Raw genomic sequence first — 52,277 nt, 5'->3', positions numbered from 1 at the left:
CTGGCCTTCCCGCTTGGAGCAACTCGACGGCTTGCGATTTGAATTCGGCGGTGTATCGCCGACGTGACTTTTGCTTCATGGACATGGATTCTGGAGGTTGGTGGTCCAGAAATCCAGCTCACCTCAGCGAATCTGGTGGTGGAAACGAATAAGATGACGGGTGGCTACTTTGGCGTTAGCAATTTCACGGACTCGAAGGGTTTCGGAGTCCACAAGTTCGAGGAGTAGCAGGGCGATCAAGCCAGGGAAGAAATCGGACCAGGATGGATAGGATGGGCAGGATGAAAGCAATGGAATCGGATCATCTTGATGAGTGAGCTCCGATTCTGGCCTAAAACTGAGGACAATGACTCCAGAATCCTACCCATCCTATCCATCTCGGTCCGAAAAAACTCAATGGGAGCCCGATTTTTCCCTAACTTGATCGCCCTACGAGGAGTCGGCCGCCTTTCGATTTGTGCCGGGGATGGCGACTTGTTAGCAGCGTGGGCATGTCAGCGCATGCCGCCTCATTTGTTTGTCGGAGTCGAGGAAAGGGAACCTACGAGATTTCCGGGGAAGTGGCGGAAATCGTCGCGGAAAGTGGAATCACAACGGGAACCGTGACCGTCTTCGTGAGGCATACTTCTGCGAGTCTGGTGATCATGGAAAACGCGGATCCGAGTGCTCGCAGGGATCTCGAAGCCTTCTTTGACCATTTGGTGCCGGAGGACACTCCTTATTTCGTGCACACCCACGAAGGTCCGGACGACATGCCGAGTCACATCCGCATGGCCTTGACCCGGACGAGTGAGGTGATTCCGGTCGTGAATGGCAGGATGGCGCTTGGAACCTGGCAGGGGATCTTCCTGTTCGAGCACCGGGACGCCCCGCATGAGCGGCAGATCGTGGTCAGCGTCGTGGGAGACTGATGAGGGAGCGGCGTGAAGAAATCGGCCTCAATCCCGGGTTCGGCACGCAAGGAGGGTGCTGACAATGAGGGTTTTGTTGCGATGGATCGTTGATCCGCCGTCAGGATCCTGGAAAAGGCTGGAATTTCGAGAGTCCGGGGTTGCCAAATCCGCCCGGTCCGCTAGCAATTCGCCGCTTCGCGATCTGGTCGCGAAACACCTACGCAAGACTCAAGACATGAAGGACCTTACCAATTATCGGAATATCGGCATTTTCGCCCACGTGGACGCCGGAAAAACGACCACCACGGAGCGGATTCTCAAGCTGACAGGCAAGATCCACAAAATCGGTGAGGTCCACGACGGAGCATCCACCATGGACTTCATGGACCAGGAGGCAGAGCGTGGTATCACCATTCAATCCGCTGCGACCACCTGCTTTTGGAAGGGTTGCCAGTTCAACGTCATCGACACTCCAGGTCACGTGGACTTCACGATCGAGGTTTACCGTTCGTTGAAGGTGCTCGACGGAGGTGTCGGCGTGTTCTGCGGATCAGGCGGCGTTGAGCCCCAATCCGAGACCAACTGGCGTTACGCCAACGACTCGAAGGTTTCCCGGATCATCTATGTCAACAAGCTCGACCGGATCGGTGCCGACTTCTATCGCGTCGTGGAGCAGGTCAAGAAAGTGCTCGGTGCCCATCCGCTCGTGATGGTGCTGCCAATCGGTTCGGAAAGCGACTTCAAGGGTGTGGTCGATCTTCTGACGATGAAGGCGTACATCTGGGACGACTCCGGCCAGCCTGAAAATTTTGAGATTACCGACATCCCCGCTGACATGGTCGAGAAGGCCGAAGAGTATCGGGCGGCGATGGTGGAGTCCGCTGTGGAGCAGGATGACGACGTCATGGAAGCCTACCTTGAAGGCAATGAGCCCGACATCGCGACTCTCAAGAAGTGCATCCGCAAGGGCACGATCGATCTTGCCTTCTTCCCGACCTACTGCGGATCGAGCTTCAAGAACAAGGGTCTTCAGCCGATTCTTGATGCCGTCGTCGACTTCCTTCCAAGCCCACTCGAAGTGAAGCCGCTTCCTGAAGTGGATGCGGAGGGCAATGAGACCGGCCTCTTCGCCAAGCCTGATGCCAGCGCGCCGTTCCGTGGACTTGCCTTCAAGATCATGGACGACAAGTTCGGCGCTCTGACCTTCACCCGCATCTACTCGGGAACGATCAAGAAGGGCGACACGGTTTTGAACTCCTTCACCGGCAAGTCCGAGCGGATCAGCCGCATGGTCGAAATGCACGCGGATGACCGCAATGAAGTCGATATGGCCCAAGCGGGTGACATCGTTGCGATCGTCGGCATGAAGAACGTCCAGACGGGTCATACGCTCTGCGATGAGAAGAATCCTGCGACCCTTGAGCCGATGGTTTTCCCGGATCCGGTGATCTCGATCGCTGTCGCGCCGAAGGACAAAGCCAACGCTGAGAAGCTGGCAAACTCCATCGGCAAGATGATTCAGGAAGATCCCTCGTTCCGCGTTGAAACCGACGAGGAAACCAATGAGATGATCCTCAAGGGCATGGGCGAGCTTCACCTCGACATCAAGATCGACATTCTCAAGCGGACCCACAAGGTCGAGGTTGAGGTCGGTGCGCCTCAGGTGGCTTATCGTGAAACGATTACCAAGCCCGTCACTGACAGCTACACCCACAAGAAGCAGTCGGGTGGTTCGGGGCAGTTCGCCAAGATCGATTACACCATTGAGCCTGGAGAAGTGGGTTCGGGCTTTGTCTTCGAATCGACTGTCGTCGGTGGCAACGTGCCGAAGGAATACATTCCAGCGGTTGACAAGGGTTTCAAGACTTCAGTCGATAAGGGACCGCTCGCTGGCTATCCGTGTTTGGACTTTAAGGTGACACTTACCGACGGTGGTTTCCACGCCGTGGACTCCTCGGCCATCGCCTTCGAAATCGCTGCCAAGGCGGCGTATCGTCAGTCGATGCCAAAGGCGGGCCCACAGCTGCTTGAGCCGATGATGAAGCTCGATGTCTTCTCTCCTGAGGAGAAAATCGGTGACGTCATTGGTGACCTCAACCGTCGCCGTGGCATCATCCAGGGCCAGGAGCCGACTCCGGGTGGTGTTCGCGTCAAGGCTGAGGCACCGCTTTCCGCGATGTTCGGCTACATCGGTGACCTGCGCACCATGACCTCCGGTCGTGGCCAGTTCTCGATGGAGTTCAGCCACTACGCGGCATGTCCGAAGAACGTCTCCGAGGAAGTCATCGCGGCTGCCAAGAAGCGCGAGGAAGAGCGCCGCGCCGGGAAGTAATTCCTGCCACGAACGAAGCTTACGAATCGGCCGCTACCCCACTCCGGGTGGCGGCCGTTCTGTTTTGGCATCCCCCGAAAGTGGTAGCGATGAATTCCTGGTGGATTGGCGACAGAATTGCCCTATTTGTGAGTAATTAAATGATGCTGAGGATTGGGGTCATGCTTTTCACTCTGACGGGGCTTTTGAGCGCTTCGCCTGAAGAGGTGTACCAAAAGGAGATCGCGCCGCTTCTGGACATCTACTGCTACAGCTGCCACGGGGATGGGTCTTCGGAAGGGGACTTCGCCATGGACGAGTTTGGGGATCTCGGGGCGCATCTGGGCGATCTGGATCACTGGCTACCGATTTGGCGGAACATCAGGAGCCAGATCATGCCGCCATCCGATGAGGATCAGTTTACGATCGATGAGAAGCAAAAGCTCGTCTCATGGATCGAGCAGACGGTTTTCAGGCTCGATCCGGAGAATCCCGATCCGGGCAGGGTGACGATCCGCCGTTTGAACCGGAATGAATATCGCCATGCGGTTAACGATCTCCTCGGGGTGGACTTTGAAGTGGAGGATTACTTTCCGCCGGACGACTCGGGCTACGGATTCGACAACAATGGTGATGTGCTTTCGATTTCGCCCTTGCTGATGGAAAAATACATCGGGGCCGCGGAGGAGATCGTCCTCCGGGCTCTGCCAAAGGGGGAAAATGCCCAGGTGCCGGTGCGACGCGTGCCTGGAAAGGATTTCCACGAGCCAAACGATGTGAATGAGACCGGGCGCTGGATTCCTTTTTCCGAGGAGTCCATGGTGCAGGCCAGTCATGAGATTGAGTTGGATGGCAGGTATGAGGTGACGCTTGAGTATGCGATCCGAGGTGCCCGGGATGCCACCGATCAGTCCGCCTTGCTTGAGATGACTTGTGGTGGACAGGAACTTGGAGAGGTGCTGATGGGATGGGACCAGGCCGACGTCATTCGTTTGACTGGCGAAGTGGAATTCAAGAAGGGGAAGCAGTTGTTCGAGGTAAAGCTTTCACCGCGAAAGCCTCCGGCCGAAGATCAGGAGGAGCAGGCGCTGACGCTGCACCAGGTCGTTGTTCGCGGACCGCTGGATGGGGAGGTGCGCGAATATTCGAAAGGACATCAAATGATTTTCGTCGATGGCGATCCGCCCGAGGGTGCCATGGAGCAGGAAAAATATGCTCGGAAGATCATGATGAGCTTTGTCAGCCGGGCCTTCCGCCGGCCGATCGAGAAGCCGACGATTGATCGCCTGGTTGAAATTGTGAAAACAACGGACGCCCTGCCGGGCAAGTCGTTTGAAGACGGAATCCGCGAGGCGATTATCGCCTGTCTGTGTTCGCCGCGCTTTCTTTTCCGTGTCGAGATTCAGCCGGAGCCGAACAATCCGGAGATGGTGGTCCCACTCGATGAGTATGCCCTTGCCGCGCGACTTTCATTTTTCCTTTGGTCGTCGGTTCCGGATGACGAGTTGCTCAGTCTCGCCTTCAACGGGAAGCTCAGGGAGAATCTGGAGGCGCAGGTGGAGCGGATGCTGAAGGACCCACGCTCTGAGAGGCTCGTCAGCAGCTTTGTTGGTCAGTGGCTCCAGACGCGCGACGTGACAACGGCACCGATTCGTCCTCACAAGATTCTCGGGGTTCGCTTTGGGCACCAGAGTTCGCGGGTTTTTAATGTGCAATTGCTTGAAGACATGAGGAAGGAGACCGAGATGCTTTTCGACTTCATCTTGCGGAATGATCGTCCGGTGGAGGAGATGATCTCCGCGCGCTACAGCTTTCTGAACGAACGTTTGGCCAATCTCTATGGCGTGGAAGGGGTGGTCGGTGAGGATTTTGTGCCGGTCGATCTGACCGAGCATCCAGAGCGGGGCGGTGTCCTGACTCAAGGTTCGTATCTGGTGATTTCTTCGAATCCGACCAGGACGTCACCGGTGAAGCGCGGCTTGTTCGTGTTGGATAACATTCTCGGAACGCCCGCCCCTCCCGCACCGCCCAATGTCCCTGAACTTGAGGAAGCGGCCGGGGAGACTGGCGAGCAGCTCACGATGCGTGAGATGATGAAGGTGCATCGGGATAACCCTGATTGTCGGGGCTGCCACGCGCGCATGGACCCCATCGGCCTCGGTCTGGAAAACTTCGATGCGCTCGGGCGTTTCCGTCGGGAAGAGCATGGCAAGCCGATCGATGCGGGAGGCGTTCTGCTTACCGGGGAGACCTTCGCCAACGTGGCGGAACTGAAGGAGATTCTGGCCACCAGCCGACGTGATGACTTCTATCGCTGCCTCGCGGAAAAGCTCCTGACCTATGCGATTGGTCGAGGGGTGGAATACTATGATGCGACGACGATTGATTCGCTCGTCGTGCACCTGAAGAAGAATAATGGTCAGCTCGACGAGCTGATCATGGCGATCATTGAGAGCGCTCCGTTCCAGAAACGACGGGGCAGCGAGTGAGAAAATTTGGTTCGATTGAACAAATTGGTGAGAATTAATGTATACTAGGAGTCATGAAGCAGGATTTTAGCAAGCTGAGTCGTCGGGGTTTCCTCCGCGGAGTAGGCATTTCCATGGCGCTTCCTGCGCTGGAGTCATTCCGACCTCTGCTCGCCGCAGGGACTAGCGTCCATGGGCTGGGGACCACAGCGAGTGGAGCTCCGCTTCGGATGGCCTATCTTTACGTTCCGAACGGAGTCAATCTTGAGAATTGGCGTCCTTCAGGGAGTGGCTCCAGTTACCGGGCCGGGGAGACTTTTGCCCCCGTGGAGCACCTCAAGGATCATTATCAGGTGCTGAGTGGTCTCAACCATGAGAACGCGACGAATGGCAATGACGGCCCGGGGGACCACGCTCGCGGCAGCGCGACCTTCCTGACAGGTCAGCGCGCTAAGAAAACGGCAGGATCAGACATTGAGCTCGGGATTTCCGTGGACCAAGTCGCGGCAAATGCGGCCCACGATCTGACAAGATTTCCGTCCCTTGAACTCACCACTGCGGGTGTTCGAAAGTCTGGAAATTGTGATTCGGGGTATTCCTGCGCTTATCAGTACAATATTTCCTGGCGTTCCAAGACCCAGCCGATGACGCCCGAGGCAGATCCTCGTGCGGTCTTTGAGCGTCTGTTCGGATCGGGCGATTTGAAAGAGCGGGCGAATAGCCTCGGCCAACGCTACGCTTCGAAGCGGTCGCTGCTTGATTTCGTCGAGGAGGATGCCAGGGCACTTCACCGACACCTTGGTCGCAATGATCGTCAGAAAATGGATGAGTATCTCACGGGGGTTCGCGAGATTGAGCGACAGATTGAGAAGGTCGAAGCACTGGGCCTGCCATCGGACCCGGGGGTGGATGCTCCTCAGGACCGGGGTTCGAGTCACAGTGAACACATGAAGCTTCTCATGGACATGATGGTGCTCGCCTTCAAAACGGACTCGACACGGATTTCAACCTTCATCATGGAGCGCGAAGGCAGCAATCGGAGTCTTCAGGAAATCGGTGTTTCCGAAGGCCATCACAGTCTGTCCCATCACCAAGGGAAAAAGTCCAACCTGGAGAAGATCGCGAAGATTGACCGCTATTACATGGAGCACTTCGCGTATTACTTGGACAAGATGAATGCTGTCGAGGACATCGACGGGAAGAGCCTGCTCCACAATTCGATGATCGTTTACGGCAGCTGCATTGCGGACGGCAATCGTCATAATAACGACAATATTCCGGTCGTTCTTGCTGGGCACGGTGGCGGAGCGTTCAAGGCCGGACGCCACGTGGAGGTGGATGGTATTCCCATGTCGAATCTCTACATGCGGATGCTGAAGGAGTTTGGTCTCGATGAACGGAACTTCGGTGATTCGAATGGGATCTTGAAGAAGGTGTAGGGAAAGCGAGTTGGGAACTCGCCCGCCTGTGGGTGAGGTGGGTTGTGGGGTGAGGGCTTGGCAAGTTGTTTCGGCGCTCTGAGGCGAGGCGGGCGGCTTGCAAAGCCGCTTTCCTTAGTGGGGGCCCAGCCGATAAGATCCGGGGGATAGTGCTGCGGGGTTATTTTCGATGTAGCGCAGGACCCAGTCGAAATGCTTTTGACTGCGGATCAGACGATCATAGTAGTCGGCCATCCACAGCGGACCGCTACGGTTTTCACGTTTGTTGATTTCTCGTGCGGTGAAGCGTTTCCACGTGTGGACGAGATCGGGGAGTCGATGACACGCGAGAGGATGAAAGAGAAGATGGACGTGGTTCGGCATCACCACGTATCGAACGAGGCGATAGCGCTCGCCGTCGAAGTGTTCGAAGGCGTTGGCGACGATCTGGGCATTCTCTGGAGATTGCAGGAGGCAGGAGCCGTGACCTTGATCGAGCCAGCGATCAATCCGGTCGGTGAATCGCTGATGGTATTCCGCTTCGGTATTCTCGTCCCAAGGCTCGGGGTGGTGGGCGAACCATGTGGTGCGTTCCTCTTTCCAGCGGGCAAGGATCACTTGGGGAAGCGAGTCGGCGAGCCGGTAGGTGAGAAAAATCCACACCTTGTTTTGTTGCCAGTGGGGGAGGTTGTGGCGGTGCTTCTCGGTGTCCTGTTCTGGATTGAAGAAGGCCATGGTGGTGGCTTGTGAAGGTATTTCGGAGTTCTGAGGGGAAGCGGGCGGCTTGCAAAGCCACTCTACCGAATGAGGCGGCTCTGAGGAAAGCGAGTTTGGAACTCGCCCGCCTGTGGGTGAGGTGGGTTGTGGGGTGAGGGCTTGGCAAGTTGTTTCGGCGCTCTGAGGCGAGGCGGGCGGCTTGCAAAGCCGCTTTCCCTATTCCCTGACCCGCTCGACGTTGGCACCGAGGGCGAGGAGCTTTTCATCGATGTGCTCGTAGCCCCGGTCGATGTGGTAGAGCCGGTTGATCTCGGTGGTGCCCTTGGCTGTTAGAGCGGCGAGGACCAGTGCGGCGGAGGCGCGCAGGTCGCTGGCCATGACGGGAGCGGCACTGAGGCCTTCGACTCCCTTGATGATCGCCTTGCCATCGCTGAGGGTGATGTCGGCTCCCATGCGCTTGAGTTCGGCGCAGTGCATGAAGCGTTGCGGAAAGATGGTGTCAACAACGACGCTGGTGCCCGGCGTGGTGACAAAAAGCGCGGTCATCTGGGCCTGCATGTCGGTGGGATAGCCGGGGTAGGGTTCGGTGACGATTTCCGCGGGCATCGGGGTCTCTCCGCGGTGGACGGTGCAGACATCGCCCGAGTCGTTGAAGTGGACTTGATGGCCGGCCTTGCGCAGGGCACGGGTGATCGAGGCGAGATGGCCTTCGTTGACGCGACGCAGCGTCACGCCTTCGCCAGCGAGGGCGGCGGCGGCCATGAAGGTGCCGGCTTCGATGCGGTCGGGGATGACGTTGTGAACGCAGCCGTGAAGTTTTTCGACGCCTTCGATCGTGATTACCGGAGTGCCGGCACCGCTAACCTTGGCTCCCATGGCGTTGAGGAAATCGGCGAGATCGACGACTTCAGGTTCGCAGGCCGCTGAGGTGATGGTGGTGGTGCCCTCGGCGAGGGTCGCCGCCATCATCACGTTGTCGGTGCCGAGGACGGTGGGCCCGTTGTCGCCACAAAGGTCGATCGTTGCGCCCTTGAGGCCGTTGGGAGCGGAGAGAATCACGTTTCCGGCTTCCACTTCGGCCTTGGCCCCAAGGGCTTCAAGGCCACGGATGTGGAGGTCGATCGGCCGGTCACCGATGACGCAGCCACCGGGCAGAGCGACGACACAGCGGTGTTTGCGGGCGAGAAGGGGTCCCATCATGCAGACCGAGGCGCGCATGCGACGGACGATGTCGTAGGGCGCGGTGTCGGAAATTTCAGCCGCGTTGACTCGAACGGTGCCTGAGAAACGCTCCACGTCTGAGCCAAGTCCGGTCAGGATCTGGACCATGTAGTTGGTGTCCGAAACGTCGGGAACGCGGCGGATCACGCAGTCATCCTCGGTCAGGAGCGTGGCGGCAAGAATGGGGAGAGAGGCGTTTTTCGAACCGGAAATGGTGATCGTGCCGTGAATCGGAGTGCCGCCGTGAACGAGAAGTTTATCCATTGAATTGAAAGAGAATTGAAACGCCAAGACGCCAAGGGCGCCAAGGTCTGTTTAGAGAAATTTAAGCTTCAGGCTTTTCGTGCGATTGGGAAACGGGGGATGCCCGAGAGGTCCTTGAGTGTCAAGACGTCGGTGAGGGAAGCGGCACGAAGCAGCTTTTCCGTTTCGGTCGATTGATCATGGCCGATTTCCAAGGCGAGCCAGCCGCCGGGGGTGAGGCGTTTGGCGGCCTCCGGGATGAAGCGGCGGATCAGGTCCATGCCATCGGCTCCGCCGAAAAGCGCCAGAGCGGGGTCATGTCGGACCTCCGGGGCGAGTTCTTCGGCGTCGGGCACGTAGGGGAGATTGGCGACGATCAGGTCGAAAGGTGGTGCTTCCGGCAGATCCGAGAAGAGATCGCTCTGCACCATGGTGACAGTGATCCCGGTGAGCTCCGCGTTTTCCCGGGCCAAGGCAAGAGCCTCCGGTGAGACGTCGACCAAGGTGACATCCGCCTCGGGAAAGTCCGCTGCGAGCGACAGCCCAAGGACTCCGGAACCACAGCCCATGTCGAGAATGCGAGCGGAGGCCGGGAGGGTGACGTTCTTGGTCAGCCACTCGGCGAGTTCTTCGGTCTCGGGTCGGGGAATGAGTCCGCGTGCGTCGGTCTTGAACTCATGATTGCGGAAAAAGACGGTGCCTAACAGATGCTGGATCGGGATCCCTTCGCCTCGCTTCTTCAGGGCAGTCCGCAGGGGTTCGAGATGACAGTCGTCGATCGGATGATCAAAGCGCACATAGAGTTCCATGCGGGTGCAGTCGAGTTGGTGGGCGACGAGCATCTGCATGTTGCGTCGCGCATCTTCGATCCCGCGTTTTTCCAGGTAAGCGGTTCCCTTGTCGAGGATGTCGAGAACGGTGGTCATGAAGAAGTGCCGAGTGAGCAGTGATCAGTGAGCAGTGAAGAAACAAGAGAGGCGAAGAACGCGGCGCCTTCTTCGAGTTCCGCGATCTCGATGAACTCGTCCTTGGTATGGGCCTGATCGATCGAGCCGGGACCCATGCAGATGGATGGGATGCCGGCTTCTGACAAGTGGGAGGCGTCCGAGAACCACGGCGCGCCCACGGCTCGGGAATCCGGACGCACGGCTTGGATGCGCTGGATCCATGGGTTGTTAGAAGCTGTCTCCATCGGCGGTTTCTCCGCGGGTGCGGAGATTTCGATATCTCGACCTGCCAGGAATTTCTTAAGGAGCTGAAGGGCACCACCGGACTCTGTTAGAGAAGGGGTGATGCGGATGTCGACTTCCGCTTCGGCATGATCGGGGACGATGTTGGGTCGTGATCCACCCCGGAAGACACCGACATTCATGGTGGAACCGCCGAGGACAGGATGCGTGAAGCTGGCGAGCTTCGGGGCGAGGTCCTGTTGGAGATCGTCGATGGTTCGGGCGAGCTTGATGATGGCATTCTCGCCGCGTTCGGGTTGCGACGAATGCGCGGCCTTGCCTTTGGCTATCAGGGTTGCCCAGAGCGATCCCTTGGTGGTGTGAACGATGTCGAGTGAGGTGGGTTCCCCGACGATGGCGAATTGATAGTCCTTGCCATGCGTTGCTCCGAATTGGATGGAGCCCCATTGCGCGGACTCTTCTCCCATGAAGCCGACGAAGTCGATCGCGATGGGGGCGTTCTTCAAGGCCTCCGCGTTTTCCTTGAGTCCCCAAAGCATGGCCGCCATGGGACCCTTCGTATCTGAAGTGCCGCGACCCCAGATTTTGCCGTCGCGGATCTCGGCTGCGAAGGGATCGATGGTCATGCCGGCGACGCCGACGGTATCGAGGTGGGGTCCGAGCAGGATGCGGGGTCGCCCGTCGAGGGGCGCGAAGCGGGCGATCAGATTCGGGCGCCCGGGTTTGACCTGCTCAAGCGTGACATCGGCGCCGAGATCCCGGAGCCAGTTGGCGAGAAATTGGGCGATCTCCTGCTCGCCGGTCTGGTCGGTTCCCGGAGAGTTGTCGGGATTGACCGACGGGATTTGGACGAGCTGTTGGAGAAGTTCGGTGACGGGCACGCGGAGAGGGAAGCCGGAATACTGAAACTTTAAACCTCAAAAACCCTGGAGGCGCCTATCTAGCGCTTTTTCGAAAGCTTCGGCACCTCGATCAGCAGCGGAGATGCCGCGAGGTCGCCCGGGGAAACGGCGGGTTCTTCGAGAGGGAGCTTGTCGATGCCGCCGTATCGCTGGTCGATGATTTTGCGGACCTGGGGCCGATCAAGGTTGTAGCTCTTGAATGGGCGCTTTTCGCAAAGGTTCACACCAGCTTCGGCGTAAGCTTTCCAGACGAATTCAGAGCAGTAGAGTTTCTTGTCATCCCATTGAAATTGAACGTCGTATGGCAGCCCGGCTTGCTTGGCAGCCCAAGCGCGGCCTTTCGCTAAGGAAGCGGGATCGACCGGGTTTTTGAGGCGTTTGGCGTGGAAGGTTGAGGGCAGGCTGCGCTGGATGAAGCGCTCGAGGGGAGTCACTTGCACGGGCTGGATGGCTTCCATCACCATGAGTTTGCCATTCTGGACGAAAACCAGCCCGCAGTGCGTGTAGGGTGAATCGGTGGCCGCGCGAACGGCATCGCTTTGGGGACCGGCATTGCCTTGAAAGACGATGTCGCCCTCGCGCAGGTCGTATTGGGGGAAATCGGATTTCCTGAGGCTCGATCCCGCTGGGGCCACGACAGGAAAAAGGCTCAGAATCGCGACGAGGAGAAAGGACTGTCGGAGCATCCCGTCAAGCTAGTTGGAACGCGCGAAAGGTCCACTGGATTCGGCGCTTGGTTGGGCGGGAAAGTGCGGCTAGTTTTTGATTGAAAATGACTCCGAAAAGCTCATGGGATTATGCGATTCTCACCGTCCGAGTCGGGCTCGGGTTGTGGTTCTTCATTTTTGGCCTGAGCAAGGTGATTGAGGGCATTCCCAAATTTTCCCGGCAGGTGGCGGCGTTCGAGATCCTCAAGGATCCGTGGAATTTGCCTGTGGCGTATGTCGTGCCTTGGTTTGAGATTCTGGTGGGGCTGGGCCTGATCACCGGTTGGCTCGCGCGCGGGGCTTCGCGCGGTGCGCTGGGACTGACCTTGCTGTTCATCTTCGTGTCCGGTCAGGCCTGGGTGCTCGGGCTAAGCGCTGATTGCGGGTGTTTTGGCAAGTGGCTGACCCTCGACCATGGCCCAAAAATGGCGCTCCTCATTGGCCAGTTGGTGGCCGTGGCGCTGGTGATTGCCACGGAAAGCCGCGTGAACCGGAAGATTTTTGGCGGGTCGCAGATGCGGCTGCCGTGAACTTGGATCGATCACAGGTTGCCTGCCGGGAAAAGCCGCGTCACACTCCGACCATGCGCTACGCCGAACGTCTTCAAAAACGCATTGATGTCACCGGGTCCCGACTTTGTGTCGGGATCGATCCCCGGCCGGGAGATGACGGGATCGAGGCGGTGCCGGACTTCCTCCGAAAGCTGGTGGACGGGACCTGGGAGCAGGCTGCCGCCTTCAAGCCGAACATGGCCTACTTTGAGGCGATGGGTTTGCGGGGCATCGAGATTCTGGAAGAGCTGCTCGGGCGGATGCCGGAGGAGGTGCCGGTGATCCTTGATGCGAAGCGTAGCGACATTGGAGAGACGCAGAAATACTATGCCCATAGTTATTTCAAGCATTGGAAGGTGGATGCGGTGACGCTGAATCCCTTCCTTGGCTATGATTCGATCGAGCCCTTCCTCGGCTGGGAAGGGAAGGGGATCTACCTGCTTGCCGTGACCTCGAATCCGGGCTCGGCGGATTTTCAACGGCAATCGCTGGCGGACGGGCGCTCGGTTTTCGAACTGGTGACGGCGCTCGGTGAGCGGGCGAAGAGCGAGGGGAAGGCAACGGATGCCGGCTATGTGGTCGGACTGACCAATGCCAGTGGGGTGTTGGCGAAGATGCCTGACGCCCCGCTGCTCGTTCCGGGCCTGGGGGCACAGGGCGGTGATCTTGCCGACCTCGCTTCGGCCGGGCGGAGTGCTCCGGATGTCATCAATGTGTCGCGTGGGATATCGTACGCGGGCGATGATCGGAGTTTCTCTGTTAGGGCGAAAGATTGGGCATCGCGCATTTCGCAAGCCTACGAAGAAGCCGTCGCCACCCACTGAGGGTCTCTGCAACCATGGACCAAGGACCGATGGACGGTGAACGGGCCGAGGCTCGATACTCCGGTTTAAAACCCCAGAAAGGTTGGCCGCGGCGGAACTATAAGTTTTTCCGGCACCGGATCGTGCCGGGCATGTTCCGTCGGCCCGGTGGAGAAGAGCAATCTCCGATGCTGAATTCACCCGAGCCCGGCAAGGTCCGGGTGACATGGGTGGGTCATGCGGGATTCTACATTCAGTTCGCGGATCATGCCTTGATGGTCGATCCCAACTGGGCGAACTGGCACGGTTTCGTGCGTCGCCAGCGTCGTCCCGGCTTGCCATTGCGTGATATTCCGGAACTCGATCTGGTCTTGGTGACCCACGCCCACTTTGATCACCTTCATAAGCCGAGCCTCAAAGTGCTGCAAGCGCGCGAAGGTATTGTGGTACCGAGAGGCAGCGGTTCCTTGGTCAAGCGTCTCGGTTTTCCCAGCGTTCATGAAATGAAGATCTGGGACCGCGTTGAGTTTGATGAACTGCACATCACTCATACCCCGAGTCATCATTGGGGGGCTCGCTATCTTCACGACACGCATCGCGACTACGGCGGATACCTGATCGAGGCGGCCGGGAAGAGCGTTTTCCACTGCGGTGACAGCGCGTGGTTCGATGGTTTTGGTGAGATTGGTCGACGTCTGCCCGATATCGACGTCGCCTTGATGCCGATTGGAGCGTACGAGGCCCCGAGTGGACGGGATGTCCACATGAACCCGGAGGAAGCAGTTCGCGCCTTTGCCGAAATTGGTGCGAAGGTGATGATTCCGATGCACTACGGCACATTTCCGCTAGGAAACGAACCGCCTGAGGAGCCGGTGGACCGGTTGCTTCAGGAGGCGGACCGCCTCGGCATCAGCGAGCGGATTTTGATCCCGGAAGAGGGGGTGGGTATCGAGTGGTGAGACCGGGTGTTGGCATCAGAAAAGGCGAAAGCCCCGGTGCGTGCCTTCGTCGAACACCCCTCTCACATCCTCAACAAGCTCTTCAAGCAGCGGAAGACGCGCGATCGAGGATTGGCCAAGAACCACCACCAACTCCAAGTCATCCATCCTGGGGCTGGGCGACTTTGTGCTCGCAGCTCGGAAGCAGGCCTGAAAACAAGCAGGGAAAGACGGGCACTCAAAACGGCTGTCACGCGCTGCAAATTCTTCGCCCATCTGCCGGGGCGATCAAGCCGGGGAATCGCTAGCCTTTGGAACTTCCATTTTCAACCGCAGATGAACGCGGATGGACGCAGATCTCGGGAAATCCTGAATTTTAATCCCGAATCCGATGCCTCTTAGCCGGGAAATGGGTAAATCTCAAGAAAACAGCCCTTTTCAATCTGCGTTCATCGGCGTCCATCTGCGGATTCATTTCGATCCCTCCCCTAACTTGATCGCCCTGCGCCCATCTGCCGGGGCCACCGATGCATCCGCAGCAATGCAAAGAATCGTTGGGCCCGATTCCCATCAAAAAACGATCCGTGTCCGAACTTCCTCTTTGTTCAGCACTTTCTTAATGAAAAATTTCGGATTGTTCGGAATGTTCCTATGCTCCAGTGCTCCTAGATTGGCCGCTTATCGATGAACCTCTTTCAATCCAAACTGTCCGAGCACTCGACCCCTTTGAAGCGGGGGACCTTTGAAACGCTTCAGATCAACGTGGGTCGGAAGTGCAATCAGACCTGCACCCATTGCCATGTTGATGCCTCACCGTGGAGGACGGAGATGATGGACGAGGAGACGGCGGTGAAGGTCGGTGATTGGATCACCCGGCATCGACCGAAGATCGTGGACATTACCGGTGGCGCCCCGGAGATCAGCGAGTTCTTCCGGTTTTTTGTCGAGAGGGCGCGCTCGGTCGATGCTCATGTCATCGACCGCAACAACCTGACGATCATCGAGACCAGGACCCACGCCTACCTGCCCGAGTATCTGGCGGAGCATGAGGTTGAAGTGGTGGCCTCCTTGCCCTGCTATCTGGAAGACAATGTGGACAGCCAGCGCGGTGACGGAGTGTTTCAGAAAAGCATCAGTGCTCTCAAGAAACTGAATGCCGTCGGGTATGGAAGTCGGCTTCCTTTGACGCTCGTTTACAATCCCATCGGGGCAACATTGCCACCGGATCAGAAAGAGCTGGAGGAGGATTACAAGGTGGAGTTGCTGGCCCGGTATGGGGTGACTTTCAGCCGGCTGTTTACAATCACGAATCTGCCGATCGCCCGCTTCGCGACGGATCTTCGTGAGAAGGGGATGTTGGAGGAGTATATGGATCTTATTGTGGATGCTTTCAATCCCTCGACTGTGGACGGACTGATGTGTCGGAGCACGATCAACATCGGGTGGAAAGGGGAGGTTTTTGACTGCGACTTCAACCAGATGCTCAAGATGCAGCTACGGACCGACAAACCGCTTTTTTTATGGGATGTGACCCCTGAATCGCTTTCGGACGTCCCGATTCTGACGGGAAGCCATTGCTTTGGCTGCACGGCCGGAGCGGGAAGCAGTTGTACTGGCGCACTTGATGGTGCGCCCGCGTAGAGCCGGACTTTTTTGAATCCCAACAAGCAAACCATGAAGACGAACCCAATTTTCACCAAGATCGCCGTGGCCCTGACGCTGCTTTTTTCCTGCTCCTTGGCTGGAGCCTTCGATCAGAGCCATGCCGCTTTTGACAAGGTTCTGAAGAAGTATGTCTCGAACAAGAAGGTCGACTACGCTGGATTGAAGAACGATCAGGGCGCGTTGGTGGCCTATCTCGATACCTTGTCGAAGGTCCCCAAGTCGGAGTTCAAGAGTTGGAACGATCAGCAGGAGTTGGCTTTCCTGATTAATCTCTACAATGCGGCGACTTTGAAGTTGGTGATCGACTATTATCCGGTGAAGAGCATCAAGAAGATCGGAGGATTCAAGGGGCCGTGGAAGCAGCCTGTGGTGAAGGCCTTTGGGAAGACTTACACGCTGGATCAGATTGAGCACGAGATGATCCGCAAGGACTATGATGATCCGAGGGCCCACTTTGCCATCAACTGCGCATCGGAAGGCTGTCCGAGCCTGCGGAATGAAGTCTATCAGGCCGCCAGGCTCGACGCCCAGCTTCATCAGCAGGGGCTGATTTTCATGAATGACGCCTCCAAGAATCGCGTTGATTCATCCAAGGGTCGACTCTACCTGTCTCCGATCTATGACTGGTTCAAAGGAGACTTCGTCGCCAAATCAGGAAGTGTGGAAAAGTTCATCGCGCCCTTCCTTTCCGCATCCGAGCGTGAGGCGGTTCTGAGTGGTCGCTTGAAGGTGGTTTACACGGACTACGACTGGGAGCTGAATCAGAAGTGAAGTTGGCCGCGTCGAGACAGAAGCTGGTGGTAATGACCCGCATTCCGGAGGCCGGACGGAACAAGACGCGATTGATTCCTGCTTTTGGGGAAGAGGGGGCCGCCCGGATTCACGATCGCTTGGCGCGACATGCCATTGGTCGGGCATCGGCCTATGCTCTGCTTTCTCCGGATACCGAGCTCGAGGTTAGGGTCACGGGTGGAAGTACGATGCTTGCCCGAGATTGGCTGGGTGACGGGTGTTTCAAAATCCAGGGAGAGGGGGATCTGGGGGCGAGACTGGCTTCGGTTTGTCAGGAGGGATTTGAGGAGGGGGCGGGCAAGGTCGTGATTCTCGGGACGGATTGTCCGAGGCTTGACGAGAGTCGTCTGGCGGAGGCCTTTGAGGCATTGGACTCGAAGGACGTGGTTCTTGGTCCCGCGGCGGATGGTGGTTACTATCTAATTGGTGTAAAGGCGCTTGAGCCACGACTTTTTGAAGGGATCGCCTGGGGTGGGCCGAAGGTGCTGGCACAGACGCTTCAGCGAGTCGAGCGATGCGGCCTGTCCGTGGCGATATTGGGTGTGTTGCCGGATGTGGATGATCCCGAAGACCTCGTCGATGGAGAGGAAGCCATGGCGGTGGGGGCGAGAGTGAGCGTGATTATTCCAGCTTTGAATGAGGCAGCCTGGCTGAAGGCGACTTTGGAGCAACTCAATCGGGAGCAGCCTTGGCAGGTCCTTGTGGCTGATGGTGGAAGCAACGATGGGACTATCAAGATTGCCGAAGGCTGCGGGGCGACGGTCATTTCCGGCGCGAGGGGAAGAGGGGCGCAGATGAATCTTGCGGCGACCGCAGCGACTGGCGAGTTCCTCCTATTTCTCCACGCGGATACCCTGGCTCCTGCAAGCTACCAGGAAATCATTATCAGTGCTTTAAGGCGTCCGGGCGTGATTGCCGGGGCGTTTCAATTGGGGATTGGCGACGAGATTGATTCGTCGGGCCTGATTGAAGGCCTGGTGCGACTCCGTTGCCGACTTTTGACGAGTCCTTACGGCGACCAGGGGCTTTTCCTGCGCCGTTCGGTATTTGAGAAGCTGGGTGGATTTCCGGAGATCCCGGTGATGGAGGACCTGCGCATGGTGGAGCGGCTCAAGAAAGGGGGCGCCGTTGTCGTCGTGAAGGAATCGGTCACGACTTCAGGGCGGAGATGGAAGGCCTCTGGACTGGTGCGGACCTTCCTGCGGCATCAGTTGATGCTTCTCGCCTACTACGGGAAGCTGCCTCTTCGCTACATTGCGCGGATGCGGTGAACGAAGCGCGGCCAAGCGGTCAGCGTCGCCGAATCGCAGCCGTCAAGGTTTCACCAGCGGTGCGATCTCTTTTGGGAAAGCTTTGATCGGGCGGATCTTGATGTCCCGGTAGTAGACTTCGGCGGCTTCCGACTGGATCTGGATCTTGCCCTTGGTGAGCGGCTTGCCGCCAATCCTGCACTCGGTCAGGACCATGTTGACGACTCCATTGACCACGAAAACGGCGTCGTCGCCGAGGGTGTAGATTTCGATCTTGTTCCACTCGCCGTTCGGTTTGTCGGCATCGGTGCGGGCGTTGATGTAGGCACGGGTGCGCTTGGGTTCGCCATCAGGCGTATAAGTCATCCGTTTGTCGGGTGCCGGGGACGGCCCCACGCGGATCACGGCGCTGGCGCCGGCGAGTCCGATGAAGTCACCGCAGTCATGTTCCTGGATCTGGCATTCGAGTGAAGCCATCCAGACTTTCCAGAACTTGCCGTGGGGTCCGGTGGCGTGGACGAGCACGCCCGAATCGCGGCGGTCTTCGAGGCGGGGTTCCCACTTTTCCTCACCCCACTTCATTTCCAAGCTGAGGTGGTAGTCGCCGTATTCCTCCTTGGTACTGAGCCCTCCGTAGATCTCGCCGGTAATGCAAAGGATGGTTTCGCCGTTCTCCTGCTTGGTCGAGAAGACACCGAGGGGGTCCTTGCCGAGGCCGATCGGGGTGCCGCTGCGGCTGTCCTTGCTGGTCGACTTGCGAAACCCGGGAACATCGACGGATTCGTGAGGCACTCCCCTGAAAATGTCCCACTTGCTGAGGGACTCATCGAGAAGGGGCTTCCATCCTTCTTCGGCTGCCGGCAGCGCCATGATGGTGGAGAGAAGAAGCGGAAGCGGACGGAATAATTTCATCATGGTAAGGGTTGAACGGATTCAGGAAGTCGCGGCTTTCACCAAAAGCCCCCGTTTTCGTGCTAGGCCGAGCGTGTAGTTGAAGAGGATCCCGGCCGCGCCGAGATAGAGGACGTTCAGACCGGTGGCCAGAAGAAGACGGCTCGGTTGGAGGCCCTCACCGGCGAGGATTCCGCGCATCCCTTCGAAGACGTGGGCCGGCGGCATCGAGAGGGAAACCCATTGCATCCAGACGGGCAGCACCTCGACGCCGTAGAATACACAGGCGAAGGGCTGGATCATGAAGGGAACGGCCCAAGCGAGCGACTCGGCGGCGTGGCCATAGCGAAGGATCATCGAGATCGAGATGATGCCCAGCGCCCAACCGAACATCATCAGGTTTCCGTAGAAGGCAATCAGCGTCCACTCAAACTGGAAGAGGTTGAAGGAGTAGGCAAGCAGCGCGATCACGGCGAGGACGATGGCAGTGATTGCGACCCGCAGAAGTCCGACCGTGAAAGTGGCCGCGAGGTACTCGGTCATTCGGATCGGTGCGGCGAAGATGTTCAGGAGGTTTCTCGTCCAGACATCCTCGAGGAAGGAGATGGCGACGCCTTGCTGGGAGCGGAAAAGTGCGTCCCAGAGGATGATGGCTCCGATCAGGAAAGTGATGAACTGCGGGAAGCCTTCGCCACCGACCTGCTGCTGGAGGAAGACGGTGACAAAGCCCCAGACCAGCAACTGCACAATCGGCCAGAAAAAGAGCTCGAAAGCCCTGACGGGATTCCTGGTGAAAAGCAGCACCTGGCGGGTGACCAGAGCCTGGATGATCGAGGGGCGGAGCATGGCTCAGGTTGGCGACACGGAGAGTTCGTTGCGGGCGATTTTGATGAAGACCTCATCGAGGTCCTTGCCTTCGAATTGTGCGGTAATCTCATCTGCTGTTCCCGAGGCGAGGATCTTCCCTTCGTGCAGGAAAAGCACCCGGTCGCAGACTTCGTGGATGTCCCGCATGTTGTGGGAGGTGTAGAGGATTGCGGGATGGCGTTCCTTCTGGATCCGGCGGACGAGTTTGCGGACCTTGTCGGCGATGTCGGGGTCGAGCGACGCGGTTGGCTCGTCCAATAGAAGAAGCTGGGGGTCGTTGAGGAGTGCTTTGGCGAGATTGACGCGTGTCGATTCACCTGCGGACAACTGGCCGGTGATTTTTTCGGCGAGCCTGGAGATCTCCAGTAGTTCTAGTAGTTCGGAGACTTTCTGTTTCGGGTTCTTCACCGAGTAGAGCCGGGCGAAGATTTCCAGATTATGGCGGACCTTGAGGTTTCCGGGAAGCGTCGCGTAGGTGGTGCAGAAATTCGTTCGCTCAAGGATCGAGATCCGATGGTCGGCAAGGTCCTGACCGAAGGCCCGGATCGATCCGGAAGTCGGTGAGATCAAGCCGAGAATCATGTTCATCAGGGTGGTTTTTCCCGCACCATTGACCCCGAGCAGGCCGACGGTTTCACCCGCCTTTACCGTGAGGGAGACGCGATCAACCGCGACGAAGTCATCAAAGCGTTTCTCAATGGCATCGATTTCAAGCAATGGTGCATCCACGTGTGGAGCATCGGTCGCCAGACTGGCCCTGCAAGGTTTCTCTCGGTCGGAATCCAGCAGGTTGAATGCATGGTCGTAACTCAATCTTTCTCCGGTCGAGGATCGCGATTCAGGAGCTGGCTCAGGGCCCAGGCTGCCGGCATTTCCTGATAGAGGATGGCATGAACGGCGTCGATGATCGGAGTGCGGGCGTCGGCGGCGCGGGCCGCTTCGTAGATTGAAAGGGTGTTCGGGACCCCTTCGGCGACCATTCCCAATGAATTGACGGCATCTTCGAGGCTCTTGCCCTCACCGAGGGCCAGACCGACGCGATGATTTCGCGAGTGGGCCGAGAAGCAGGTGGCGATCAGGTCGCCGACTCCGGAGAGGCCGGCGAAAGTCTCCACACGACCTCCGAGCATGACTCCGAGGCGTGTCATTTCTGCAAGGGCCCGAGTGACGAGGGCGGAGATCGCGTTATCGCCAAGCTTTAGACCGGCGGCGATGCCTGCGGCAATGGCGTAGACGTTCTTGATTGCTCCGCCGAGTTCGATGCCGGCGAGGTCGTCGCTGGTGTAGCAGCGGAAGTGGGGGGTGGTGAAGAGGTCTTGAAGCTGGACGGCGAGGTCCTCATTGGTGCAGCCGATGACGGCGCAGGTGGCGAGGTTGCGGCCGATCTCTTCGGCGTGATTGGGGCCGGAAAGAACAGCGACCGGATTGCGGGGGAAGACCTCTTGGAGGATCACACTCATACGGTCCCCGGTGCCGCGTTCAATGCCCTTGGCGCAGGAAACGATGACGGTCTCCTCGGGAAGGCCGACGTCCGCGAGATCTGCGGCGGCCTGACGGGTGACCGACGTAGGAACGCAAAAGAGGATCACCGGATGGAGTGAGGCCTGCGTCATGCCGATTTCCGCGCGAACGGTCTCGGGGAGTTCGACGGCAGAGAGGTAATGGGGATTGCGATGCTTGAGGTTGATCGAATCCACGGTTGCCGGATCCCGGCCGATCATGACGACCTCCGGGAGGCGGGTGCCAATGAGGCTGGCGAGGGCGGTTCCGAATGATCCGGTTCCTAGAATGGCGGCGCTGGTGAACATGGATTCAGGATTTTGATTTGCGTTCGAAGCGGTGCTCGGTTCCGGCGCGAAGCCTTTCAAGGTTGCTGCGGTGCTTCCAGATGGCGAGGGCGGAGATAACGATGGTGAAGACCAGCAGGGGTTTGTTCCAAGTTCCATCGGCCAACTTTCCGTGGAACCACGAGCCGTAAAGGGTCAGCAGTGGAAGCGCCACGGCGGCGGCGATGCTGGCGACGGCGACGTAGCGGGTGATGAAGAAGGCGAGCAGCCAGATGATGATCAGAATGACCACCGCGGCGGGCATCAGGGCGATCAGGACACCGGCGGAGGTGGCAATGCCCTTGCCCCCCTTGAATCCGACCCAGGGTGAGAAATTGTGACCGAGGATGGCGAACAGACCGGTCAGGACCTGAAATGTCTGGGCTTTCCACTGATCGACAGCGGGGAGCACCGTGCCGTAGGACGTCAGGGCTTCGATCGCCATCGGGTTGGAATGAGGCTGACCGTCCGGGCTGGCGAAACGGATCAGGCTCAGGCCGATCATGGTCGGGACGAGGCCTTTGATGGCATCGAGGATCAGGCAGGTAATGCCGTATTTTTTTCCGACGACGCGCAGCACATTGGTGGCACCGATATTTCCAGAGCCATGAGCCCGGATGTCGATGCCCTTGAGCTTGGCGATGATCAACCCGAACGGAATGGATCCGAGGAGGAAGGCGATTAACGGACTGATCCAGAGCTGCATTCGGAGGCTGAGTTAGAGGAAAGAGGCGCTGCTGTCACCTGCCGATGAGCGCTATTTGGGGATTCGGCGGGCGGAAAGGATGGCAATCGGCTGGGTGGGCACGTCGGCGACCTCGCGGGATTCCGCTTCTCCGGTGTCCGGATTGAGCAGGGTCAGGGGCAGAATGGCGGTCTCAGTATTGGCAATCTGATCGACGGTTTCCATGCCGGAAGTCACCCGGCCGAAGACGGTGTATCCGTAGCCGTCGGGCTGGGGGTAGTTGAGCGCCATGTTGTCGTTGAGGTTGATGAAGAAGGCCGCGGTCGCGGAATGGGGATCAGGCTTGCGCATCATGGCGATGGTTCCTCGATCGTTCTTCAGACCATTTCGTGACTCGCTTCTAACAGGTTCTCCGCCTGGTTTCTCGACAAAGTCCTCGGCCACTTCGCCCGCTCCGATCATGTAGCCATCGATCACCAGGTGGAAGAGGGTGCCGTCGTAGTGGCCCTGGGTGACGTAGTTGAGAAAGTTGGCGACGGTGAGCGGGGCCATTTCCGGATCCAGTTCAATGATGATCTCACCGACACTGGTTGTGAGAAGGACTTGATTGCCGTAGTCCTGAGGGTCGACTTCAAGGGTCTTGCCGTTGTCGCCGGACTTCTCGGGTGAACAAGAAATCGCCGCCCCGATCAGGGCGGCGATGGTGAAGGTTCGGAGCATGAAGAAGGGGACGCTTACTTGTTGGCGTCGAGAATCTTGTTCCACTCGGCGAGTTGAGTCTTTTCCTCGGCAAAGAGCGCATCGGTGGAATCGAGAATCTCGATCGACTTGATCTTGTCGCCCATGGCAATCTGGTTGACGACGTCCTGTCCTTTGGTGACTTCGCCGAAGACCGAGTGCTTGCCGTCGAGGTGCGGCGTGGGTCCGTGGGTGATGAAGAACTGGGAGCCATTGGTTCCCGGTCCGGCATTTGCCATCGAGAAGATGCCGGCCTTGGAGTGCTTGAGGTCGGGACTGAATTCGTCGGCGAACTTGTAGCCCGGACCCCCGCGGCCCGTGCCGGTGGGATCTCCGCCCTGGATCATGAAGTCGGCGATCACGCGGTGGAAAGTAATGCCGTTGTAGTAGCCACGTTTGGCGAGATTGAGGAAGTTGGCGCAAGTGACGGGTGTCTTGGAAGCGAAGAGCGTGGCTTCGATCGTACCTTTGGTGGTATCGATCTTGATGCGGATGTCCTTCACAGGTGCGGGTTTGGCGGCTTCATTTTCCTCGGCGAGGGCGAGTGGAGCGATCAATGCGAGTGCGAGTGCGATTACTTTTTTCATGGTTGGATCTTGGGTTGAGGGTTCAGGCGCTGGATCCTTCGTCAGCATCCATTCTTATTTCAGGTACCTTTGGCGGCGAATCCGGGATGATCGTTTCAATGGCGCTATGGGGGACCCAGCCACGGGTGTCGTTCGAGAAGGCGACGTAGCTCCAGTCGCCGGTCTTGTTGAGGAGGCGGCAAAGGGATCCTGCAGGTGCTTCGATGACCAGCGTGGCGTTCCGCGCGGCATCGGTCCGGACTTCGGCCTTATCGCTGACGACGACCGCTTGTTCCTCGACGGGAGCAAAACGAGCGTCGTTCGGGTAGTAATACCAGCCTCCAAGTCCAGCGATGGTAATCAGGGGAGCGGTCACCAATCCTGAAATGGCGAAGATTCTCGAGCGGGCACCAGGTCGGGTGGCGGGGAAGACGAGCAGGGCGATCGCGACGATCCAGAGGCCGGCCCAAACGAGGCTCTGCCAGGTCTTCAGGGAGATTTTGGCGAGGACGTGTTGGTGATCAGGTCGCTTGATCACAATCGAGCCGAACTTGCGCTCGAAAAAACGGAGGTTCTGACGTGCTTCGGCATGGGTCTCATCGCGTTGGAGGGCCCGCCGCCAGTAGAGTGCGGCATCACCGGGAGAGCCGAGCCGGTAGGAGGCATTGCCGATATTGTAGAGGGTGTCGGCGGAAAGCCGGTCGAAAGGTCCCGACTCGAGCCAGAGGCGGGCGGCCTCCTGATAGCGTCCTTCTTCGTAGGCTTCCTGAGCGGATGTTTCCGGCTCGGCGGCCTGCAGTTCGCCTGCCCCGAGGAGTGATGCGAGCACGACGAGTGGCAGCGCCAGCTTTCGCAACTGCCGCAGCACTCGCTGTCTTTCCGAGCGTGGGATGGATTCATCCTGCACGTCTTTCTTGAAGCAGGTTTGATCGCGTTTGGCGAGTACCTCCCGGGGCAGGGGATCTTCGGATGTTCCCAGCCAGCGTTCAACAAAGTGACCGGCAGCACGATAAAAGCCGGGAACATCGTCAGGCGCTTTTTCCAGCAATTTCAGGTCATTCAGGCGAGCGAGTTCGTCTGGGTCTTTGCGCAACTGAGGCATCAGGCGGGTTTTAAAGATCACCAGCAGAAGAAAGAGGGCGAGTGCCGCTGGGATGCTCTGCCAAATCCATGAGGGGAGTCCCTTGCCTGCAGGAAGCAGCTTTGCCCCGGCCTGACTGATGCCGAGAATATCGGTCATGTTTTCCACCGGCATGGGAAGGGCAGGCGGTGCTGAACTTCCGAGGACGCTGGGGCCGGATGCCGGGATCACCGTCAGCGGAATGGGGTTGCTGAGGAGGGTGGCGTAGGTTTCCTGCTCGGGGTCGAAATAGACGAGGCGGAACGGGGGAATCTGGCTCTGCGGTCGGAGCGGCCTCATGAACTGGCGGAAGATCGTGTAGCCGGTGCTTGATCGACGATCATCTCGCTGCTGGGGGCTCGCGGGGTAGAGCCGCCAACCTTCATCATCGATCGGTTTGGGGACATTGAGCGTGTCCAGGTTTCCTTCACCGCGCACGAGAATATTGACGTTAACGGGATCGCCTTCGCGGACCTCGGGTTCGGAGGTGGTGACGCTCAGTTCGAAGCGTCCGATGGCATCCTCGAAGCCGTCGGGAGCGCCTGGAGGAAGCGCCCGCGAGTTGATCGGCAGCGCCGGGATGGTGAGGTTGACCGCCTCATAAACGCCCTGGGCACCGAACTGACCGAGTGATGTCTGCACGGTGATGAGCCGCAGGTTGGCCGGGCCGAGATTGACGGCGCCGGCACGGGTTGGAGCGAGCGTGCTGGGATAACTAACGGCATAGTAGCTGCGCCCGAGCAATTTGGCCCGACCGAGCGATGGGCGGGGTTCGAAGCGCCAGGCGGCCACGCCATCCCGCTCAAACTCGGGGATCCCCCAATCCTCCACGCGCTGCTCGTTGGGGATGTAGAGCTTGAGTTCCGTGGGGATGACTTCGTTGACGAAAGGTTCGTTGTCGATGGTGTGAAAGGCTGCCGAGTAGCGCATGGGTCGTCCACCCACGTTGACAGTCGACCACTCGATGTCCGACTCCTTGGCGACACGGATTTGGATGGGTTCGCTGCGCAGCGTTCCTTCGCTCAAATCGAGAATGGCCGCAGGAATGGTGTAGTCGCCCGGTTGATAGGTGCTGACCGTGTAGCGAAAGACATACTCGCGGCGTCGGCCGAGGCCGATTCTCGGCTCCGCCCCGAATCCGATGGGCGAGATGTTCAGTCCTGGAACTGGCTTGAGGACGAGTGCACCGCTGACATCCAAAGCGTCGGAAAGCACGTACTCCAGGACCGTTTGTTCCCCTTCGACAATGAAGCGGCTGCCAATCTCACCTCTCAGGGAGGCGGCATGAGCAGCGGAGATTCCGAGCCATAGGAAAATGGCGAGGAGCAGTGATGGGGTGTTGAAACGAAACATGATTACCAATCTTTGTCGGGTCTTCTGAAGCGAGTCCTTCCTGGGGAAAGAGCTCCTTTTTGAAGGTCGGCATTCTCATTGAGAATGCGCCGTGCCGCCTCCTCGGGGCTTTCGCCGGGTCGAGGCTCCTTTGAATCCGTGTCGCCGTCTTCGCCGGGACTTGGCTGATCGCCCTCGTTCTCTCCACCTTCCTCCTGATCGCCTTCTTCATCGCCAGAGCCTTCGCCATCCTCCTCACCTTCGCCCTCGCCAGGTTCGTCGCCTTCTTCGCCGCTTCCTTGAGAAGGGTCGCCCGACTGCTGGCCTTCGCCTTCCCCGGGACTCGGCACGGCCTGAATCTGCTGTGCGTTCTCGTCGACGTCCTTGAGAATCTCCTGGAGTTTTTTAAGATGGATGACGGTCAACTCGCGGTTGTGTTCGGCGGGCTGGAAAGCAACAGTTGAGTCGTAATGGTGGACCGCATCGATCCAGTCGGAGAGCAGGCGGTTGAAGCGGTCGGAGCTCTCACTCGTGCTGCCTTCGGGCGTCTCTTCCTTCATCCACTCGGAGAGTCGGTTCTTCACCATTTCCTCGAAAGCATCCAGGTCACTTTCGGGGGCGCGATTCTCATCGGTGCGATCGAGCAGCGCGTCCGAAAGGCGGTCGAAGGCATCGCCGTCTTCTGCGTTTTCGTTTTCCTCCGGCGGGGGGCCGGTTTCAGGGTAGGTGGGGCCGCCGGAAAGTCGGGCCCAACCAATTTCGAAAAGGGTGTTGCCGAGTCCGTGGTGGGCGGCGTTGCGCAGGGCGGTGTCGGAGCCACGCAGCGCCTCGCTGAAGGCCTTTCTCGCGGTCGACCAATCGCCCATGCGGTAGGCAGCATTTCCTTGTGCCAAGCGGTAACCGGAAGCTTCCTCCGTATCCGGTTCGGCATCGGCCAGGGCGCCAAAACGATCTCGGGCTTCTTCGTGCTGGCCGGTCGCCAGAGCGGCTTTGGCATCGTCGAGATCCCCCGCTTCAAGCGGGCTGGGGAGCAGGCAGAGCAGGGCAACCGTAGCGCCGATGCCCCTCCAGCGCGTCGCGGCCAGTGCGGCGCCGATCAGCAGGAGGATCGCGGGCAGGACGAACCATTGGTAGTATTCCGTGGTTACGATCCGCTCGCGACCCGCGATGCGGACCTTGTCGAGATCGGAGACGGCAGCTTGAACCATGGCGGGAATATCAGCCCCGGAAGTCGCAATGGCAAATCTTCCTCCCGTAACCGAGGCAACCCGCTCCAGAGGGGCAGGTTGAAGCCGACTGATGACTTCGTTCCCTTCCCGATCCCGGAAACGGCCGTCGGCGAACTGCTCGTCGGGCACGAAATCGCCCTGCTGGGTGCCGAATCCGATGGTGATCACTTCGATGCCGGCCAGGCGAGCCTCCTCGGCGATGTCTCCAATCTGGCCGACGTGCTCCTCGCCATCGCTCATCAGGATGAGAGCGTTCTGACGGGTTCCGGTTTTTTCAAGGGTCTCGATGGCCAACTTCAATCCCTCCTTGAGGTTGGAGCCACCGGTCGGGATCCAATCGGTGTCGAGCTGAGTGATGGTCTCGCGGACGGCCGCGTGGTCGGGCGTGAGGGGAGCGAAAAGAAAGGCTGAGCCCGCGAAGCCCACCACCCCGATGCGGTCATTGGGAAGGGCATCGAGAAGTTCGTAGGCGGCCGCCTTGGCCTGGGTGAGCCGGTCCGGTTTGATGTCCGCCACCTTCATGCTGCGCGAAAGATCGATGGCGAAAAGAATGTTCCGTCCGAGCACGCTCTCGGTGGTGGTTTCGCGGAGGCTTTGAGGCCGCGACAGCGCGATGATCAGCAGGGCTGCGGCAAGCAGCATGCAGGCAAAGGCAATCCAGCGGGGAATCGGACTCGAGCGCTTGAGCAGACGTGGCCGCAGTCTCTCGGAGACAAAGGCACCCCATTGCTTCTTTCGCAGCCGCGCGGTGAGGACCGCACCGGTCGCGATGACCGGCAGCAGCAGCAGCAGCAGCAGCCAGGCGGGATTGGCAATCGTCATGGCGCAGGCGGCGGGTTGAGGGCTAACAGCACGGCACCCAGCAGGGCAAATCCCGCCGCCGTCCCGGCGAACCAGGCAAACAGCTCACGATCCTCGCTCGTGGTCAGCGACTTGGCCTTCGATTTCTCGAGGCGGTCGATCGTCTTGAAGGTTCCTTGAAGCTCGGCCACGTTCTGCGCCCAGTAGCTTTCCGCTCCGGTGATCTCGGAGATTTTCCTCAGCGTCGGGAGGTCGAATTCCTGACGAGGAAAGCGCTGGATGCCGCGTGAAACCCGACCGTCCTTGGTCCCGATCGCAACCGTGTAAATCTTGATGCCCAACTTCTGGGAAAGTTCCGCCGCCTCGATCGGAGAGAGTTTTCCGGAGTTGGAGGCACCATCGGTGATCAGGACAACGATCTTGCTCTTCGCGTCGCGAGCGTTGAGCTTGTCCGCCGAAGCAGCGATCGCGGATCCGATCGCCGTGCCCTGTTCTTCGAGGATCTCCAATTCCACCTCGGCGAGTTTTCCAAGCAGCCAGTCGTGGTCGAGGGTGATGGGTCCCGAGATGTAGGGTTGACCGGAGTAGAGCACCAGGCCGATGCGGTCGTCGGGTCGGCCGACGATGAAATCATGCACCACCGCTTTGGCGGCATCCATTCGGCGCAGTGGTCGACCTTCCGGCGTGAAGAAATCGTCGATGCTCATCGAGAGCGAGACATCGAGCGCGACCACGATGTCGATGCCGCTGGCAGCCTTCGCCTGAAGCTCGGTCCGCCAGACAGGTCGGGCCATGGCGAGGATGGCGGGCACGAGCGATAGCAGCATCAAGGGCAGGCCGATGAAGAAGGCGGTTCTGCGGACCTTGGCACCAAGGCTGACGAGCACCGAGAGCGATGAGAAGGCAATGGCGGCTTCGGCACCGCGACCACGCCGCAGCAGCAACAGCAGCAGGCATGGCAGGAAGAGCAGCAGCCAGGCGGGTTTGGCGAACCGGAGATGTTCGAGAATGTCGCTCATGCTGGCCGGTGTTGGTGGATCTGTTGAAGAAGTTGGCGGCTTTCATCGGCGACTTCATCGCTTACTCCACTCGGAGACTTGCCGTACTTCAGCCGGGCGAGACGGCCGAAGCCGACGGAAACGCCGTTGCGAACCTCGATCGGGTAGTCGGTTAGAGCCTCGTGCCGGGCGAGAAATTCCTCGTGGGTTTCGAACAGGGAGGGGTCTCCGGTTGCCGTGGCGAGGTAGCGCCGAATGGCTGCTGAACATGAAGTCGCGACCTCCTGAATGGCGCTGTTACTGCGCGCCTGTTCGATCTTTCCAAGCGCGGATTGGTAGGCTTCTTCGGCGATGAGTGCCGGGTCCGCGCCTTGCGTTGCATCCTGTTTTCTGGAAAGGGTGCGGATCAGCAGCGCGAGACCGATGATGAGGACGGCAAGGATTACCCACGCCCACCAGGGCCATCCAGGGGACTGGATGAAAGGTTCGGCGGGAACCAGGTCCTGCAGCTTGAGTGTCTCGTCTTCCATGGTTCAACGGACGCGCTTTTTCGCCCGGCGCTTGAGCATGCGGTGAAGGTCGCCGAGCCGGTCCCGGGCGGTGGATAACTGGGCGATGTCGATGCCGTGTTTGCGACAGATCTTTGCGACTCCATCATGTTGACGCCGCATCAGTTTTTGGTAACCCATCCGGAGGTTCGGGTTGTTGGTGTTAACGAGGACTTCCCAGCCGGTCTCTGGGTCGGTTAGAACAACTCGCCCGGCTTTCGGAAGTTTTTCCTCAAGGGGATCAATGATCTGCAAGGCGAGCGTTTCGTGCTTTCGAGCGAGTTTGCCGAGCGGCTTGTCGAGAGGATCGGCGAAGAAGTCGGAGATCATGAAGACCACGGAGCGACGTCTCAGACTCTGCACCAGATGGTCGCAGGCGGCCTTGATCGAGGTGCCGAGATTGAGCGGCTTGGCGATCAGGATCTCGCGGACGATGCGCAGCAGGTGACGGGTGCCTTTTGCCGGAGGCACGAAGAGCAGCGGCTCATTGGCGAAGAGCAGGAGCCCGACCTTGTCGCCATTGCCGATCGCGCTGAAACCGAGGATGGCAGCGGCCTCCGCGGCGGCTTCGCGTTTGCTGAAATGAATGCTGCCGAAGTCCGCTGATCCCGAAACGTCGACGGCAAGGACCACCGACAGTTCGCGTTCTTCCCGAAACTTTCGGATGTAGGGCGTGTCCATCCGGGCGGTGACGTTCCAATCAATGAAGCGGATCTCGTCGCCGTGTTGGTATTCCCTGAAGTCATCGAAATCCAGCCCCTGACCGCGGAAGGAAGACTGATACTCGCCAGCGAAGGACTCGCGTACCAGACGCCTCGCCTTGAGCTCGAGTTTGCGGACTCGGGCCATGACCTCTTCGATTTCCTTGTCAGTGGGATCCGCCATGATGGATGAACGGGCTTCGGCCTGAATTAAGGCACGGGGACCTTGGAAAGAATCCGGTCGAGAATCTGGTCGGTGGTGGTGTCTTCCGCTTCGGCTTCGTAGCTGAGGAGGATCCGGTGGCGGAGAACGTCGTGGGCCATGTCCTTGACGTCCTGCGGCGTGACGAACGAGCGCCCGTTGATGAAGGCATGGGCGCGGGCGGTCAGGGCGAGGTTGATCGTGCCGCGCGGTGAGGCACCGGCCCGAATGAGATGGCGCAGGCCGCCATCGATCTTTGCCGGTTGGCGGGTGGCGCGGATCAGCTCGACGACGTATTCGCGCACCGCGGGATCGATGTAGACTTCATTGACCAGGTGGCGCGAGTTGGCGACTTGTTCGGGACTGGCAGCCGTCTTGGTTTTATAGATCGGCTCGGAGTTCGCCATGCGATCAAGCACGGTAAGTTCCTCGTCTTTCGAAGGATAGCCGACGCTGACCTTGAGCAGGAAGCGGTCGAGCTGGGCTTCGGGAAGCTGGTAGGTGCCTTCCTGATCAATCGGGTTCTGGGTGGCGAGAACCAGGAACGGCTCGGGGAGCTTGTAGGTGCGGTCGCCGAGGGTGACCTGCTTTTCCTGCATCGCCTCGAGCAGGGCTGACTGCACTTTGGCGGGAGCCCGGTTGATTTCGTCGGCCAGGATCAGGTTGTTGAAGATCGGCCCGAGTTTGGGGGTGAAGCTGGCTTCCTGCGGGTTGTAGACCATGGTGCCGAGCAAGTCGGCAGGCAGCAGGTCGGGCGTGAACTGGAAGCGGGCGAAGGAGGCGTCGAGCGAGCCGGACAGGGCTTTGACTGCGAGGGTCTTGGCCAGTCCTGGAACCCCTTCGAGGAGGACGTGACCGTTGCAGAGAAGTCCCACGATCAGTCGGTCGACGAGCAGATCCTGGCCAACGAGGACCCGGCCCATTTCGGTTTTGACGTCTCCGATCCAGCCGCTGGAGGCGGCGATCTTGTCCTGAAGTTCTTCGGTAGTCATGATGATGCGTGGAAGAGAATTGCTACGCGCGCGCCATTCGGCCAGCGGGAATCTTCACAGCTTGGAGGGAAAAGCGGGATTGGGAGGGGTGGCTGTCTCGGAAATTGAGGAAATCGCACAGGTGGGCGGGGTGTGGCTGGCAAGTCAGAGTCCCTTGATCCATTTCACGACTTCGGAATCGTCGTCGCCCGCCGCCCAGACCCTGCGCAGAAAGTCCGCAGGAGGGATGTTGCCGTTCTCCTTGAGGAACTTCCGGTCGCCACCGCAACTGAACATGATGTCAGGATCGAGCTCGCCGCGCAATTTGCCGCGGGCTTTCGCGAGAATGCGGGGAAGGTAAGGGATGCCTTCGAGTTCCTCGCCACGGGAGGGAATGTTTTCCCGATCGACGCTCGGCTTGCGAACTTCGCCCTCCATCACGACCTGAAAGTAGTCGCGCCTTACCGCTGCGATCAGCAGGGCGGTCGAGATGGATGGCACACCCTCGTCGCAGTAGTCTTCAACGAAGTCGAAGAATTCACGGGTGCGGTATCCGATCGAGGTCAGCAGAGCCATGTCCTCGTCGTCGTAGTAGCCGGTGAAATCCTTGTCGCCGTTCCTGTAGCGTTTGACGCAACGTTCGAAGAGTTCAATGAAGTGATCGTTCCAGGTCATGGTCAGGATGTGTTGTTGTTGAGTTGGGCGGGAAGAAGGTCGGTCAGGAACAGCAGGAAGACCGTTCTTTCAAAGCGTTGAGGGCCTCGGCTGGTGCGGGGGTCGGCTCGGGATACTCGAAGGTTTCGCCCTCATAGTTCCGCAGGGTCACGCGCTCGTGATCGCGGTGGACGATGTAGTCGGGATTGAGTGGGATCTTTCCTCCGCCTCCGGGGCCGTCGATGACGAACTGAGGTACGGCGTATCCCGTAGTATGGCCCCGCAGGCCTTCGATGACTTCGAGCCCGGCGGAAACGGAGGTCCGCAAGTGGGATGAGCCGGTGATCAGATCACATTGGTAAAGATAGTACGGGCGTGCACGGCACATCAGGAGTTTGTGAACGAGCGCCTTCTGAATTTCGACGCTGTCATTCACGTCCTTGAGCAGCACGCTTTGATTGCCCAAGGGGATGCCGGCATTGGCCAGACGAGCCAGTCCGTCACGGACTTCGGTCGTCAGTTCCTTGGGATGGTTGGAGTGGATGGAAATGAAGAGCGGATGGTACTTCGCAAGCATCGAGCAGAGCTCGGGGGTGATGCGTTGCGGAAGGAAGATCGGAATGCGGGAGCCGATGCGGATGAACTGAATGTGAGGGATCGCACGCAGACGGCTGATGATCTTTTCGAGCTTCGAATCGGAGAGCAGCAAGGGGTCTCCGCCGGAAAGCAACACGTCGCGGACCTGTGGTGTCTTTTCCAGATACTCGAAGGCAGCCTCCCACTGGGTTTCGAGCCGCTGCTCGCCGACGCCCGAAACGACGCGTGAGCGGGTGCAGTAGCGGCAGTAGGAAGCGCAACGGTCAGTGACGAGGAAGAGCACGCGGTCGGGGTAGCGGTGAACCAGTCCCGGGACCGGCATGTGTGAGTCCTCGCCGCAGGGGTCGGCCATTTCCTCGGGAGCGGTCCATGCTTCTTCAAGACGTGGAATCACCTGTCGCCGGATGGGACAGTTCGGATCATCCGGGTCGATCAGGTTGAAGAAGTGGGGCGTGATCGACATTGCCAGCTTGGTGCCGGCCAGGAGGACGCCAGCACGTTCCTCATCCGTGAGGTCGATTCGGCTTTCGAGGTCGGCCAGAGTTGAGACGCGGTTCTTGAGTTGCCACTTGTGATCATCCCATTCGGCCTTGGTGGCGTCTGGCCAGTGGCCGGGGGCGTGAGAGCGGAAGTTGGTGTCGGAATTCGAATCGACCATTTTGTTGGAGCGAACCTAGGGGACGAAAGCTGACTGTCAAACGACTGCTTTGATTGCCTCGACCCTCAGTAATCGAGGAACGGCATCGAATCACCAGTGATTTGCTGGGAACTCGTTGAACAGAAGGGAGCTGTGTGATGAGGGGATACCTGCTGATGCGGCGAATTCAGGCCATCGGCGGATGGCGTTTAGGACGCGGTCGATGGTGTCATCGATCCGGCGGATGCCCTGGTCTTTTCCCAAGGCTCGCAGTTCATTGAGACCCAGATCCGAGAATCGGCCCATGACTCCAGCCGCCCGGAATCCCGATCCGAGTGCGTAGGGACTGCGTGTCATGTCGTAGGCCGGAGACAGCGACCAACTTTCATCCGGCTTGAGGAGGAATCCGTGGTTGCGCGAATGGTCGTCGTCATTGGCGATGCCGATATTGAAGATCGCCCGTCGGAACATCTCCTCAACTTCCCCTTCGTGTTGCGTTAGATTGCGACACAGGTTCATCAAGTCGGCGTAGTCGATCAACTCCCGGACGGGGACGTGGGCGAGACCGGCGTAGCTGTGGAAGTGGAGCGGTCCCTCGTTGGTCCAGTCGAAGCGGCGGGAAAGGAAGTGGGAGCTGCCGTCGGCGGTTTCGAACAAGCGCGTTTCTGGAATGCGGATGCCTGCGGCTTCGGCCATCAGGGCGATGGCCTGTTCCTCCCGGCATTCATGACTCTCCGGGTCGATCTGAAACTTCACCAGCCATCGGGTGTAGCCTTCCGGCGGGGGAGCGCCTCCCGCGACGGCGTGCGAGAAGTCCTCGTTGAATGCCATCACCGCCTTGGGTTGGGCACCGCCGGGGGAAAGGCCACCACGGATCAGTGCGGGAAGGATTTTATCAGAGTCGCCCTGAATCAGATGGCGTGCGGAGTCGACCAGGCTGGCGACATCCGTGGAGATCGTGTCGCGAAAGGACGAAGGCGACAGGTCCGGTTCGTAGGACAGGGCGCCAAGGGAAAAAGCACCCTGGCAGGCGAGCTTTTCCAGCGGCGTCACTTTGCTCCAAGGGATATTCAGTTCCGCGAAGTGATGGCGCATCAGGCGCTGACCCCACCAGTCGGGAAGCGAGTCATCGAAGAGACCGAAGAGGGGGCTGAACCCGGGAGAGCCCGTCGTCAGCGATCCGGTCGTGGTGATGGGCAGGTGGACCGGGGAGAGATCGAGTCCGCGCGCTCGCCAGGCCGCATCGTATTCGAAAAAGACGCGCCCTCGGGGATCATCAGCGAGTTTGCCGACGACGGGATGATCGGGGAAGCCCCGGAAGCGGACGGTGAGATTCATGATCTCGGTGCCCGACGACGCGGCTGTGGTCGGGGGCGGGTGGCGCGCTCGACGGCGTCCATCGACTCAAAGTGACTTGGCTCGGCAAACAAGGTCCGCAGTTCACCATCGAGGTTGAGGATCACGGCAATCTTGGCGAGGCGCTGGAGCGACCCCTTGCCCTCGCGTTCGAGGAGCTTGAGTGTCGAAAGGCTGACGCCGGAGCGCTCGGCGAGTTCGGCCTGGGTCCAGCCACGGGCGAGACGATGCGTGCGAATCCGCCCTCCGATTTCCCGCATCAGATGGACGGGATTTCGCTGACTAAAGGTCGGTATTTTGTCCATAAAAGCAATATTGACCAATAATAGCTAAAATACCACCTATTTCTTGAGTGTGTAGGAGTAGCACTCTTACACATGGTACTGGTTCAGCGGGTGGATTGCTTTTCCAACCCCTTTTTCACCGCCAAGGCGCAAAGCCCGCCAAGTTTTTGATCTCCTTGAAAATGGGTGATGATTTCGTCGTTGGAATGAAATCCGGAGGTTCTTTGCGATCTTCGCGTCTTGGCGGTTCAATTTCTGATGAGCCATGGATGGTGTGTCTAGTGTAGCCCGCCAAGCAGACTGCCCCTTATGTTTGAGTGAGGGTGTTTGGAATTCAGCCGCTGTGCGGTTCGTTTGATAGGCCGATGCGGTCTTTTTCCAAATTTCTGCGTTGCTCGTCGGTCACGAATCTCGATTCGCTCCCTCCTCGCGCCTTGAACTTCGAAAAAACGCCGCATCGCATAAGGCACATTCTGCTTGACGGACTACACTAGTCTCGGTCCCGAGCGTAGTGATCCTGTGGGCGCTCGACCTTTTCACTCCATCCGGGCGCGCCAGTGATCGAGGCGTTCTTTGATCCGCTTCTCCAAGCCATTCTCGGTGGGTGAGTAGTAGCATCGGCCGTCGGGTAGATAGGCCTGAGGGACATAGCCGCCCTCGTAGTCATGAGCGTAGAGATACCTCATTTTTTCGTCCTCGGTGCCGCTGGCGGCGGCGAGCTTCTTGCGGGTCTTGGTGCGGAGGTGCTCGGGGACCGAGAGGGTGCGGCCGCTTTCGACGTCCTTCATCGCGGCGCCGAGCGCGGCGTAGGCGCTGTTGGATTTCGGCGCGGTGGCGAGATAGACGGTCGCATGCGCGAGCGGGATGCGCCCTTCGGGCATGCCGATGAACTCGAAGGCCTGCTGGGCATCCATGGCGACTCTCAGCGCGTTCGAATCGGCCAGTCCAATATCCTCGCTGGCGGAGATGACCAGCCGCCGGGCGATGAAGCGGGGGTCTTCGCCGGCGGTCAGCATCTTTGCCAGCCAGTAGAGCGCGGCATCGGGATCGGAGCCGCGGATCGATTTGATGAAAGCGGAGATGGTGTCGTAGTGGGCGTCGCCATCGGCATCGTAGACGATCGCCTTGCGCTGAATGCTCTCTTCAGCCACTTCGAGAGTGAAGTGGATTGCACCGTCTTTGGCAGGCGAAGTTGTTAGAATGCCGAGTTCGAGGGCAGTCAGCGCCTTGCGCACATCGCCATCCGACATTTCGGCGAGATGCCGGAGGGCCTCAGGATCGGCTTCGACTTTTGATTTGCCAAGTCCCCGCTCGCAGTCTGTTAGAGCGCGATCCAGGACCGGGATCAGGTCATCGGTGGGGACGGACTCGAGTTGGAAAATCTGCGAACGCGAGACGAGGGGGGAGTTGACGTAGAAGTAGGGGTTGTGGGTTGTGGCGCCGATGAAGCGCACCGTGCCGCGCTCGATGTGAGGCAAGAGGACGTCCTGCTGGGCCTTGTTGAAACGGTGGATCTCGTCAATGAAAAGCACGGTGCTTTGATTGCGAAGTCGGGTGTAGGTCCGGGCTTGTTCGATCTTGGCGCGGATTTCGGCGACGTTGGATTCGACGCCATTGAGTGATTCGAAGCGCGACCCGGTGGAGTTGGCGATGACCGAGGCGAGGGTGGTCTTACCCGTGCCGGGAGGGCCGTAGAAGATCAGCGAAGTGAAGCGGTCGGATTCGATGGCACGTCTCAGCAGTTTTCCCTCGGCGAGGATGTGATGCTGGCCCGCCACCTCATCGAGAGTTCGAGGTCGCATGCGGGCGGCGAGCGGTTGGCCGGCGTCGATGGTTTTCTCCGGCGGCGGCTCCCCGGTGCTCTCGAACAACGAATCCATGAGCGCTTCTAGTTCGGAGTCTTCCCGGAGCCGATTGTTTTTTCGAGGGGTTGCCATGAGCGTGGCTTGCCGCCGGTCTTTCCTGACAATACAAATTCAGTCATGGAGACGCTCCCCGAGCTATTTGAGCAAAACCGCCTGTGGGCGAGGAAGATGGTGCAGGATGATCCCGAGTTCTTCGAGCGCCTGGTCGAACAGCAGACCCCGAAAGCCCTCTGGATCGGCTGCTCGGACAGCCGGGTGCCGGCGAATCAAATCACCGGGCTGCAGCCGGGTGAGGTTTTCGTTCATCGGAATATCGCCAACGTGGTGGTGCACACCGATTTCAATCTGCTGTCCGTGGTTCAATTTGCCGTCGATATCTTGAAGGTCGAACACGTCATTATCTGCGGCCACTACGGCTGCGGTGGGGTGAAGGCTGCCTTGGAAAACTCCCGAAACGGTCTGGTGGATAACTGGCTGCGGCACATTCAAAACCTGGCCCGTCGTCGGGAGGAGGAATTGGAAGCCCTGAAGCTCGAGGATCGATGCGATCGGCTGTGTGAAATCAACGTCATCGCTCAGGCCGAAAACCTGGCGCGCACGACCGTGGTACAGGATGCCTGGGCGAACGGTCAGCGGATTGATGTGCACAGTTGGATTTACAGTCTTCGCGACGGTCATCTGAAGAATCTCGCAAGTCCGATCCGCGGAAACCCGAGCTGAATCATCGAGCGTGGTAATCGCTTGGCGGTTTTGTAGTTCTCCAACGCGGGGAGACGCGTCATGGTCCCAAGGTGAACAAAGATTCTAACGATCAGGGAAGCAGCGGTGGCGTGCCAAGTCCGCCGCAGGGTCGGATCGAGCCACCGGTAATTGACTCAAGCGTGGTGCCAGCGCGGTCGGCGACGTCCTCGTCGGACAAGGAGGAGCGGAACTGGGCCCTCATTGCCCATCTTTCATCGCTGAGCACCTTCATTGGGATCCCCGGATTCATCGGACCGCTGGTCGTCTGGCTGGTGAAGAAGGATGAGCTGCCCTTCGCGGCGGCTCAGGCAAAGGAAGCTCTGAACTTCCAGATCAGCCTCTTCATCTACGGCCTCATTTGCATCGCGCTGATCTTCACCATCATTGGAGCATTGGTTGCCATCCCGGCACTGATCGTTTTGGGGCTGCTGGAGATTATCTTCACGATCCTGGCCTCAATTCAGGCTGGTGAAGGAAAACCCTACCGCTATCCGATGACCATCAGGCTGATCGAGTGAATCGCGCGTCGATCAGGCAGCGTTTGCTCAAGCGATCAAGGCGCGGGCCTGATCTTCGGTGAGGATTTCGACCCCGAGTTTCTCGGCCTTGTCGCGCTTCGAGCCGCCGCCTTCACCGGCGAGGAGGAAGTCGGTGTTGTTGGAGATGCTGCCGCTGACTTTGGCTCCCTTGGCTTCGAGCAGGGTCTTCATTTCTCCGCGACTGACGCTCAAGGTGCCGGTGAGGACGATTGTCTTGCCGGCAAGAGGCAGATCGGAGGTGTCGGCTTCGGCAGGCTTGGGGAGGTAGTTGGGCGAGCTCGGCTGGATGCCGAGTTCCCTCATGCGCTCGATGACCTGGCGCCCGGCTTCTGATTCAAAAAAGGCGAGGGTGCTTTCCGCCGCGACGGGGCCCACGTCCGGTGAAATCTGGTAGGGAGCCAAGCTCAACTCAAGGTCGCCGATCTGATCCTTGAGGAGATCGTAGCGCGTCTGACGTTCGGCTTTTTCCTGATCGTTGGCAGGTGGCTTGTCCTTGTTTCGAGGAGAGATGGCCTTTCTCTCGGATTCGAAAGCCGCGAGATCGCGCAGGGCGTGAAGCACGGGGCTGGTGGGAAGTTCGTCGAGCGTCTGGTGGAGGCGGGCGAGTTCCTTGGAGGCGGACTCGCCGATCTGGCGAATGCCCATTGCGTAGAGCCAGCGCGCGAGCGGTTGCTGGCGGGCCTGCTGGAGGGATTCGATGACCTTGGCGGCATTCTTTTCTCCGAAACGCCGGGCTTCGTCATCGGTGCCGAGGTTGAGATTGGCGAGCTGATCTTCCTCGAGTTTGAAGAGATCGAGCGCGGTGGTGCAGAGGCCACGGTTGACGAGCGCCTCGGCGACGGTCTCGCCTACACCCTCGATGTCGAGGGCCTTGCGCGAGGCGAACTGCTTGATCTTCGAAACGGCCTGGGCGGGGCATGCAAAATTCCCACAGCGCCAGGCGACGAAGCCATCCTCACGGGCGATCGGGCCGCCACAGGACGGGCACTGATGGTTGACGTGTTCGGGAAGGGAAAAAGGCGCGGCGTCGGCGGGTCGCTTGTCGGTGATGACCTTGACGATGGCCGGAATGATTTCGCCCGCCTTCTCGATCAGCACGGTATCACCGATGCGGATGTCCTTGCGCTGGATCTCCTCTTCATTGTGAAGCGTGGCGCGGGAAACGGTGGTGCCGGAGACAAAGACCGGCTCGAGCTCGGCGACAGGCGTCAGAACACCCGTGCGGCCGACCTGGACGGAGATGGCTTTGAGAACGGTCTCCTTTTGCTCGGGAAGGAACTTGTAGGCGGCGGCCCAGCGCGGCGCACGGGATCGGAAGCCGAGAGTACGACGTTCCTCGTAGTTGTGAACCTTGACGACCGCGCCGTCGGTGCCGTAGGCGAGTTCGTGGCGTTCGGTGTCGATGCGGTCAACGGCAGCGCGGAGTTCGTCGAGGCCTGAGACATGGATCAGTGGCTGATTGCGCGGGATACCGAGGGTTTCCAAGAGCTGGGTGAAGTCGTCTTCGGTTCTGAGCTCCGGGCCCTCGTAGGCGCCGATTCCGTGGGCGAGGAAGGCGAGGGGGCGCTCGGCGGCCATCTTCGGATCGAGCTGCTTGAGGGTGCCGGCGGTGGCGTTGCGTGGATTGACGAAAGTCGGGAGCCCGGCCTCATCGCGTTCCTGATTCATGGTGGCGAAGGCTTCATTCGGCATGAAGATCTCGCCGCGGACTTCAAGCAGGCTGGGTGCACCCTTTCCAAGACTGAGCGGAATACTGCCGATGGTGCGGACATTGTGGGTAATGTCATCACCGGTTTCGCCGTCGCCGCGCGTGGCGGCGTATTCGAGCGAACCACTGCGGTAGACGAGTGAGACGGCCACACCGTCGATCTTGGGTTCGACGGTGACCTCGATGTCTTCGCGCCCAAGGTTTTTCTGGAGACGTTGATAGAAGGTGACGAGCTCGGCGTCGGGGATGTCGTGAGTGGCCGGGTCGAGCTGGAACACATCGTCGATGGAAAGCATCGGGACGAGGTGGGTGACCTGCTGGAAACCTTCGATCGGGGCTCCGCCGACGCGTTGAGTGGGGGAATTGGGGTCGGCGAGATCCGGGTGCTTTTCTTCAAGTTGCTCCAGTTCGCGGAAGAGCTTGTCGTACTCCGCGTCGGAGATTTCCGGGGTGGCGTCGGTGTAGTAGAGCCGGTTGTGGCGCTCCAGTTCTTCGCGGAGCTGGCGGATGCGGTCTTCGGGGCCGGGCTGGGAGAAAAGATCGTCCATGGGGTCGACGGTTTTTAACCACGAATGGACGCGAATGGACGCGAATTTTTCAGCTTTTTGGCCTTAGGCGACGACTCGCCGCACGCGTTGGAAGAAAAGGGCACCGACGATGGTGCCGAGAAAGTCGGCGGTCAGGTCGGCGGCATCATTGCCGCTGCGGCCCGGGGAAAAAGTCTGGTGGTACTCGTCGAGAGCACCGGTCAAGGTCACGACGATGATCACGATCAGGATCCTGGTGGAGGCGTGGAGATCTGGCTTCCAGCGGAACAAGGTGGCTGAAAGCAATCCTGCGCCGCCGAAAAAATAGCCGAAGTGGAGCAGCTTGTCGGAGAGCTGGAAATCGAGCGCCTGAGGAAACTCAGGAACACCGGAGGAGAGCCACCAGAGGACACCAAACCAGGTGGCAAAGGCAATGAACCAAGGGGCCGGGTGGCGGGGGAGTCGCATTGCCCGGGAGAGCGTTACTGCTTGCGGATCTCGTCTTCCAGTCGCTCGGCCAGCCACTGCTTCATCATCGATTGGTAGTTGAGGAAGCGGGTGCGGGCGATGCGCTTGATGCGTGAGAGCATGCGCGGATCGAAGCGCAGGGTGATGGTGGTGGACTCACGTGAGTCCGGCTGATGCACGGAGCCGGCCATCAGGCGGCCGTCGAGCTCGTGCTCGAGCCAGAACTTGGCCTCTTCCTCCTCGTCGTCAAAGTCGGGGATCTTGTCCCAGTCGGATACGGATTTCATCGCAGATGTCTTATTTGAATTCGGCGTATTTCCGCTCGTAGAATCGCTGTTCGCCTTCGGTCATTTCGCGGGCGGCAATGACACGGGCGGTCTTGCCGTCGGTTCTGAAGCAGAGGAAGAGATGACGGTCGGCCACGGTGCGACCGAGTGCGAAGTAACGGGATTCGCTGTCTGGCCGATCATTGTCGGGCAAAAAACGGACGGCGAAGGGGTCTTCCAAAGTCTCTTCGAGCTCTCGTGGACGAATGTCCTTGAGGTCGAAGTGGACGTCGATGAGGTCGAGTTCCATAGTGGCTGGGCGCGAGGGAACACAGGAATCGGTGGATGGGGAAGCGGAAACATCCCGGGTCTCGATCGATCCTCTCGATCTTTGCGGCGGTGAACCCGCTGCGGGCCACTTCACCGAGGACACCGGGAGTTGGTCGGTGGCTCGTTTTCGCGGCCCCTTTGTCCCCTGCGGCGCCGATTCACCCGTGGCGGACGTTTTCAAGGGCTCCAAGGAGGTGAGAATCAGCATGTCACTGGAAGACCTGATTAGGGATTGCCTCAGGGTGTTTAGAACGGGAGTTTCGAGTCGTGTTTCTAGCTGGGTTCCGAGATTTGGTCAAAAAACCGTGGGTGAAGATCATCGACGAGCTGAAGTGTTCCGGCGGTTTGCCGGTGCCCGAGCTTCAGCGCCGACTCGGTGGAAGCTACATGGGAATCAAGGACCAGTGTGAGGGCTTGGTGAAGCAGGGCTACGTCGAAACCTGGAGGGTGCCACGCAGTGGGGTCGGCCGGCCCGAGATCATGTATCGGCTGACACCGAAGGCGGATCAGCTCTTTCCCGCAGCGGGAACGGCCTTGACGCTGGAGTTGCTCGAAGCTTCCAGAAAGCTCTTCGGCGGCACGGCGCCGGAGCGTTTGCTGCATCAGTATTTCCAGCAGTTGGGCGATTCGTGGCGGCCACGGATGGCGAAGGCCAAGTCGCTGGTGGAGAAAGCGACGCTGCTTTCCGCGCTGCGGGAGAAGGAAGGCTGCTTCGGGCGCTGCAAGTATGATCCCGATGCCGGGTTCAGGATTGAAGAGTTTCATCATCCGCTCAACCCGGTGTTCGATGTTTATCCCAATGCGGTTCACTTTGAAATTCGGATGCTGGAAGAGCTGCTGGGCACCAAAGTCGTCCGAAAGGAGATCCCGGGTGGTCGGGGCGGTCCAGCGCGCGTTGATTATGAGGTTCAGACGCTTGGCGTGAGAGGCGATTGAATAGGATTCGTCAGAGAGGAGTCCTAGGTGATGCAATCTTTGTGAGCCTTATGAAAAACCAACTCCTTTTCCCCCTTTTCCTGACGCTGGCTTTCGGCGCCTGCCAGCGCCCCGACTCTGAAAGCGAGGCGAGCCAAGACGCTGGAAACCTGGAGGAGCAGGCGGCAGTGGAGGCTTTGGAAATCGAGCGGGCTCGAGTGCAGGCGGAGCGCGAGGCTTTGTCGGCTGAAAGGGAGGCGCTTCGCATGGAGCGTGAGGCTCAACTTGCCGCCAAAGAACAGGAGCTGCTCGACCGGGAGGCGGATCTGGCGCGGCAGGACGAGGAAGCACGTTTGGCGGCGGAAGCACTTGCCGCCGAGCAGGCGGAGCTCGATCGTCGCGAGCAAGAGCTCAGCGAAGTCGAACTGGGGCAGGCGGGCACCACGGTGATCGACGATTGGACCGTGGACGAACCTGAGGTCGTGCAGGAACCGGTCGAGGACTTCAGTCTTTTTTACGATGAACTGGAACCCTACGGGGACTGGTTCGAAACTCCGGACTACGGCTACGTCTATCAGCCGACGGTGGTGATTCAGAACCAATCATGGCGGCCTTATGTCCATGGCAGGTGGGTATGCTCGAATCTGGGCTGGACCTGGCGTTCCGACGAGCCATTTGGCTGGGCGACGTTCCATTACGGGCGCTGGGCCCTGCTTGCTGGCCGGGGCTGGTGCTGGGTGCCGGGAAGTGAGTGGGCTCCCTCCTGGTGCGCTTGGCGCGAAGGAAATGGTCACGTCGGTTGGGCACCCTTGCCTCCGGAAACACTCGCTTACCGGAAAAGGGGATGGGGCTCCGGAGTTGATGTCGACTTGGGGATTGCCAGCAGCTGTTTCAATTTTGTCGAAAGTCGCCACATGGCCGCCTCTTTGGCGAGCCATCGCCTGCCGACCGCGAGGAACCGCTACTTCCTCCAAAACACCCGCGGGTGCACCAACATTCAGTATCAGGGAAACCGCATCATCGCGGGTGGACCAAGTTATGCGGAGATCCACAAGGCGGTGAAGGAACCTTGGCCGGTCCGTCGGCTTGAACTCGATTCCATCGGTCGTGGCAAAGGAGACCGGGACTACCGCCGTGGTGTGGAGCGCGGCAATCATCTCAAGCTTTTTGCCCCGTCGCTCGATGCGCCTTGGAACCCGAAGCTGCGACCGAGGAAGGTTGCCGACTCGTGGGGAAAAGTGGAGGTCGTGCGTGCCGATGGTGGCCTCAAAGAGACATGGTCGCGTCGTCTTGAAGATGCGCGCGAGCGGCAGCAGGCCAACGCGCAGCAGTGGGCGCAAAAGAACGAGGATCTGCGTCAGTCGCGAGAGCTCCAGCTGCAGCGCAATCGGGAAGCCGTGGCGGCTGCCCAAGCTCGTGTTCGCGAAAACATGAGCCGCCAGGCAAACCTGCGTCGGGGAAATCCACGCGTGCCTGATCAGGTCGAGTCCGTGCCTGCCCGGGGTGAGCGTCGTGAAAGGCCGACCGTTGCCAGGGTTCCCGCAACGAATGCGACACCAGCCGGAGTGGAAACAACTCCAGATCTCAAGCCGAAACCTCAAGCCCTCCCTCGCGGTGTCAGTCGAACAGATCGAAGGGATGGACCGACGGCCGTTGTGCCATCACCAGGTAGGCCGGAAACGAGCGCATCGCAGGTGAACGAGCGCATCGAAGAGATGCGCAAGCGGCAAGCGGCAGCGCGCGAGAGGGCAGTCGACCAGAAGCGCGCCGTCCAAGCCGTTCCCGAGGCCCAAGATCGTCAGCCCCAAGCAAGTGGTCCGTCGATGAAAGAGCGCCTTGCGGAGGCCCGGCAGAAGCAGGAAGTGGCGGCAAGCGAACGGGCCGCCGATCAGGCACGGGCGAAGGCCGAGATGCAGGAAAAGCTGCGCCAGCAGCAGGAAAAGGTGCGTCTGGCGCAGGAACAGGCCAAGCAGGAGCAGCAGCGGAAAATTCAGGAGCAGCAGGAAAGAATCCGGGCCATCCAGGAGAAGGCAAAACAGGATCAGGCCGAACGCGCTCGTCAACGAGCAGAGCAGGCGAGGCAGAAGGAGATGGCGGATCGGCAGGCGGCCGAACAAGCCGCGCGTGAAAAGCAGGCCGCCGCCCAGCGGGCCGCCGAGCAGCGGGCGCGGCAGCAGGAAGAATTGGCCAGACGCCAGGAAGAAGCCCGGCAGGCTGCTCAGGAAAAGGCGAGGCAGGATCAAGAGCGGGCTCGCGAAGCGGCGGAGCAACGCGCCCGCCAGCAGGAACAGAATCTGCAGCGGATCCGCGAGGCTCAGGAGAAGATGCGCGAGCGCGTGCGCGAACAGCAGGAGCAGCGCAAGGGACGTTGAGGGTTTCGGAGGCTTGCCTTCGTTCGGTTCATGGCCACTCTCGGGGCGATGAAACCAAAGGTCGGCGACATGGCCCCGGACTTCACCGCCGAAGTCGCGGGCGGAGAGTACGGAGAATCTAGTAGTATCTCCTTGTCCGACCTGCGTGGCTCACGGGTTGTGCTGGTCTTCTATCCGAAGGATCAGACTCCCGGTTGCACGACCCAGGCTTGTGCGCTGCGGGACGGGTGGGGAAAACTACCCGGGGAGGTGAAGGTTTTCGGGGTGAGTATCGATGATCTGAAAAGCCACCGGAAGTTCATTGAAAAGCAGAGCCTTCCTTATCCGCTGATTTCGGATCCGGATAAGGAGATCGTCAATCGCTTCGGCGTGTGGGTCGAGAAGTCGATGTACGGGAAAACCTACATGGGCACCGAGCGAAGCACTTTCCTGATTGGTGCGGATGGCAGGATCGAGGCCGTCTTGGAGAAAGTCGCGCCCAAGAAGCATCTTGAGCAGTTGCTGGACGCGCTGGGATAATCGAAAGGACAGGGTGAAAGACATAGGCAGAAAATTGCGCAAAAATTTGAATAAAGTTTCTGCTATGGCATCCAATGGTCAGTAAATCGGAGTCCGGGGCTGGAACCCGGCTCAAAATCCATTAAATATACAAAAGAACGATCATGGGACTCGATAAAATCACGACCAAGCTGCAGGAAGCCCTTCAGACGGCGCAACGGCTGGCTTCAAAGTCCGCCCAACCCGAACTGAAGAGCTATCACGTGCTTCTGGCCCTGCTTCAGCAAGAGGGAGGAATCACCGTGCCCATCCTCGAGAGAGCGGGTGTGGACTTGACCAGACTAAAGGCCTCGGTCGCCAGTGGACTGGCGAAGGAACCCAGCCAGCAGGGAGCGACATCCCAACCCCAGTTGAGCTATGAGCTGCGTTCGACGCTCGATGCGGCGGATGAGATCCGCGAGTCGATGGGCGACGAATTCCTGTCGGTCGAGCATTTCATCCTCGGTGCCCTCAAGAGCGGCTCGGCGGCAGGCAAGGATCTTGAAGCGGCCGGTCTAACAGAGAAGAACGCGCGCGAGGCTCTCGAAGGGATCCGCGGTTCGCAGAAGGTGGTCGACGAGGATCCGGAGGGAAAATATCAAACGCTCGAGAAATACGGCACCGATCTCACCGCGCGGGCACGCGAGGGAAAGATCGACCCGGTCATCGGGCGTGATCACGAGATCCGCCGCGTGTTGCAGGTGCTTTCGCGCCGGACCAAGAACAACCCGGTGCTGATCGGGGAGCCGGGAGTGGGGAAAACCGCCATCGTCGAGGGTTTGGCGCGGCGGATCGTTTCGGGCGACGTGCCGGACTCGATGAAGAACAAGCGGATCATTTCGATGGATATCGGCAGCATGCTTGCTGGGGCGAAGTATCGCGGCGAGTTCGAAGACCGTTTGAAGGCTTTCCTCAAGGAGGTCAGCGAGTCGGAGGGCGAGATCGTGCTCTTTATCGATGAGCTTCACACGATCGTCGGGGCGGGGGCCAGTGAGGGGGCGGTGGACGCCTCCAACATGCTCAAACCTCAGCTTGCCCGGGGTGAACTCCGGACGATTGGGGCGACGACTCTCGATGAGTATCGCAAGTACATCGAGAAGGATGCGGCTCTGGAGCGCCGTTTCCAGCCGGTCAAGGTGGGTGAGCCTTCGGTGGAAGACAGCATCGCGATTCTCCGCGGACTGAAGGAGCGCTACGAAGTGCACCATGGAGTGCGCATTCAGGATGGGGCGCTGGTGGCGGCGGCGGTGCTTTCGGATCGCTACATCTCGGATCGGTTCCTGCCGGACAAGGCGGTGGACTTGATGGATGAGGCGGCTTCGAGGTTGAAGATCGAACTCGATTCGATGCCGACGGAGATTGATCAGTTGGAGCGTGAGGCGATGCAGCTTGAGATGGAGAAGAAGGCGCTTGAGAAGGAATCCGACAAGGCTTCCAAAGTGCGGCTGGAGAAGGTCAGGGAGGAACAGGCGAACTTGAAGGAAAGGTCTGCCGGGCTGATGGCGCAGTGGCGCAACGAGAAGGAGGTGATCGACCGGGTGCGCGAGCAGCAGTCGAAGATCGATGCCCTCAAGACCGAGTCCGAGCAGGCGAAGCGTTTGGGTGATCTGACGCGTGCCTCCGAGATTACCTATGGGGCGATTCCAGAAGCCGAGCAGGCCTTGGAGGATGCCCAGAAGCAGCTCGAAAGTCTGCAGAAGAGCGGCGCGATCCTGAAGGAGGAAGTCACGGAGGAGGACATCGCCCGTGTGGTGGCGTCGTGGACCGGGATTCCGGTGTCACGCTTGCAGGAGGGCGAGAAAGACAAGCTGGTCAAGATGGAGGAGCGTCTCGGCCACCGGGTGATTGGTCAGCGGACTGCGATTTCCGCGGTTTCGAATGCGGTTCGCCGCGCTCGGGCCGGACTCCAGGACGAGAATCGCCCGATCGGGTCGTTTCTCTTCCTCGGACCGACCGGCGTCGGCAAGACCGAGCTGTCGAAGGCCTTGGCGGAGTTCCTGTTCGACGATGAGCATGCGATGGTCCGGATCGACATGTCGGAATACATGGAGAAGCACAGCGTCGCGCGTTTGATCGGCGCCCCTCCGGGTTATGTCGGATACGATGAAGGGGGACAGCTTTCCGAGCATGTACGACGCAAGCCGTACTCGGTGGTGCTTTTCGACGAGATCGAGAAGGCGCATCCCGATGTGTTCAACGTGCTGCTGCAGGTGCTCGATGACGGCCGGATCACCGACGGTCAGGGTCGCACTGTGGACTTCCGCAACACCGTGCTGATCATGACCTCGAATATCGGATCCCAGTTCATTCTGGGTGAGGAGAACGTCGAGCAGCGTGAAGCGAAGGTGATGGAGGCGCTGCGGGCGCACTTCAGGCCGGAGTTCCTCAACCGGATCGATGAGACCGTGATCTTTGATCGGCTCAACCGGGAGGAGCTGACGACGATTGTTGACTTGCAGCTCGAAATGGTCCGCAAGCGCCTCGCCAAACAGGGGCTGGGACTGGCGCTGAGTCCGGAAGCGAAGGAATACATCGGGAATCAGGGATACGATCCGGTTTACGGTGCCCGGCCACTCAAGCGGGCGATCCAACGGCATCTGCTCGATGAGCTTTCGCTGGAGATCCTCGACGGCAGGTTCGTCGATGGCGATGTGATCGAAGCGGATGTGGAAGGGGGGAAAGTCGTGTTCAAGGGAGGTTCAACGCCCTCGTCGCCAGAAGGCTGAGACCTGGGAGGCGCGACGCCCTCGTCGCGTGAAGGGTGGGGCTGTCTTTGCCTATTGATTGCGAATCTTGAGGTGAGAGACACTCTACCCTTGCAGCACGGGGGCGTGCCGCCTCCCACCTCCGCGCTTGCCGCTTGGCACGCAAATTGCCACTTTCTCCGGAACATGATCGGACGTTTGCTTTCCCGCCTCGGATTTCTGCTGCCCTCACTCCTTGTCCTTTCGTTTCTGACCGCGCCGCTTCTCGGGGCGGATGAAGCCCCTGTGGAAGAACTTTCGATGGACGAAAGGATCGATGGGGTCCTCGGGCCCTTGGCGACCTTTGCGGACATGGTCGTGTTTTATTCGATTCCAATTTTCGGCCAACAGGTGCCGATCGTGCTGCTGCTGCTGGCCGGCACGGGGATTTTTCTGACGCTCTTTTTCAAGTTCATCAATTTTCGAGCCTTCGGTTTGGCGCTGCGAACGGTGAGGGGAAAATACTCGACCGATAGTGATCCTGGTCAGATCACGCACTTCCAGGCGCTGTCCACGGCGCTCTCTGCCACCGTCGGATTGGGTAACATCGCCGGGGTGGCGGTGGCCATCGGCATCGGCGGACCCGGGGCGGTGTTCTGGATGGTGATCATGGGCCTGTTGGGGATGACGTCCAAGTTCACCGAGTGCACCTTGGGGGTTGCCTACCGCGACATTGATGAAGACGGCCGCGTCCATGGCGGGGCGATGCGCTATTTGGAAAAGGGCCTGAAGGAGCACGGGTTTCCCGTACTCGGCAAAGTGCTGGCGATCATTTTCGCAGTCGCCTGTGTTGGTGGGGCGCTCGGTGCGGGCAACATGTTTCAAATGAACCAGTCGGCCGAACAGGTTTCGGAGACCTTCGGAATCTTCCAAGATGGCCAAAGCTGGATTTTCGGACTGATCGTGGCGGCGATGGTCGGTGCGGTGATCATCGGTGGTATTGTATGGATCGCCCGCGTCACGGCGATCCTGGTGCCCTTCATGACCATCATCTACGTGCTCGCCTGCATGATCGTACTGGGTGGCTACCTTTCTGACATTCCTGCCGCGCTTGGGACGATCGTCAAAGAGGCGTTTTCATTGGAAGCGGGGGTCGGCGGTCTCGTCGGTGGACTGATTCAAGGGATCAAACGCGGCGTGTTTTCCAATGAAGCCGGACTGGGATCCGCGGCGATTGCCCATGCCCCGGTGAAGACGCGTCGGCCTGCGAGTGAGGGGGTCGTAGCTCTGCTGGAACCGTTCATCGACACGGTGGTGATCTGCCTGATGACCTCACTGGTGATCGTGACCACGGGAGTCTGGACCGTGGATGCCAATGTGAATCAGGAGTCGGTGCTTCGTGAAGCGCCGAACGTGGCCGCCGCAGCCGTCCGGGAATTGACCGATCAGGATCTGGTCCACGTGGTGGAAGCGGGTGAGGAATGGGTGGAGGTGGAACTCAAGGACGGCGTGGCATCGGGTTTCGTGGCGGCGGAAGCCATTACGGAGCGCACCGGTTGGTCGGGAGGGATCTGGCTGACATCCCGCTCCTTCGGTTCGGTGATTCCCTGGTTCCCGTATGTGCTGACGGTGGCGGTTTTCCTGTTTGCCTTCTCGACGATGATTTCGTGGTCGTACTATGGGGAGCAGGCGATGTACTACCTGTTTGGGGGCAACAACGGGGTGATCATGGCCTACAAGCTGGTCTTCTGTGTCTGTGTGGTGCTGGGAGCAGCGGCTTCCTTGAAGAACGTTCTGATGCTTTCTGACGCGCTCTATTTCGCGATGGTGGCACCCAACCTGATTGGACTGTATTTCCTCCTGCCCCGGGTCCGGAAGGAACTGAAGAGGTTCCTGATCTTCTCGAAGCGGGTCGACGAGGGGGCTTCTATCGCGGAAGCGGATGCCGCCGAGGAGCCCGGGGCTTGATTGGTTCCGGGCTTGCTCCATCGTAGACCCATGGCCCGCGAATACACGCTGCATCGGAAGGAAAGCGCTCCCTCATCAGGGATCGATTACCGGGCAGAGCTCAATGACGAGCAGTATGGCGCGGTGACCTCGCCGCCGGGTCCGACGCTGGTGATTGCCGGCGCGGGATCGGGCAAAACGCGGACGCTGACCTATCGGGTGGCGTGGCTGCTCGATCAGGGGGTGGACGCGCGGCACATTCTACTGCTGACCTTCACCAACAAGGCCGCTCGGGAAATGACCGAGCGCGTGAGGGCGCTGGTGCCGCACGATGTTTCGGCCCTCTGGAGTGGGACCTTCCACTCGATTGGAAATCGGATTCTCCGCCGTCATGCGGAGGATCTGGGGTTTACCAAGGCGTTTTCGATTCTCGATCGCGATGATCAGAAGTCACTGCTGAGTTCGGTGGTCGGTGGCATTGAAATTGATACGAAGTCGCGTCGCTTTCCCAAGGCGGACGTGCTGGCAACGATGTTCAGTCTGGTCGAGAACACCGGCGAGACGCTCGAGGAGGTAATCGAACACCGCTATCCCTACTTCGATGACTGGCAGGAGGAGATCGCCAAAGTTCAGAAGGGATACGTGAAGCGGAAGCTGGATACGAACTCAATGGACTTCGATGATCTGCTGGTGCTGACGCTTCGCTTGCTGAAGGAGAACGAGGATCTGCTGAAACTCTATCAGAAGCGCTTCCGGCACATTCTCGTCGACGAGTATCAGGATACGAATTCAGTACAAACGGAGTTGATCGATCTGCTGACGGCCGGTGGGTCGAGTGTGATGGCGGTGGGGGATGATGCCCAGTCCATCTACTCGTGGCGTGGGGCGGACATGGGGAACATCCTGTCATTTCCGCAGCGGCACGCGGGCTGCAAGGTCTTCAAGATCGAGACGAACTACCGCAGCGTGCCGGAGATTCTTGAGCTTTCGAATGCCGCGATCAAAGCCAACCTGGAGCGCTTTGATAAGAACCTGAGATCATCGCGTGAGGCGCTCGGGGTGAAGCCGGCCTTGGTGCCCATCGGGGATCCGTCGCTTCAGTCGCAGTTCATTTCACAGCGGATCTTGGAGCTCAGGGATGAGGGGATTCCGCTGGAGGAGATGGCGGTGCTTTACCGGGCGCATTTCCAGTCGCTGGAAGTGCAGATGGAGATGACATCGCGTGGGATTCCTTTCGCGATCACGAGTGGTCTGCGGTTTTTCGAGCAGGCGCACATCAAGGACGTTGCGGCATTCCTGAGGTTTGCGACGAATCGTCGCGATGAAACGAGTTTCAAGCGGATCGTGCTGCTGCTTCCGGGAATCGGGGCGAAGGGTGCGGACAAGATGTGGGCGGCCTGGCTGAAGACCGGCTGGGCGGTAAAGGAAGAGGCGCCACCGTGGTCGGAGGTGCTTGCGACTTTCAAGCCGCCGAAGAAGGCGGAGCTCCATTGGAAGCAGTTGGGGTATATCTTCGACGAACTGACGCCGAATGGTGAGTACGCCAAGCCGTCGGACATGGTTTACAGCGTGTTGGAGGGAATGTATGACGATTACCTCTGCGCGAGTTATGATAACGCGGAGAACCGTCGCAACGACATCGAGCAGTTGATGAGTTATGGGATGAACTTCGACGACGTGCTGGATTTTCTGGCGCAGCTTTCCTTGCTGAGTTCTGCCGATGGAGAACCGAAGGGAGATAAGTCGGAGCGCGATGATGAAAAGGTCACACTGTCCTCGATCCACCAGGCGAAAGGTTTGGAGTGGAAGGTGGTGTTTGTGATCTGGTTGGCCGATGGGCAGTTTCCCAATGGACGGATCATCGAGGCGGAGGACGATGCCATGATGGAAGAGGAGCGGCGTTTGTTTTATGTCGCGATCACCCGGGCGAAGGATGAGCTGTATATGAGCTATCCCTTGATCAATCCGAAGAGCTACACGGGGGATGTGATTCAGAGGCCATCGCGATTTTTGGATGACTTCCCGAAGGACCTGGTCGAGGAATGGCAGGTGGGGCCGTCGTGGGATCACGAAGGGGTGGACGAGCCGTTTTAGTGGGAGGCGCGACGCCCTCGTCGCGCATCGTGAGGAGCGTTTTCGGGAAAGGGGGTAGAATGCTGTGGACGGCCGCTGCGTTTGTGGCACGGGGGCGTGCCACCTCGTGCGCCGCGAAGCGCCAACACCCTTCGGAGTGGGAGACTCCGGCCAGCCTCGGGCGCATCCGGGCTGAGAACTGGAAGTAACTGCGTCGCCGCGAGGCGGGGTGG

46 protein-coding genes and 1 pseudogene are annotated in these 52,277 nt (G+C 59.3%); 20 read left to right on the top strand and 27 right to left on the bottom strand.

From position 1 onward, the window contains the following. The first annotated feature begins 63 nt into the window (after window positions 1-63). The 5 genes from WBG04_RS09375 to WBG04_RS09355 all read left to right on the top strand — a co-directional run bounded on the left by WBG04_RS09375 (window position 64) and on the right by WBG04_RS09355 (window position 7,111). The gene (locus tag WBG04_RS09375) at window positions 64-228 is read left to right on the top strand and encodes a hypothetical protein (RefSeq protein ID WP_424314152.1); all 165 of its coding nucleotides are present in this window, start codon (window positions 64-66) and stop codon (window positions 226-228) included. A 263-nt stretch (window positions 229-491) separates the two neighbouring features. Further along, window positions 492-911, top strand: a complete 420-nt coding sequence (locus WBG04_RS09370) for a secondary thiamine-phosphate synthase enzyme YjbQ (RefSeq protein ID WP_424314151.1) — start codon at window positions 492-494, stop codon at window positions 909-911. Between the two features lie 217 nt (window positions 912-1,128). Continuing rightward, window positions 1,129-3,225, top strand: coding sequence for an elongation factor G (fusA, locus tag WBG04_RS09365; protein ID WP_424314150.1), 2,097 nt, complete (start codon window positions 1,129-1,131; stop codon window positions 3,223-3,225). Between the two features lie 161 nt (window positions 3,226-3,386). Then, window positions 3,387-5,693, top strand: a complete 2,307-nt coding sequence (locus WBG04_RS09360; protein WP_424314149.1) for a DUF1592 domain-containing protein — start codon at window positions 3,387-3,389, stop codon at window positions 5,691-5,693. Window positions 5,694-5,902: 209 nt separating this feature from the next. Next, entirely contained in the window at window positions 5,903-7,111 is a 1,209-nt protein-coding gene (locus WBG04_RS09355; RefSeq protein ID WP_424314148.1) for a DUF1552 domain-containing protein, read from the top strand. A gap of 114 nt (window positions 7,112-7,225) precedes the next feature. Here the strand turns inward: WBG04_RS09355 and WBG04_RS09350 are convergent, their stop codons facing one another. The 5 genes from WBG04_RS09350 to WBG04_RS09330 all read right to left on the bottom strand — a co-directional run bounded on the left by WBG04_RS09350 (window position 7,226) and on the right by WBG04_RS09330 (window position 12,049). Continuing rightward, window positions 7,226-7,825: a transposase gene (locus WBG04_RS09350; RefSeq protein WP_424314147.1), complete on the bottom strand. Its 600-nt coding sequence runs from the start codon at window positions 7,823-7,825 to the stop codon at window positions 7,226-7,228. Between the two features lie 198 nt (window positions 7,826-8,023). Beyond that, window positions 8,024-9,292: a UDP-N-acetylglucosamine 1-carboxyvinyltransferase gene (gene murA / locus WBG04_RS09345; RefSeq protein ID WP_424314146.1), complete on the bottom strand. Its 1,269-nt coding sequence runs from the start codon at window positions 9,290-9,292 to the stop codon at window positions 8,024-8,026. A 68-nt stretch (window positions 9,293-9,360) separates the two neighbouring features. After that, window positions 9,361-10,197 carry a peptide chain release factor N(5)-glutamine methyltransferase gene (prmC, locus tag WBG04_RS09340; RefSeq protein WP_424314145.1) on the bottom strand — a complete coding sequence of 279 codons (837 nt, stop codon included), beginning with the start codon at window positions 10,195-10,197 and terminating at the stop codon, window positions 9,361-9,363. Further along, window positions 10,194-11,342, bottom strand: a complete 1,149-nt coding sequence (locus WBG04_RS09335; RefSeq protein WP_424314144.1) for a M20 family metallopeptidase — start codon at window positions 11,340-11,342, stop codon at window positions 10,194-10,196. The genes prmC and WBG04_RS09335 overlap by 4 nt, the downstream gene beginning before the upstream one ends. A 59-nt stretch (window positions 11,343-11,401) precedes the next feature. Further along, window positions 11,402-12,049 (bottom strand): YiiX/YebB-like N1pC/P60 family cysteine hydrolase, encoded by a 648-nt coding sequence (locus WBG04_RS09330; protein ID WP_424314143.1) that lies wholly within the window; start codon window positions 12,047-12,049, stop codon window positions 11,402-11,404. An 86-nt stretch (window positions 12,050-12,135) separates the two neighbouring features. On the opposite strand from WBG04_RS09330, the gene WBG04_RS09325 reads away from it, so the two are divergent. From WBG04_RS09325 to WBG04_RS09295, 7 genes and pseudogenes are all read left to right on the top strand, one after another. Then, window positions 12,136-12,600, top strand: a complete 465-nt coding sequence (locus tag WBG04_RS09325) for a MauE/DoxX family redox-associated membrane protein (protein WP_424314142.1) — start codon at window positions 12,136-12,138, stop codon at window positions 12,598-12,600. Window positions 12,601-12,653: 53 nt separating this feature from the next. Continuing rightward, entirely contained in the window at window positions 12,654-13,445 is a 792-nt protein-coding gene (gene pyrF, locus WBG04_RS09320) for an orotidine-5'-phosphate decarboxylase (protein WP_424314141.1), read from the top strand. A gap of 131 nt (window positions 13,446-13,576) precedes the next feature. Continuing rightward, on the top strand, window positions 13,577-14,383 hold the full coding sequence (locus tag WBG04_RS09315; protein WP_424314140.1) for an MBL fold metallo-hydrolase: 807 nt from the start codon (window positions 13,577-13,579) through the stop codon (window positions 14,381-14,383). Window positions 14,384-14,401: 18 nt separating this feature from the next. Continuing rightward, a pseudogene (locus WBG04_RS09310) lies at window positions 14,402-14,518 on the top strand (IS5/IS1182 family transposase); the annotation flags it as partial. Window positions 14,519-15,046: 528 nt separating this feature from the next. Continuing rightward, window positions 15,047-16,003 carry an arsenosugar biosynthesis radical SAM (seleno)protein ArsS gene (arsS, locus tag WBG04_RS09305; protein WP_424314139.1) on the top strand — a complete coding sequence of 319 codons (957 nt, stop codon included), beginning with the start codon at window positions 15,047-15,049 and terminating at the stop codon, window positions 16,001-16,003. Window positions 16,004-16,036: 33 nt separating this feature from the next. Next, complete coding sequence (locus WBG04_RS09300; RefSeq protein ID WP_424314138.1) at window positions 16,037-16,798, top strand: DUF547 domain-containing protein; 762 nt, start codon at window positions 16,037-16,039, stop codon at window positions 16,796-16,798. 32 nt (window positions 16,799-16,830) lie between these two features. Further along, entirely contained in the window at window positions 16,831-18,090 is a 1,260-nt protein-coding gene (locus tag WBG04_RS09295) for a TIGR04283 family arsenosugar biosynthesis glycosyltransferase (protein WP_424314137.1), read from the top strand. 42 nt (window positions 18,091-18,132) lie between these two features. Here WBG04_RS09295 and WBG04_RS09290 read toward each other — a convergent pair whose 3' ends face one another. From WBG04_RS09290 to WBG04_RS09205, 18 genes are all read right to left on the bottom strand, one after another. Continuing rightward, window positions 18,133-18,984, bottom strand: coding sequence for a 3-keto-disaccharide hydrolase (locus tag WBG04_RS09290; RefSeq protein WP_424314136.1), 852 nt, complete (start codon window positions 18,982-18,984; stop codon window positions 18,133-18,135). An 18-nt stretch (window positions 18,985-19,002) separates the two neighbouring features. Beyond that, complete coding sequence (locus WBG04_RS09285; RefSeq protein ID WP_424314135.1) at window positions 19,003-19,806, bottom strand: ABC transporter permease; 804 nt, start codon at window positions 19,804-19,806, stop codon at window positions 19,003-19,005. Window positions 19,807-19,809: 3 nt separating this feature from the next. Continuing rightward, a complete protein-coding gene (locus tag WBG04_RS09280) occupies window positions 19,810-20,556 on the bottom strand; it encodes an ABC transporter ATP-binding protein (protein ID WP_424314134.1) in 747 nt (248 codons plus the stop codon). A gap of 80 nt (window positions 20,557-20,636) precedes the next feature. Continuing rightward, window positions 20,637-21,635 carry an NAD(P)H-dependent glycerol-3-phosphate dehydrogenase gene (locus WBG04_RS09275; protein ID WP_424314133.1) on the bottom strand — a complete coding sequence of 333 codons (999 nt, stop codon included), beginning with the start codon at window positions 21,633-21,635 and terminating at the stop codon, window positions 20,637-20,639. 4 nt (window positions 21,636-21,639) lie between these two features. Beyond that, window positions 21,640-22,359: a glycerol-3-phosphate 1-O-acyltransferase PlsY gene (gene plsY / locus WBG04_RS09270; protein WP_424314132.1), complete on the bottom strand. Its 720-nt coding sequence runs from the start codon at window positions 22,357-22,359 to the stop codon at window positions 21,640-21,642. 51 nt (window positions 22,360-22,410) lie between these two features. Then, window positions 22,411-23,058 (bottom strand): peptidylprolyl isomerase, encoded by a 648-nt coding sequence (locus WBG04_RS09265; RefSeq protein ID WP_424314131.1) that lies wholly within the window; start codon window positions 23,056-23,058, stop codon window positions 22,411-22,413. 14 nt (window positions 23,059-23,072) lie between these two features. Beyond that, a complete protein-coding gene (locus WBG04_RS09260) occupies window positions 23,073-23,663 on the bottom strand; it encodes a peptidylprolyl isomerase (protein WP_424314130.1) in 591 nt (196 codons plus the stop codon). A 22-nt stretch (window positions 23,664-23,685) separates the two neighbouring features. Then, a complete protein-coding gene (locus WBG04_RS09255) occupies window positions 23,686-26,115 on the bottom strand; it encodes a hypothetical protein (RefSeq protein WP_424314129.1) in 2,430 nt (809 codons plus the stop codon). A gap of 2 nt (window positions 26,116-26,117) precedes the next feature. Continuing rightward, window positions 26,118-28,145, bottom strand: a complete 2,028-nt coding sequence (locus WBG04_RS09250) for a vWA domain-containing protein (RefSeq protein WP_424314128.1) — start codon at window positions 28,143-28,145, stop codon at window positions 26,118-26,120. Next, on the bottom strand, window positions 28,142-29,143 hold the full coding sequence (locus WBG04_RS09245) for a VWA domain-containing protein (protein WP_424314127.1): 1,002 nt from the start codon (window positions 29,141-29,143) through the stop codon (window positions 28,142-28,144). Before WBG04_RS09245 ends, WBG04_RS09250 begins: the two co-directional genes overlap by 4 nt. Continuing rightward, window positions 29,140-29,652: a hypothetical protein gene (locus tag WBG04_RS09240; RefSeq protein ID WP_424314126.1), complete on the bottom strand. Its 513-nt coding sequence runs from the start codon at window positions 29,650-29,652 to the stop codon at window positions 29,140-29,142. The genes WBG04_RS09245 and WBG04_RS09240 overlap by 4 nt, the downstream gene beginning before the upstream one ends. A gap of 3 nt (window positions 29,653-29,655) precedes the next feature. Next, on the bottom strand, window positions 29,656-30,555 hold the full coding sequence (locus WBG04_RS09235; protein ID WP_424314125.1) for a DUF58 domain-containing protein: 900 nt from the start codon (window positions 30,553-30,555) through the stop codon (window positions 29,656-29,658). Between the two features lie 26 nt (window positions 30,556-30,581). Further along, window positions 30,582-31,565: an AAA family ATPase gene (locus WBG04_RS09230; protein WP_424314124.1), complete on the bottom strand. Its 984-nt coding sequence runs from the start codon at window positions 31,563-31,565 to the stop codon at window positions 30,582-30,584. 144 nt (window positions 31,566-31,709) lie between these two features. Beyond that, window positions 31,710-32,219 carry a DUF5069 domain-containing protein gene (locus WBG04_RS09225; protein WP_424314123.1) on the bottom strand — a complete coding sequence of 170 codons (510 nt, stop codon included), beginning with the start codon at window positions 32,217-32,219 and terminating at the stop codon, window positions 31,710-31,712. Between the two features lie 43 nt (window positions 32,220-32,262). Next, window positions 32,263-33,453, bottom strand: coding sequence for a KamA family radical SAM protein (locus WBG04_RS09220; protein ID WP_424314122.1), 1,191 nt, complete (start codon window positions 33,451-33,453; stop codon window positions 32,263-32,265). Window positions 33,454-33,543: 90 nt separating this feature from the next. Continuing rightward, the gene (locus tag WBG04_RS09215; RefSeq protein WP_424314121.1) at window positions 33,544-34,770 is read right to left on the bottom strand and encodes a type II toxin-antitoxin system HipA family toxin; all 1,227 of its coding nucleotides are present in this window, start codon (window positions 34,768-34,770) and stop codon (window positions 33,544-33,546) included. Continuing rightward, window positions 34,767-35,048 (bottom strand): helix-turn-helix domain-containing protein, encoded by a 282-nt coding sequence (locus WBG04_RS09210; protein ID WP_424314120.1) that lies wholly within the window; start codon window positions 35,046-35,048, stop codon window positions 34,767-34,769. The genes WBG04_RS09215 and WBG04_RS09210 overlap by 4 nt, the downstream gene beginning before the upstream one ends. Before the next feature lie 560 nt (window positions 35,049-35,608). Continuing rightward, window positions 35,609-36,952 (bottom strand): replication-associated recombination protein A, encoded by a 1,344-nt coding sequence (locus WBG04_RS09205; RefSeq protein ID WP_424314119.1) that lies wholly within the window; start codon window positions 36,950-36,952, stop codon window positions 35,609-35,611. Window positions 36,953-37,054: 102 nt separating this feature from the next. Between WBG04_RS09205 and can the strand changes: the two genes are divergently transcribed. After that, window positions 37,055-37,657 carry a carbonate dehydratase gene (can, locus tag WBG04_RS09200; protein ID WP_424314118.1) on the top strand — a complete coding sequence of 201 codons (603 nt, stop codon included), beginning with the start codon at window positions 37,055-37,057 and terminating at the stop codon, window positions 37,655-37,657. A gap of 71 nt (window positions 37,658-37,728) precedes the next feature. Further along, window positions 37,729-38,196: a DUF4870 domain-containing protein gene (locus WBG04_RS09195; protein WP_424314117.1), complete on the top strand. Its 468-nt coding sequence runs from the start codon at window positions 37,729-37,731 to the stop codon at window positions 38,194-38,196. Between the two features lie 27 nt (window positions 38,197-38,223). Here the strand turns inward: WBG04_RS09195 and ligA are convergent, their stop codons facing one another. From ligA to WBG04_RS09175, 4 genes are all read right to left on the bottom strand, one after another. After that, complete coding sequence (ligA, locus tag WBG04_RS09190; protein WP_424314116.1) at window positions 38,224-40,473, bottom strand: NAD-dependent DNA ligase LigA; 2,250 nt, start codon at window positions 40,471-40,473, stop codon at window positions 38,224-38,226. A 63-nt stretch (window positions 40,474-40,536) separates the two neighbouring features. Beyond that, window positions 40,537-40,920 (bottom strand): VanZ family protein, encoded by a 384-nt coding sequence (locus WBG04_RS09185; protein WP_424314115.1) that lies wholly within the window; start codon window positions 40,918-40,920, stop codon window positions 40,537-40,539. A gap of 14 nt (window positions 40,921-40,934) precedes the next feature. Next, on the bottom strand, window positions 40,935-41,207 hold the full coding sequence (locus WBG04_RS09180; RefSeq protein WP_424314114.1) for a CopG family antitoxin: 273 nt from the start codon (window positions 41,205-41,207) through the stop codon (window positions 40,935-40,937). Window positions 41,208-41,217: 10 nt separating this feature from the next. Continuing rightward, window positions 41,218-41,496 (bottom strand): BrnT family toxin, encoded by a 279-nt coding sequence (locus WBG04_RS09175; protein WP_424314113.1) that lies wholly within the window; start codon window positions 41,494-41,496, stop codon window positions 41,218-41,220. A 329-nt stretch (window positions 41,497-41,825) separates the two neighbouring features. On the opposite strand from WBG04_RS09175, the gene WBG04_RS09170 reads away from it, so the two are divergent. From WBG04_RS09170 to WBG04_RS09145, 6 genes are all read left to right on the top strand, one after another. Next, window positions 41,826-42,452, top strand: coding sequence for a helix-turn-helix transcriptional regulator (locus tag WBG04_RS09170; RefSeq protein ID WP_424314112.1), 627 nt, complete (start codon window positions 41,826-41,828; stop codon window positions 42,450-42,452). Between the two features lie 50 nt (window positions 42,453-42,502). Beyond that, window positions 42,503-44,803, top strand: a complete 2,301-nt coding sequence (locus WBG04_RS09165; RefSeq protein ID WP_424314111.1) for a DUF6600 domain-containing protein — start codon at window positions 42,503-42,505, stop codon at window positions 44,801-44,803. Between the two features lie 48 nt (window positions 44,804-44,851). After that, on the top strand, window positions 44,852-45,322 hold the full coding sequence (locus WBG04_RS09160; RefSeq protein ID WP_424314110.1) for a peroxiredoxin: 471 nt from the start codon (window positions 44,852-44,854) through the stop codon (window positions 45,320-45,322). A gap of 143 nt (window positions 45,323-45,465) precedes the next feature. Beyond that, the gene (gene clpB / locus WBG04_RS09155; RefSeq protein ID WP_424314109.1) at window positions 45,466-48,066 is read left to right on the top strand and encodes an ATP-dependent chaperone ClpB; all 2,601 of its coding nucleotides are present in this window, start codon (window positions 45,466-45,468) and stop codon (window positions 48,064-48,066) included. 165 nt (window positions 48,067-48,231) lie between these two features. After that, the gene (locus WBG04_RS09150; protein ID WP_424314108.1) at window positions 48,232-49,992 is read left to right on the top strand and encodes an alanine/glycine:cation symporter family protein; all 1,761 of its coding nucleotides are present in this window, start codon (window positions 48,232-48,234) and stop codon (window positions 49,990-49,992) included. A gap of 30 nt (window positions 49,993-50,022) precedes the next feature. Next, window positions 50,023-52,065, top strand: a complete 2,043-nt coding sequence (locus tag WBG04_RS09145; RefSeq protein WP_424314107.1) for an ATP-dependent helicase — start codon at window positions 50,023-50,025, stop codon at window positions 52,063-52,065. The last annotated feature ends 212 nt before the right edge of the window (window positions 52,066-52,277 follow it).

The sequence above is a fragment of the Haloferula sp. genome (genome assembly GCF_049672945.1).
Lineage (GTDB): Bacteria > Verrucomicrobiota > Verrucomicrobiia > Verrucomicrobiales > Akkermansiaceae > Haloferula.
The sequence above is the reverse complement of the archived record's forward strand: the minus strand, read 5'-3'. Positions and strand labels throughout refer to the sequence as shown.

What these genes read in the sequence shown, in the direction of transcription:
- WBG04_RS09370 (WP_424314151.1), top strand. Translation starts at nt 492, where the DNA reads ATGTCAGCGCATGCCGCCTCATTTGTTTGTCGGAGTCGAGGAAAGGGA.
- fusA (WP_424314150.1), top strand. Translation starts at nt 1,129, where the DNA reads ATGAAGGACCTTACCAATTATCGGAATATCGGCATTTTCGCCCACGTG.
- WBG04_RS09360 (WP_424314149.1), top strand. Translation starts at nt 3,387, where the DNA reads ATGCTTTTCACTCTGACGGGGCTTTTGAGCGCTTCGCCTGAAGAGGTG.
- WBG04_RS09355 (WP_424314148.1), top strand. Translation starts at nt 5,903, where the DNA reads ATGGCCTATCTTTACGTTCCGAACGGAGTCAATCTTGAGAATTGGCGT.
- WBG04_RS09350 (WP_424314147.1), bottom strand. Translation starts at nt 7,825, where the DNA reads ATGGCCTTCTTCAATCCAGAACAGGACACCGAGAAGCACCGCCACAAC.
- murA (WP_424314146.1), bottom strand. Translation starts at nt 9,292, where the DNA reads ATGGATAAACTTCTCGTTCACGGCGGCACTCCGATTCACGGCACGATC.
- prmC (WP_424314145.1), bottom strand. Translation starts at nt 10,197, where the DNA reads ATGACCACCGTTCTCGACATCCTCGACAAGGGAACCGCTTACCTGGAA.
- WBG04_RS09330 (WP_424314143.1), bottom strand. Translation starts at nt 12,049, where the DNA reads ATGCTCCGACAGTCCTTTCTCCTCGTCGCGATTCTGAGCCTTTTTCCT.
- WBG04_RS09325 (WP_424314142.1), top strand. Translation starts at nt 12,136, where the DNA reads ATGACTCCGAAAAGCTCATGGGATTATGCGATTCTCACCGTCCGAGTC.
- pyrF (WP_424314141.1), top strand. Translation starts at nt 12,654, where the DNA reads ATGCGCTACGCCGAACGTCTTCAAAAACGCATTGATGTCACCGGGTCC.
- WBG04_RS09315 (WP_424314140.1), top strand. Translation starts at nt 13,577, where the DNA reads ATGTTCCGTCGGCCCGGTGGAGAAGAGCAATCTCCGATGCTGAATTCA.
- arsS (WP_424314139.1), top strand. Translation starts at nt 15,047, where the DNA reads ATGAACCTCTTTCAATCCAAACTGTCCGAGCACTCGACCCCTTTGAAG.
- WBG04_RS09300 (WP_424314138.1), top strand. Translation starts at nt 16,037, where the DNA reads ATGAAGACGAACCCAATTTTCACCAAGATCGCCGTGGCCCTGACGCTG.
- WBG04_RS09295 (WP_424314137.1), top strand. Translation starts at nt 16,831, where the DNA reads ATGACCCGCATTCCGGAGGCCGGACGGAACAAGACGCGATTGATTCCT.
- WBG04_RS09290 (WP_424314136.1), bottom strand. Translation starts at nt 18,984, where the DNA reads ATGATGAAATTATTCCGTCCGCTTCCGCTTCTTCTCTCCACCATCATG.
- WBG04_RS09285 (WP_424314135.1), bottom strand. Translation starts at nt 19,806, where the DNA reads ATGCTCCGCCCCTCGATCATCCAGGCTCTGGTCACCCGCCAGGTGCTG.
- WBG04_RS09275 (WP_424314133.1), bottom strand. Translation starts at nt 21,635, where the DNA reads ATGTTCACCAGCGCCGCCATTCTAGGAACCGGATCATTCGGAACCGCC.
- plsY (WP_424314132.1), bottom strand. Translation starts at nt 22,359, where the DNA reads ATGCAGCTCTGGATCAGTCCGTTAATCGCCTTCCTCCTCGGATCCATT.
- WBG04_RS09265 (WP_424314131.1), bottom strand. Translation starts at nt 23,058, where the DNA reads ATGCTCCGAACCTTCACCATCGCCGCCCTGATCGGGGCGGCGATTTCT.
- WBG04_RS09260 (WP_424314130.1), bottom strand. Translation starts at nt 23,663, where the DNA reads ATGAAAAAAGTAATCGCACTCGCACTCGCATTGATCGCTCCACTCGCC.
- WBG04_RS09255 (WP_424314129.1), bottom strand. Translation starts at nt 26,115, where the DNA reads ATGTTTCGTTTCAACACCCCATCACTGCTCCTCGCCATTTTCCTATGG.
- WBG04_RS09250 (WP_424314128.1), bottom strand. Translation starts at nt 28,145, where the DNA reads ATGACGATTGCCAATCCCGCCTGGCTGCTGCTGCTGCTGCTGCTGCCG.
- WBG04_RS09245 (WP_424314127.1), bottom strand. Translation starts at nt 29,143, where the DNA reads ATGAGCGACATTCTCGAACATCTCCGGTTCGCCAAACCCGCCTGGCTG.
- WBG04_RS09240 (WP_424314126.1), bottom strand. Translation starts at nt 29,652, where the DNA reads ATGGAAGACGAGACACTCAAGCTGCAGGACCTGGTTCCCGCCGAACCT.
- WBG04_RS09235 (WP_424314125.1), bottom strand. Translation starts at nt 30,555, where the DNA reads ATGGCGGATCCCACTGACAAGGAAATCGAAGAGGTCATGGCCCGAGTC.
- WBG04_RS09230 (WP_424314124.1), bottom strand. Translation starts at nt 31,565, where the DNA reads ATGACTACCGAAGAACTTCAGGACAAGATCGCCGCCTCCAGCGGCTGG.
- WBG04_RS09225 (WP_424314123.1), bottom strand. Translation starts at nt 32,219, where the DNA reads ATGACCTGGAACGATCACTTCATTGAACTCTTCGAACGTTGCGTCAAA.
- WBG04_RS09220 (WP_424314122.1), bottom strand. Translation starts at nt 33,453, where the DNA reads ATGGTCGATTCGAATTCCGACACCAACTTCCGCTCTCACGCCCCCGGC.
- WBG04_RS09215 (WP_424314121.1), bottom strand. Translation starts at nt 34,770, where the DNA reads ATGAATCTCACCGTCCGCTTCCGGGGCTTCCCCGATCATCCCGTCGTC.
- WBG04_RS09210 (WP_424314120.1), bottom strand. Translation starts at nt 35,048, where the DNA reads ATGCGGGAAATCGGAGGGCGGATTCGCACGCATCGTCTCGCCCGTGGC.
- WBG04_RS09205 (WP_424314119.1), bottom strand. Translation starts at nt 36,952, where the DNA reads ATGGATTCGTTGTTCGAGAGCACCGGGGAGCCGCCGCCGGAGAAAACC.
- can (WP_424314118.1), top strand. Translation starts at nt 37,055, where the DNA reads ATGGAGACGCTCCCCGAGCTATTTGAGCAAAACCGCCTGTGGGCGAGG.
- ligA (WP_424314116.1), bottom strand. Translation starts at nt 40,473, where the DNA reads ATGGACGATCTTTTCTCCCAGCCCGGCCCCGAAGACCGCATCCGCCAG.
- WBG04_RS09185 (WP_424314115.1), bottom strand. Translation starts at nt 40,920, where the DNA reads ATGCGACTCCCCCGCCACCCGGCCCCTTGGTTCATTGCCTTTGCCACC.
- WBG04_RS09180 (WP_424314114.1), bottom strand. Translation starts at nt 41,207, where the DNA reads ATGAAATCCGTATCCGACTGGGACAAGATCCCCGACTTTGACGACGAG.
- WBG04_RS09175 (WP_424314113.1), bottom strand. Translation starts at nt 41,496, where the DNA reads ATGGAACTCGACCTCATCGACGTCCACTTCGACCTCAAGGACATTCGT.
- WBG04_RS09165 (WP_424314111.1), top strand. Translation starts at nt 42,503, where the DNA reads ATGAAAAACCAACTCCTTTTCCCCCTTTTCCTGACGCTGGCTTTCGGC.
- WBG04_RS09160 (WP_424314110.1), top strand. Translation starts at nt 44,852, where the DNA reads ATGAAACCAAAGGTCGGCGACATGGCCCCGGACTTCACCGCCGAAGTC.
- clpB (WP_424314109.1), top strand. Translation starts at nt 45,466, where the DNA reads ATGGGACTCGATAAAATCACGACCAAGCTGCAGGAAGCCCTTCAGACG.
- WBG04_RS09150 (WP_424314108.1), top strand. Translation starts at nt 48,232, where the DNA reads ATGATCGGACGTTTGCTTTCCCGCCTCGGATTTCTGCTGCCCTCACTC.
- WBG04_RS09145 (WP_424314107.1), top strand. Translation starts at nt 50,023, where the DNA reads ATGGCCCGCGAATACACGCTGCATCGGAAGGAAAGCGCTCCCTCATCA.